This window comes from Mycobacterium lepromatosis, assembly GCF_000975265.2.
GTDB classification, from domain to species: Bacteria; Actinomycetota; Actinomycetes; order Mycobacteriales; family Mycobacteriaceae; genus Mycobacterium; species Mycobacterium lepromatosis.
Map to the genome: position 1 here is coordinate 2,133,518 of NZ_CP083405.1, position 57,671 is coordinate 2,191,188.

The window sequence follows — 57,671 nt, forward strand, 5'->3', positions numbered from 1 at the left end:
CTCAACGAGTACTACCAGGTACCTGGGCATTTGCTAACAACAAATCCCATAGTCGCCACGATCTCAATGAAAGATAGTTACGACGCGGACCCATCAAGCTCGTCGTCGGACGACAGGGGCGCCAATACCTCGCGGATGTCTTGCTCATGCACCCGGCAGTCAAAGACCCATATTCGCATGAACCGTCCGTGACTATAACCATACCTTCCGGCGTCGAGTTAGCTGCGCTCCACTCAATCATCGGACATACCCAACAGCGCCGTGCGGCAAACCCGAGTCACCGCGCGGTAGCGGCTTGCCGACACTGGTTCCGGACTCACCCTTGAGCGGTGCACCCGGCATTCCTTTATCGCTTCTATATCATTGCACACATGCTCAAGCAACTTGACATCGATGTCCGGGTGGGGCGATGCCCTGCAGGATTTACTCGGTGCCAATGATGCGTGCTGACAGCCTGCACGTTCCACCCGGGGAGCGGTGTCGATGCACGTACCAACCTGTCCTGCTCCCTTTTTTAGCAGCGCGTCGATTGATAGTCCCACGCAGCGAACCGACCCGGCCAACGCGTCGCGTGTCAAGTTGGGAGATGAAAAACAGACGACCATAGATCGGGTATTAGGCCAATCTAGCTCAGAGCATGCCCTTGGCACGACGACCGAGCTCGCGGACCATTTCGCGCTGAGCATCGCGGCGTGCCATGTCCTGGCGCTTGTCGTGCAGTTTCTTGCCGCGCACCAGCGCAAGCTCGACCTTGACCTTGCCCGCGTCAAAATACAACGACAACGGCACTAGCGCAAGGTTGCCGTCGCGGATCTTGCCAACCAGGGTGCCAATCTGGCGGCGGTGCAGCAGCAGCTTGCGGTTACGGCGGGGATCGTGATTGGTCCAACTACCGTGCTGATACTCCGGGATGTGCATGTTTCGCAACCAAACTTCACCGTTGTCGACGGTTGCGAACGCGTCGGCCAGCGACGCATGCCCCTCCCGCAGACTTTTCACCTCGGTGCCAAGCAACGCCACCCCAGCTTCAAACAGCTCAATGATTGCGTAATCGTGCCGAGCTTTGCGATTGGTGGCCACAATCTGCTTGCCACCACGCGGGTGTCTGGCCACACTTACCGTCGCACGTAAATGCGTAACGTTGCATAACCAGTCAACGCGGCCAATGCCACGCCGAGCAACAACAACCACGGGGAGATGTACAGGACGTCGGCATAATCAACCCGGGCAATCAGATTGGCTTGATAGAACTGGTTCAGCGCATTGTTCAAAAACATTGCCCGCGCCACAAGCAGACCAACGATCGCGATAACGGCGCCTACGGTCGCAGCCAACATTGCCTCCAGCAAAAACGGTAACTGAGTGTACCAGCGGCTGGCGCCGACCAGTCGCATGATGCCGATCTCGGTGCGCCGCGTATAGGCCGCTACTTGAACCATGTTGACAATTAGCAAGACTGCCCCGATAGCCTGCACTAAAGCGATGGCGAACGCGACGTCACTCAAACCGTCCAGCACGGCGAACAGTCGGTCGATCAGTTCCTTCTGATTGAGCACAGAAAGCACCCCGGGCTGGCCCTGCATCGCGGCATCAAATTCCTTGTGCTGAACAGGGTTAGCCAGCTTGATGATGAATGAAGCGGGGAAAGAATCCTTGCCCGCAACATCCTTGTACTGCGGGAACTTGAGGATAGCGTTGTCGTAAGCGTCCTGACGGTTAAGGAACCGCAAGGATGTGACGTCATCTCGAGCTTCGATCTTTCCCCGAAGCGCCTTGCATAGGTTGGTGTTGCAGATCGGATCGTTGGCGGAAATGTCATCGGTGAGGAAGACTTGTGTCTCGACTCGATCGAGGTAGATACTTCGAGAGTTGTCGGCCAAACGGACCACCAGCAGCCCACCACCGAACAAGCCGATCGAGATCGCGGTCGTCAGGATCATCGCTATCGTCATCGTGACATTGCGACGGAGACCGGTAACGACCTCGTTGAGCAGAAAGCCGAAGCGCACTTAGCGATCCATCCCGTAAATGCCACACCATTCGTCCCGAACCAGCCTGCCCAAAGACAGCTCCACGACCCGCTGCCGCATCGAGTCGACGATGTGATGGTCGTGGGTTGCCATCAGCACAGTAGTCCCGGTGCGGTTGATCCGTTCCAACAAATCCATGATGTCCTTACTAGTGTCTGGGTCGAGGTTGCCGGTAGGCTCATCGGCCAGCAATACCAGCGGCCGGTTGACAAATGCACGGGCGATCGCAACCCGCTGCTGCTCGCCGCCTGACAGCTCGTCCGGCAGCCGGTTAGCTTTGCCAGACAGGCCGACCGTCTCGAGCACATCGGGAACCACCTGGTTGATCGCATCCGATCGTCTGCCGATGACTTCCAGAGCAAAGGCGACGTTCTCGTACACCGTCTTTTGCTGTAGCAAACGAAAATCCTGGAAAACGCAACCGATCACCTGGCGCAGCCGCGGTATGTGGCGGCCGGGCAATTTGTTGACGTGAAACTTCGAGACCCGCACGTCACCGGATGTCGGTGTTTCGGCACCCAGCAGCAACCGCATAAAGGTAGACTTGCCAGAACCTGACGGGCCGATCAAGAAGACAAATTCACCCTTGTCAATTTTGACGTTGACGTTGTCTAATGCCGGCCGCGCCAACGATTTGTACTGCTTACTGACACGGTCGAGGGTGATCATCACGGCTCGCAAGTGTAGCGGTGATTTTCATTGGAACGCGACGATCAGTAAGCAGGCACCTGGCGAAATGAGGTTGAGGGGCCCCGCCTGGGTTGGTTGCACGAATGAAGTGGTTGTGACAGTCACCGTAGATGGCGGCTGGTCCACTCTGCTGCGCAGCACCCACGTGTAGTTCGAGTCGGGCACGAAGCTCGGTGACACCACCTGGCTGGCCGCCTCACCACTATTAGGCTGCCAGTGTGCGATAGGTGCTATAGGACCACCACACTGCCAGGAACGCCACGATCAACACTAGCGTCGAGGCACGGGATCCGGCCACCAAACATCATGTGGCAAGGCCAACGTCGTCCGCCGTCGTCGCCACCCTTCTCGAGGACTTTGAGCGTACACTTCACCGCCGATGCACCGAGAGGCCGAGTCTGGTCCTCGGCCACCTTGGCCGCAGGTACGACGAGATTTCGACAAGGCCGACCGTTGTATCGGCCACGGTAACGATGCTGGCGCGAACGAGTACCCTAGTAACGACCACAAGCAACTGGACGGCCAGCATCGAACTGCTTGCCGGCAATACGCGAGCCACAACCCGCAACGTGACAGTGTCGACTGCGATATTTTCCACTCCCATCATCGTGGGGGCATCTAACAACAACTCCACCAGCATGGGGTTATCGCGGGTGTGCTCACACTCCTGGTACAAGACCACGTTGACCGGTTGAGATCGGCACTGGTCGCCACCGGGATGTCCGCCACAGCCCGCGCCCAGTCCTTGAAAAGGTTGACCGATTTGACTGTTGGAGACCGTGCACATCTAACCATCGCAAGAACGCAGCCTGGCTACGGCAACGTCACGTCCTTAACGGTGCCGCGGGCCTCGTCGGCGGCACCGTTGACGGTCAAAGCAACCAGATCCCCGAAGCCGTACTGCTTCTCGACGATTATCAAAAAGCCGACAAGCAGATCCTGAACCAGCGGCTGAACACCGAAGCCCAACGCCGCAACCGACACGACCAGCCCACCTATTCGACATTTCAGCACGTCGCTTACCTGAACAACGACCCAGATCGCGATGATAACGATTACACCCACCAGATCACCGACGCGACGGCCTGGCGGTGTTTGGTTTCTTCCGAAAGCACTGAGGCGTCGCTTTCGACAAAGTCGACGTGGAACTCGGTGGGTCACTTGTCACGCCACCAAGGTGAGGTAGCAAACCGCCAGCATCGCCGGGATCCTCAACACAACGATCCGCAGGCTCTTGTCAATAGTCCAGGCACTGATCCCACCGTTCCAGAAGTCATGCTAGCACTTGCGTTAGCGAAACAGCGAGAATCATTCAGTCTAGCTTACATCGCGTCTGTTGCGCCAACGGATCCCGGCCTCCAAGAACCCGTCGATGTCTCCGTCAAGTACAGCTGTTGGGTTACCCACCTCGTACTCGTTTCGCAGATCCTTGACCATCTGATAGGGGTGCAGTACGTAGGAGCGCATCTGATTGCCCCACGAACTGCCACCCTCACCTTTTAATGCATCTAGCTCAGCGCGTTCTTCTAAACGCTTACGCTCCAACAACTTTGCTTGTAGCACACGCATCGCCGATACCTTGTTCTGCAGCTGCGATTTCTCGTTCTGGCAGGTAACGACAAGACCGGTTGGGACGTGAGTTAACCGCACCGCGGAGTCGGTGGTGTTGACCGACTGGCCGCCGGGACCGCTGGACCGGTAAACATCGACGCGCACATCGCCGTCGGGAATGTCGATGTGATCAGTGGTCTCCACCACAGGCAACACTTCGACTTCGGCAAACGAAGTCTGGCGCCGACTCTGGTTGTCGAACGGGCTGATCCGGACCAGCCGGTGGGTGCCCTGCTCGCTCGCCAACGTGCCATAGGCGAACGGCGCGTGCACGACGAACGTGGCACTTTTGACACCAGCTTCTTCGGCATAGGAGGTGTCGAACACCTCTACGCCGTATTTGTGCTGTTCCGCCCATCGGATATACATCCGCATCAGCATTTCGGCCCAGTCTGCGGCATCCACCCCGCCGGCACCGGAACGTATGGTGATCAGCGCCTCGCGCTCGTCATATTCGCCTGACAACAACGTACGCACCTCGGTGGATTCGATATCGACGCGCAGCGCCTTGAGTTCGGCGTCAGCCTCGACGAAGACCTCCATTCCGCTGGCGGTGGCCGCGGCCTTTTCCTCAGCCGCTAGCTCGTAAAGCACCAGCAGGTCATCTAGACGTCGCCGTAGCTCCTCGATTCGGCGCAGCTCGCCCCGAGCATGAGATAACTCGCTGGTCACGCGTTGCGCGCGGACTTGGTCACCCCACAGTTTCGGGTCGGACGCCTCATGCTCGAGTTGCTCGATGCGGGTACGCAAACCCTCTACGTCGAGCACCCGCTCCACCGTGGTCAAGGTGGAGTCAAGAGCAGCGATGTCGGCTTGGCGGTCAGGGTCCACAATCGCCCACGTTACCGACGCCCTAAGGTGGCGACCAGTAGTGCTCTTCTGGGGAGCTTGCAGTAACAACTGCTAGCATCAAAGCGATAGCCACGTGAACACCACCACAGCGACGTGACCGCTCGACATAATCTAACGCCTTCAGCGTCACAGGGACCAGGCACGAACAGAAGGCTCAAGGTATTGCGTCCACACTATCCGTATCACATAGCCATAGTCGGCTCGGGGCCGTCGGGGTTTTTCGCTGCGGCATCCGTGCTGAAGGCTGCCGACGCCTCCGACGAGATCGACGTTGCCGTTGACATGCTGGAGATGCTGCCGACACCGTGGGGACTGGTCCGCTCTGGTGTCGCACCCGATCACCCCAAAATCAAATCGATCAGCAAGCAGTTCGAAAAGACCGCCGATGACCCGCGATTCCGCTTCTTCGGCAATGTGATTGTCGGTAAAGACGTCGAACCTACCGAACTCGCCGAACGCTACGACGCCGTGATCTACGCTGTCGGGGCGCAGTCCGACCGCGCTTTGAACATTCCCGGTGAAGACCTGCCAGGAAATATCGCCGCCGTCGATTTCGTGGGTTGGTATAACTCACACCCCAACTTCCATGAGATGTCACCCGACCTGTCAGGCCGTCGCGCAGTGGTTATTGGCAACGGCAACGTCGCACTCGACGTCACGCGCATCCTGATCACCGATCCCAACGTACTAGCATTCACCGATATCGCCGATCATGCCCTGGAGTCACTGCGCCCGCGCGGGATCGAGGAAGTAGTGATCGTTGGCCGCCGCGGGCCGCTACAGACAGCGTTCACCACACTGGAGCTGCGTGAGCTAGCAGACCTCGAAGGGGTCGACGTGATTGTCGATCCTGCCCAGCTGGAGGGCATCAGTGACGAGAACGTGGCCGCGGCGAGCAAGACGACCAGGCAGAACATCAAAGTGTTACGCGACTACAGTGTGCGCACGCCCACACCCGGCCATCGTCGGATTGTGTTCCGATTCCTAACTTCCCCAATTGAAATCAAGGGCGAGGGCAAGGTGGAGAGGATCGTGCTCGGTCAAAACGAACTGGTCACCGATGACAGCGGACGGATAGTAGCCAAAGACACCGGGGCTCGCGAGGAACTGCCAGCTCAGTTGATTGTGCGGTCGATCGGTTATCGCGGTGTCCCTACGCCGGGGTTACCATTCGACGACAGCAGCGTGACCATCCCCAACACCGACGGCCGGGTGAACGGCAGCCGAAACGAGTACGTCGTCGGGTGGATCAAGCGCGGGCCGACCGGGGTGATTGGCACCAACAAGAAGGACTCCCAAGACACTGTCGACACCTTGATAAAGGATCTGGCCGGCACCAGCGATACCAAGAAGTTCGGCGCAAACCACGCCGACCGGCTAGCCGAGTGGCTGGCCGAACGACAGCCGAAACTAGTAACGTTGGCGCACTGGCAGACCATCGACCGCTATGAGCGAACGGCTGGCGAACCGCACGGCCGCCCCCGCGTTAAGCTGCCGAACCTCGCCGAGCTGCTGCGGATCGGGCACGGCTGATCACAGGCCGCCCAACACCCCGGAAGTGAAGCTCCCGGCCAGGGTAAAATAAAAAACGATCCGCAGCGTTAATGTTATTCTATAGTGATTCTGTCAGGTCGTCGATGTAGGTGTACAGCTTGGCAAAGTGCCCGCCGACGCAGGTGTTTAACCAAAACCAAAGCTGAAGAACGGGGAGAGATCGGGTAAATGCCGCAACGTCAAATAGTGCGGGCGTAGTTGGTCCTCGACCACCGGGCTCAGCACGCCAGCCTGGATCCGCACAGCCCGACTGATATTGTCGACCACTAGCACCGCGCACATTTCGGTGACGTCCACCATGACAGCCAGATCGCTGCATCGAGGCTCGACGCCACACAAGACCGAGCTAACGCCGCCGTATGGGATGGCCGAAATTCGCTTGCGCGCGCTAATCTAGTACGTCGATCACGTCTTGTTCCCGGCGAGGTCGTGCTATCGGATCGAGGATGTGGTCGAAGCAGCCTTGCAAGTTGCACGCGACATCGCGAAACGCCTTGCCACGAACGTGACCGGTTAGGCCGACGAGGTGATTCGTGGTGTTGCAAGCCTGAGCACGTTCGGGTCCGGCGAGCGGTGATCGGTCACGTCATGGCCGGGTAATAGCGTCGCGGCTACGCCCTACCAGATCCTTTACTTCACTATTCAGACAGCACCTTCTCGACGGTGCCCCGGCCCCACCACGAACGCATGTCGGATGAATCAACTTTTCAAGCCGACGGCAGCTCCGCCGACGAGCAAAAGCACGAGAGCAGCCACGGTGAACCAGCCCACACCGACGAACCACCAGATGAAGCCCAAGGCTACGAGCACTGGTGAGAGCACGAAAAGCGCAATCCCAGAGTTCTACTTGACCACTTCCAGAGTACTCTTCACCCGGATCTATATCCTTACCTGCCATGCCTTCAAAATGCCAGACAACCGTCTTTACGGCCTTTACGGCCCGATTGATCAGCGACAACAATTGGGGTAGGGCGCCGCAACTCAGCAAAGCGCGGTGGCGCGATATCATACTGAACGTCAATGGTGGACTTCACTATTAACGTTAGCTAACCTTAGCGCAAGGTGTGTCGCTGAGCGCGCCGGCATCAATGGTGGCCAGGATCGACATGTCAAGGTGAAAACGGACTGCTCGACAATCGTTGCCATCAATCATCGACGCCACGCGATGTGATCCTACCATACCCTAGAGTCAAGCTCACTGGTGATACCGCGACGGGATGACAGGCCATTAGTCGGGTGGCATGAACTTCCAGTTGTCAGGATTCTTCGGCGAATACATCACCGGGTGCAACTGCCCTATCGCTGGCCATTTGTCCAAGTCGACCACCATGCGCCGATATACGGAATACTCGCTGACGGTGGGTCCGCTGATAACACCGGCGATCGTAACAAACTGTTCACCGCGAGCGTCGTTAGGTCGCGGGCTGACCCCGGTAACCAACAAAGTGCCGCTGGCCAGGTCACCTCCGCCCGGGAGGAACCACTTGGCCAAGAAGACGCCCAAAATCGCCACCAGCAAGAGCAGCACACCGAATTCCCACACTCATTCAGGTTAGGACCATGGTAAGAATGCTGACATAGACTGCTCCAGCGACGACGTTAGAGTAATTTGGGGGTACCTCCCCGCTTGCGGGGGCAGAGGGGCGGTGCGCATGGCTCAGGAAAATCTAATGCTAGCGCTGACGCTGGCTGACCGCGCAGACACACTGACTAGCGCCCGCTTCGGCACGTTCAATCTACACGTCGACACTAAACCAGATTTTACTCCGGTCACCGACGCCGACCGAGCGGTCGAAGCCGACATGCGTGCGATGCTCGGGCGCGAGCGGCCTAAAGACGGCTTCCTGGGAGAAGAATACGGCGGTACAACAACTTTCAGCGGACGGCAGTGGATCGTCGACCCGATCGACGGCACCAAGAACTTCGTGCGCGGGGTGCCAGTGTGGGCCAGTTTGATAGCATTGCTCGACGACGGGGTACCCTCAATCGGCGTCGTCAGTGCGCCCGCACTGCAACGACGATGGTGGGCAGCGCGCGGTCAAGGCGCTTTCGTGGCGGTCGATGGGGTCCCGCGCCGGCTAGCGGTGTCAGAGGTGGCCGACCTCCATTCGGCAAGTCTGTCGTTCTCCAGCTTGTCCGGGTGGGCGCAGCGCGGTTTACGCGACCGGTTCCTCGAGTTGACCGACGCCGTGTGGCGGGTACGCGCCTACGGCGATTTCCTATCCTATTGCCTGCTCGCTGAAGGGGCCGTCGACGTCGTTGCCGAGCCGGAGGTATCGGTATGGGACCTAGCTGCCCTCGACATTGTGGTGCGCGAGGCGGGTGGAGTTCTGACCGGTCTCGACGGCACCCCCGGCCCGCATGGCGGCAGCGCTGTGGCGACGAACGGTCGCCTGCACCAAGAGGTGCTGACCAGGATCGGCGTTACTGTGAAGTAATTAACAGGATAACCCTACCTTACTCCAGAGTAAGGTAGGGTTATCCACGTCGCCCTAACGAGCTGAGGCTGCTAACATGACCAACACTGTTCCTAGTGTTAAGCTCCCTTGCACGCGTCTCAAACGACGTGGCCTTAGGTCCGGCGTCGGGATGCAGCCGCACAAGCGGACTGGGCTCGACGTCGCAATTGCGATGCTGACTCCGCTTGTCGGCCATGAGTTCCTGGACAAATACCGTCTGCGCGATCCACTCAACCGAGCGCTACACTACGGGGTTAAGGCGACGTTCTCCACTGCCGCCGCCGCCAGTCGGCAATTCAAGCGGGTGCAAAACTTGCGTGGTGGCGCAACCCGGTTACAACCCAGCGGCAGAAACTACTTCGACCTGACCCCAGACGACGACCAAAAGTTGATCGTCGAGGCTGTCGACAAATTCACCGCAGAAGTACTGCGGCCTGCCGCTCACGACGCCGATGAAGCTGCAGCCTACCCGTCCGATCTGATCCCCAAGGCCGCCAAGTTGGGCATCACCACGATCAACATTCCCGAGGATTTCGACGGCATCGCCGAACGTCGTTCCAGCGTAACCAATGTGCTGGTGGCCGAGGCGTTGGCGTATGGCGACATGGGATTGACGCTGCCGATTCTGGCCCCTGGCGGTGTAGCGGCTACGCTAGCCTATTGGGGCAGCGCCGATCAACAGACCACCTACCTGAAAGAGTTCGCCGGAGAGAATGTCCCCCAGGCCTGTGTTGCCATCACCGAACCGCAGCCGTTATTCGACCCCACCCGGCTGAAGACCATCGCCGTGCGTACCCCGTCCGGATACCGGCTCGACGGGGTAAAGTCATTGGTCCCGGCCGCGGCCAGCGCCGAGCTGTTCATCATCGGCGCTCAGCTGAATGGCAAACCAGCATTGTTCCTCGTCGAGTCCTCGACCAGAGGCCTGACCGTCAAGGCCGACCCCAGCATGGGGATTCGCGCCGCAGCCTTGGGCCAAGTTGAACTCTGCGGAGTGTCGGTGCCCTTGGACGCCCGGCTGGGTGAAGACGACGGGACAGACAATGACTACTTCGAAGCGATCGCGTTGGCCCGGCTAGGCTGGGCAGCGCTGGCGGTCGGCACCTCGCACGCAGTGCTGGACTATGTCGTGCCATACGTGAAAGAACGCAAAGCCTTTGGCGAACCGATCGCGCGTCGCCAGGCCGTCGCGTTCATGTGCGCCAACATCGCTATCGAGTTGGACGGGCTGCGGCTGATCACGTGGCGCGGCGCGTCCCGCGCCGAGCAAGGCCTCTCATTCACCCGAGAAGCTGCGCTAGCCAAACGACTCGGCTCCGACAAAGCCATGCAAATCGGCCTGGACGGCGTGCAACTGCTGGGCGGCCACGGCTTCATCAAAGAGCACCCGGTTGAACGCTGGTATCGCGATCTACGGGCGATCGGTGTCGCCGAGGGCGTCATAGTTATCTGAGTATCTAAATTCCGCACTTTCTTCAAAGCGAAAGATCAATCATGGCCATCAACCTGGAGCTATCGCACGAACTGCAAGCAGTCATCGTTAAGACCCATCAGGGCGCCGCAGAATTGATGCGGCCGATCGCCCGCAAGTACGACTTGAAGGAACACGCCTACCCGGTCGAGCTAGACACTCTGTTCAATCTGTTTGCGGGAGCAGCCGAATCGTTCGCCTTCGCGGGAGCCGACGCGCTCGGCGATGAGGACGACAAAGACGAAAACCACAACGGCGCCAACATGGCCGCGCTGCTACAGGCCCTGGAGGCCTGCTGGGGCGACGTAGCGATGCTACTGTCCATCCCCTATCAAGGTCTGGGCAACGCAGCCATCTCCGCAGTCGCCACCGACGAGCAGCTGGAACGCCTAGGCAAGGTGTGGGCGGCGATGGCCATCACCGAGCCGGGGTTTGGGTCGGACTCGGCAGCGGTGTCGACGACCGCCACCCTCGACGGTGACGAGTACGTGATTAACGGTGAGAAGATCTTCGTTACCGCCGGGTCGCGCGCTACCCACATCGTAGTGTGGGCAACCCTGGACAAGTCGCTGGGCCGCGCGGCGATCAAGTCATTCATCGTGCCACGCGAACATCCCGGCGTCACGGTCGAACGGCTCGAGTATAAGCTCGGCATCAAGGGATCGGATACCGCTGCGATTCGATTTGATAACGTCCGCATTCCTAAAGACAACCTGCTGGGTAACCCGGAAATCGAGGTTGGCAAGAGCTTTTCCGGAGTGATGGAGACTTTCGACAACACCCGGCCAATCGTTGCTGCCATGGCCGTTGGAGTCGGCCGCGCCGCACTGGAGGAAATCCGCAAAATCCTCACCGATGCCGGGATAGAGATTTGCTACGACAAGCCCTCGTATGCCCAGAGCGCCGCCGCGGCAGAGTTCCTGCGGATGGAAGCCGACTGGGAAGCGAGTTACCTGCTGTCGCTCCGTGCGGCGTGGCAAGCCGACAACAACATCCCCAACTCCAAAGAAGCATCGATGAGCAAGGCCAAAGCGGGCAGGATGGCCAGCGACGTTACCCTTAAGACCGTCGAATTAGCAGGCACCGCAGGCTACTCCGAGAAGACCCTACTGGAAAAATGGGCCCGCGACTCCAAGATCTTAGACATCTTCGAGGGCACCCAGCAAATCCAGCAGCTGGTTGTTGCACGCCGATTGCTGGGCTTGTCCTCCTCCGAGCTCAAGTAACTTACCAGACTTATCGAACCCTAGTCGATGTCCCGCACACATACGATCTCGGCGCGCTTCAAACGCATACAGCAAATGCTCACGGATATTCCCAGGTCCTGGGGATCCGAGTACAGGGCTTCGCGTATGAGCTCGTTAGAAATCTGCGACTCGTAGAACTGGGCGGTATCGATGTGGTTGACGCCGAGGTGCACCACACGCCACAACACCGCGAAAGCCCCAACGTGCTTGCGCAGTGGCCGCGGAAAACCCTGGAACCGGGAAGTTGGATGGCACCAAAACCGATACAGACGAAAAAGCAGCCAAGCGCGACATTCCATACCGGGCAAGGGGCCGTCAGCCTTCAACAATTTTATCCGCTCGTCGTGCGCAAGAACAAGGATTGGCTGCGTCGTGCATTAGTGCGTGCGTCGTCTTCGGGTTTTAGATTGAAGCAGCCAAGGCTCTTCGGCCTCTCGTTAACGACGGAGGTGGCATGCGGGCGACACGAACAACTCGGCTAGATGGTCCAGACGCTGTCAAGGTCACCGAAGTCGAGGAACCGACAGGCGACCACGTGATCGTGGAGGTGCACGCAGCCCGTGCGGAATTCCCGGACGCATTATTACCCCACGGCCGCTAAAAGTACGGGCCGAATCTACCCAGACGTGCTCAGAGCTGAGATGAACCCAGTCGTTCGGTCGGCTATCAATTCAACAGTAACTTGACTCCTGGCGGCAGGATTGTCGGCCTCACCATGCTCGCCGGCGAGATGGCTAAGGTCGCTATGTTGTCACCCGACCGGGTGTTCAAACTACCCGACAACGTGATCTTCGAGGCGAGCGCTGACCTGCTGTTCAACGATCTGACCGTTTACTTTGCGCTCGGTGTCCGCGGCCGGACTGCAGCAAGGACACGGTTCTAGTGCACGGAGCTGCCGGCGGGATCGAAACACCAACGTTGCGGCTGGCGCCACCCACCATCGCAGTGGTCAGCACCGGAGGCGAAGGCTCAAACCTAGGCCAACACCACTGACTTGGTGTTGGCCTAGGGGTTCAAAGGCGCAGTAAAGAAGTTGATCAGCAGTCGCGAGGTTAACCGTCGACCCGGTCGACGGCGACCAAATGACCGATTCACTACACTCGCTTGTTCTGGGAGGGTGGCTAATTGTCATCGACTTCACCGGCGGTGAGCTACCCACGGTCAAGGTAAACCTGCTGTTGCTCAACAACATTGATGTGGTCAATATGAGTCTGAAGTGCGTGGATCCTAACGCAACCCTAAGCCTTAGCCGAGCAGTAAAACCAGCTTGAGCCGTTGCTTACCTCCGGCCAACTGCCTTTGCCAAATCCGATTACCGACCCACTAGAGGAGGCGGCTGGCGCAATCGCATGACTTGAAAAGCAGACCGCTAAAGGCAAAGTCACATTGCGCATCTGCGATTATACGTGACCCTTTATACCGGTCCTCCCAGAGCTTCGAGTATCTGGCTCACTTACCGACACCGCGCAACTGGCTATCCCATGGGGTACGACGACACCCGCCACGATGATGACAACCCGAAAAGGAAATGTACAAAATCCATGGCTCCACACACCGCGACGCAAATCCTGAGTAACTCGACAAGCTGCGGCAGGCGGTCGATAGCGTGATCGTCTGGCCGATCCGACCCCGGTTTCGCCCGGCTGCAGTTACCACGTAAAGTCCAGCATGTCCGCTGGACGGCATACGGGTGCTCGAGCCCGGCACCTTGATCGCCGGACCTTTTACCGGCTGCCTTCGCTGTATGACCAGTGGCTCCCCGTGCTGTGGGTGATTTCGATCCTGACCATGCCAATCGGCACCAGCACCGGGATGAACCAAACCGGCGTCAAGCAAATACTGACCTATTCATCGATCACACACATCGGCTTCATTCTACCGGGGTGATCGCCGACAACGCGGCGGACCTTTCGGCCACGTTGTTCTATTTGATCGCCTACAGCTTCAGCACCGCCGGAACGGTAGCGGTCGTCGTCCTGATCCTCAACCGCGACGGCTCAACAGCTTCAGAAACCACCGCACTATCTCATTGGTTGGTCCGGACTCGGTAAGTGCTCACCCTATTGTGGGTGCGATATTTTCAATGCTTCTGCAGGCTTTCTCCGGCATTCGGCAGGGTAACAGCACACTATACTCTGTGCAGATCATTGTGCTAACGTTCTTCATCGAAACATCCGACGAATTATCTCTCGATCAGACTGCCCAGGCCGCGATCAACTCGTTGATACCCATGCCTACTCCCGCGACCACAAGTAGGTGACTCATGGCTTCCTATTGGAGATCTGATCCTCATGTCCTCCACGACAATCCACTACTTGGCGGTGTTCGAAGATAACACCGTCGCTGCATCTGGTCCGACAAAAACGCATCGTCATCGTCTACCAGAAACTCATTTGCTACGCCCTCGACCAAGGCTGAACCCCTCCCAACTACCTTGAGCCTAGTTATCACGGGGAGGTCCACTATTCACCGGATTAGTCCCACAGCGTGCGGACAGAAGCGAACAAATTGTTCTTCGGGTGAAGCCACCGCCACGACCTGGCGCGCTAAAGCAAGTGACACACTAAGGGCACCGGCAACAGGCGATCTGGCTGGGACCAACGGCAGTAGCCCACCCTAGATCAACCACGCCCGCGATGAAATCCTCAACGAAGATTCCCGACCCGCTTGATTTGGATAACAGTTGAACGGCGCGATCCACCGATACCTAGTCAAACACCACAGCCGGCACGTCAGATTCTATGCCATGACTCGCACCAGTGACAATACCGCCTCGTACACAAGTTTCAACCTTACTTCGACCACCGACGGTAAAACGCAGATTTCGTGACATTGGCGTGTTCGACGACCGCAGCCAAGCTAAGATTCAAATAGCCGATTTCACCAGCGTTCCGCAGTGGCGGACGGCATTGCCAAGTCGATACGCGGATCTCGCGGACAGCCGGAACCGGGGATCTTGTCAAGGTCGGATGGTATCTGCTTTCCAAACTCTACTGATCGTAGCTTTACTGCCGCCAAGAAACCTCAACGAATGAAAGTACCCCGCGTCCAACGAACCGACGGTCGAAACAGTTGACCCACTGCAGCACTCCGACCGCAACGTCACCACCTAGCCAACGGCATTGTCACAAGGGCCTGGCTCGCCAGGCCCTTGCAGAGATAACACCGGACGTGGTTATCGATCGCAGCGTAGACACTACCGGAATGTCACCAGAAACAATTGTCGTGACCATCCGCTGGCCGCAGGGGCAAAACTCGTGGTGCAAGTGGCGCCCACCCCCAACGACGCGCAGGTACTTCCCATGAAAATGGCCCCTGAAGACGTCTCCGAGGGCCATTTTCATGGTAGCGGGGACAGGATTCGAACCTGCGACCTCTGGGTTATGAGCCCAGCGAGCTACCGAGCTGCTCCACCCCGCGTCGGTAAATGCAAGGTTACCGAACGCCGCCAAAGGTGATCAAATCGCCTGTCCGAGGCGGTGGCACGCGCGGCGAACAACACACAGAATCCCAGAATTTATGGCGTGTTGGTGTAAAGACGCGGCCGCTCGCGGCGCGGCAAAACCGATACAGCCCATCTACTTCGTGTTGTTGAACTTAGTAATGGCGTCGTCGAGCCGCTGTAGCGCCGAACCGTAGGCGACGAAATCACCCTTTTTCTGTGCTTCGCGCGCCGCACCGATCACCGCCTGAATCTCTTGCAGCGCGGCGGCCTTGGCGGCTGACAGCGAAACCGACCTGTCTGGGGCCGACGGCATCACTGTGATCGGAGGCATCGAAGGACCTGCGGGCGGCTTCGGCGGTACCGCTTCGGTCGGTTCGATGCCGGTAGCCGCGGAAGCCGCGCCGGGCCCGAATAGCCCGGTGAGCGCGTCACCGACAGTGGGGCCGTATCCAATCTTGTCGTTGTACATCATTGCCACACGAATCAGACGCGGGTAAGACGAGGCGGCGTCGCTGACACCCGGTGATGCATAGACGGGTTCCACGTACAGCAGCCCACCCTGAGCCACCGGCAGCGTCAACAAGTTACCCCAACGGATCCGGTTTTGGTCGTCCCGTCCAATCACACCCAGATCCTGGGATACCGCCGGATCGGTGGTGATCGCGTTATTGGCCAGTTTGGGACCGTTGACGTTTCCAGGAATGGTCAGCACGGTGATTTTGCCGTACGTCTCAGGATCAGAGCTGGCGCTGATGTAGGCGGCCAAGAAGTCTTGCTTGAACCTATTCATCGCGCTGGTCAGCTGATATGACGCCGAACTGTCGTTCTTGAGAATGTTTTTCGCAACGATGTAGTACGGCGGCTGATAACTGCTGGCAGTCGGATTCGGATCTAGCGGCACGTCCCAGAAATCCGATGTGTTGAAGAACGTTCCGGGATCATTGACATGGTATTTAGCCAACAGCATTCGCTGCACTTTGAACAGGTCTTCGGGATAGCGGAGATGCTCAGCCAGTTCGGGCGTGATCTCGCCTTTGGATCGGACGGTGCCCGGAAAAACCTTCATCCACACTTTCAGCACCGGATCATGCTCATCTTGCTGATATAGCGTCACAGCGCCGTCGTAAGCATCCACAGTGGCCTTCACCGAGTTCCGGATATACGCGACCCGCTTATCGGGAACCAAGCGATTGAAAGCCACTTCGGTGGAGTCGGCAGTCGCCGACGAGAGTGAGGTACGTTCAGAGTAAGGATAGTTGTCCAGGGTGGTGTAGCCGTCGATGATCCACACCAGTCGCTTGTTCACAATGGCCGGATAGACGCTGCTGTCAGTCGTCAACCAAGGCGCCACCGCCTCCACCCGCTGCGCCGGATTACGGTTGAATAAAATCTTGCTGTTGGAACCAATCACGCTGGAAAACAAAAAGTTTCGCTCGGCAAATTTCGCAGCGAACACACTACGGGATAGCCAGCCGCCGATCGGGACTCCACCACTACCAGTGTAGGTGTATCTCTTGGTGTCGGTGTTGGTCTCGTAGTCGTATTCGCGGTCATCGCCATTTTTTCCGACGATCGCATAGTCAGCAGAGGTATTGGAGATCACCGGCCCGAAGTAAATGCGGGGTTGATCCAGCCGCGCCGGCCCTTCGGACACCATAGTACCGTTCCCAACGACATTGACCAGAAATTGAGGGTAGCCACCATTTTGGTTCGGGTCATTGGCGATACCGCGCACGGTGTTCGCCGGCGACGCGATGAATCCGTTCCCGTGCGTGTAAACGGTATGCCGGTTGATCCAGTCACGCTGATTGTCAATCAACCTGTCCGGGTTGAGTTCACGCGCCGCCACAACGTAGTCACGCAGGCTACCCTTTTTGTCAAGGTAACGGTCAATCGACAGCTGATCGGGAAAATAGTAGAAGTTCTTACCCCGCTGAAATTGGGTAAACGCGGGGCTGACGATCGTGGGGTCGAGTAACCGGATGTTCGAGGTGGTAGCACGATCAGTGGCGATCTGCTGGGCGATCGCAGACGCGTCGCCGGTGTAATTCCGATAGGTCACCACGTCTTCGGTCAAGCCATAGGCATGTCGGGTCGCGATGATACTTCGACTAATGTACTCGCTTTCCTTGCGCACCGCATCCGGCTTGGCGATGAGCTGTTCAACGATCAACGGCCAACCGGCACCCACAATCAACGATGATAGTAGCAGCAAAACCAAGCCGATGGCAGGAATCCGAAAGTCCCGTAAAGTGATCGCCGAGAACACGGCAGCAGCACAAATCAACGCAATCGCTATTAAGATTAGCTTGGCGGGCTGCACCGCGTTTATATCGGTGTATCCAGCGCCAGTGAACGGCTTATTGCTACGCGTATGCGACAGTAGTTCATATCGGTCCAGCCAATAGGCAACGGCTTTGAGGAGCACCAACACACCGACCAAGCTGACCAACTGGAGACGTGCCAAACGGCTTAGCGCACCAGTGCGTTCGGACAACCGGATGCCGCCGAAAATATAGTGCGCCAACAAGTTTACTACGAAAGCTAGAAACACTGCGACGAACATGTAGCTGAGCACCAGCCGGTAGAACGGCAGTTCGAACGCGTAAAAACCGAGGTCCTTGCCGAACTGTGGATCCCTGATACCAAAGTCATCGCCGTGCAAGAACAGTTGGATCCGGACCCAGTAGCTTTGTGCGATAATGCCGGCCAGTAGGCCGATCGCCGCAGGGATCCCGACGCCGACCAACCGCAGCCGCGATAACACCATGGCGCGATACCGCGCCACCGGATCGTTGTCGTGACTCGGGACAAAGACCGGACGAGCTCGGTAGGCAACCGCGAGCCCGGCAAACACTATGCCGCCGACCACCAGCCCGACTACCAGGAACACTACGACGCGGGTAACCAGCACGGTACTGAACACCGAACGGTAGCCAAGCTCACCGAACCACAGCCAGTCGACGTAAGCGTCGACCAATCGCGGACCCGCTAACAGCAACACGAGCCCACTCAGTGCAACTATGATCAGAGTCCGGCTACGCCGAGTCAGTTTCGGCATCCTTGCGGCGGGCCGCATCCCCACTAGCTACGCTCCCTGCTCGATTTGACTGGCTTCGAGTTTGTTGGCACCCGTACTGCGGGGCCAGTTGCCAGATATCTTCTTGACGGTCACAACTCTACGCACCTCGGTACCCTTCTCGATGTCAGGCAAGGCGGCCAGGTTAACAGCTCGGCAGCTGGCCCCCTGACGTCATCGCGTGCAGTGCGTCCACTGCTTGGCTGAGATTCTCGACCTTCACCAACCGCAGGCCGGTGCGGTTATCGAAGCGCGCTTCGTCGCAGTTCTTGGCGGGCACTAGAAACACCGTAGCGCCGGCAGCGCGGGCGGCAATCATCTTGTGCGCGACGCCTCCGATGGGGCCCACCTGGCCGTCGATACTGATGGTTCCGGTGCCCGCGACGAACGTCGACCCGACCAAGTCACCGGTGGTCAGCTTGTCGACAACCGCCAGGCTGAACATCAGTCCAGCCGAGGGACCACCCACGTTGGCAAGGTTGAAATCCACCACGAACGGCGCCCACGGTGCATCCAGCACCGAGACACCCATAAAGCCGTAGTCGCGATCTTTGTTCGCACCCAGCGTGATCTGTACAACACCGGGCGGCTCGTTCTTGCGACGAAAATCGATGGTCACCACCTCGCCGGGCTTAGTTTTCTTCAGCAATCCGGTGAATTGCTCCACATTGGCCACCGGGCTACCGTTGACCGCGTCCACAGCATCACCGGCCTTCAGTTTTCCCGCCGACGGACCAGGATAACTGACTCTAGCAACGGTAACTGCAAAAGGGTACTGCAGGTATCCCAGTGCGGCATAAGCCGCACTGTCCTCGGACTGTTTGAAATCAGCATAGTTGCCCTTGTCAACGTCTTCCCTCGACTTTCCCGACGGGTAGATGAGGTCGCGCGGCACCAGCTGTTCTCGGCCGGACAGCCACAGTGTCAGGGCTTCGCCCAAGGTCAGACCGTCGCGCTGGGACACCGTCGTCATGTTGAGATGACCAGACGTCGGGTGCGTGTGCGCTCCTATGATCGCGACAACCTGCTTGCCATCCACCTCACCGAGTGTGTCAAAAGTGGGACCAGGACCCAGCGACACGAACGGCACCGTCACCACCGCGAGCAACACGCCGAAGACCAGAATCGGGACCAGCGCAACCAACAACGTGAAAATCCGCCTGTTCACGCCGCTTAGATTAGACGGACTCTCATCGGGCCCATTCGGCTAAGCTATAAGCATGACCCGGGGTGGCGCGTTCTGTCTCGCCTGTGAGTACCGTTGACAGTGTGGCTAACCCGCCTTTCGGCTTCTCCTCCGGAAACGACTCCCCAAACGATGAGTCGGGACGCGACAAGCACGGAAAAACCGGCCCCGATTCCGGCTCAAGCGCATCAGACCCGCTAGCTTCGTTCGGTATGAGTGGGGACTTCGGCATGAGCGACCTGGGACAGATCTTCACCCAACTGGGTCAGATGTTCACCAGCGCTGGCACCGCAATGACCGCGGACAAACAACCCGGTCCAGTCAACTATGAATTGGCACGACGAGTTGCATCGAGTTCGATAGGGTCTGTCGCACCCATCCCGGCAACCACAAGCTCGGCAATCGGCGATGCGGTACACCTCGCCGAGACCTGGCTGGATGGGGTTACCGCGCTGCCTGCAGGCACCACCAAAGCGGAGGGCTGGACCCCCGACGACTGGGTTAACAACACCTTGGAGACGTGGAAACAGCTATGTGATCCGATGGCCCAACAAATCTCGACAGTGTGGGCGGCATCGCTGCCTGAGGAGGCCAAGAGCATGGCCAGCCCGCTGCTGTCGATGATGTCGCAAATGGGCGGCATGGCGTTCGGTTCGCAACTGGGCCAGGCATTGGGTCAATTGTCCCGCGAAGTGTTAACCTCGACCGATATCGGTCTGCCGTTGGGACCCAGGGGCGTCGCGGCTATGCTGCCACATGCTGTCGAGTCCTTCGCGAACGGGCTCGAACAAACACGCAGCGAGATCCTTACCTTCCTAGCCACTCGTGAGGCTGCACATCACCGCTTATTCAGCCATGTGCCTTGGCTGGCCGGTCAATTGCTGGGCGCCGTGGAAGCCTATGCCGCGGGTATGAAGATCGACATGAACGGAATTGAGGAGCTAGCACGCAACTTCAACCCAACCTCTCTGTCCGATCCCGCCGCCATAGAGAAGCTGCTGGTTCAGGGCGTTTTCGAACCCCAAGCAACCCCGGCACAGACCCAGGCACTGGAACGGCTGGAGACTCTGCTGGCGCTGATCGAGGGCTGGGTGCAGGTAGTGGTGACCGCGGCGCTGGGCGATCGGATCCCAGGTGCCGCCGCGCTCGGCGAGACGCTGCGCCGACGTCGAGCCAGCGGTGGCCCGGCCGAACAGACATTCGCCACGCTGGTCGGCTTGGAGCTGCGGCCACGTAAGTTGCGGGAGGCCGCCGTGCTCTGGGAGCGCTTGACCCAGGCTGCCGATGTGGAACCCCGTGATGCTGTCTGGCAACACCCGGACCTGCTGCCCTCTGAGGGGGATCTCGACGACCCGGCCAGCTTCATCGACCGAATTATCGGTGGCGATACCAGCGGTATCGACGAGGCGATCGCCGAACTAGAGCTGGACCATGGCAACTCCGATGGTGGGAACTCCGGCTCTGGTGGTCCTGTAGATAACTGATCGAGACGTAAATGCCCGTCTCGAGTCATGCCGCAGGCTGCGCCCTAACCTCTATACGCTTGGACCCCGCGACACCGGTGCTGCTGCGGCCGGACGGCACGGTGCAGGTCGGTAGGGATCCCCGCAAGACCGTGTTGGTCCGTCCACCAGTACGGCCCCGCAGCGGTGGAGTTAGCTGCGCTGCTGCAATCCCTGTGATCATCGACACCGATAGCCAAGTTGCAGCGGCAAGCCGGCCTGGGGGTTCGGATAACGCACAGCAGCCAGTATGCATGCCAGTCACTTCCGCGGTGGATCTGGTGGTCGTTGTTGGACCACCTGGTAGCCGACTTGCGCATGGTGCGCGATTTACACAACCGGGAGTGTGGTGTATCGCACCTTACAGTTCGTGTCCGTGACGGCACCAGCCTTACGGGGCCGCTGGTCATCATCGGCGTTCGTTACTGGCTGCCAAGCTTTTGCAGTCGCTTCGGTGCGCTAACAGGAGGTAGTACTCGGTTCCGGACCACCCTCGGCGTTGAACACCACATTGGAGTTCGATCCGGGCGCCGGCTCCATCGTCACGCACCAATGGAACAGATATCCGTTGTGTTCATGGTGACAGCGATAGCTAACTTGCCGAGGCCTGCCTTAACTGTGTCGCTACCGATCGTCCCGGGTCCGGGACAAATCAAGCATACGCTCTTGCCAAATCGTCTGAAATCCTCTCCTTCAACATGCGATCATTGCGGTGTTTACTCAGCGTTTCGACAATCGCCCTAAACAGAGCTATGTTGCAGCGTTTGCTTTCCCTCCATGGCTTTCCGGTACCATCCTTCGAACATACGTTTCAATGAACCCCAAGATTGAACCTGCACGGAGTAAATTGGCTCGACGCTGGATGATGCGGGTCAAAGGCCGCATGAAGTAGCCGTTTGATCAGGTTATGGCCATATCACGTTCATGGCGCGCCCACCGTCATGGATGATGGATGTGTGGCAGACATCAAACGTGGTCAGGCTGCGCGCAACGCGAAGCTAGCCAGCATTCCGGTCGGCCTTGCCGGGCGAGCGGCGCTCGGGCTTGGCAAACGACTGACTGGCAAGTCGAAAGACGAGGTCAACGCCGAGCTGATGGAGAAGACCGCCCACCAGTTGTTCAGTGTCCTGGGCGAGCTCAAGGGCGGGGCAATGAAAGTAGGCCAGGCATTGTCTGTGATGGAAGCCGCGATTCCTGAGGAGTACGGCGAGCCCTACCGCGAAGCCCTGACCAAGCTGCAAAAGGACGCCCCGCCGTTGCCGGTCAACAAGGTGCATCGGGTGCTCGACGCCCAGTTAGGCATCAAGTGGCGGGACCGGTTCAGCTCGTTCAACGACACACCGGTGGCCTCGGCCAGCATCGGCCAGGTGCACAAAGCGGTGTGGTCCTATGGCCGCGAAGTGGCGGTCAAGATCCAGTATCCGGGTGCTGATGAGGCGTTGCGTGCCGACCTCAAGACCATGCAGCGGATGGTTGGAGTACTCAAACAACTCTCTCCCGGCACTGACGTCCAAGGTGTGGTAAACGAATTAATCGAACGCACCGAGATGGAACTAGATTATCGACTGGAGGCCGACAACCAGCGTGCTTTCGCCAAGGCATATCAAGGCGACCCACGCTTTTTGGTGCCACACGTGGTGGCGAGCGCACCGAAAGTGGTGATCCAGGAATGGATCGATGGTGTGCCGATGGCCGAAATCATCCGTAACGGAACCGCCCAACAACGTGACCGTATGGGAACACTGCTCCTCGAACTCACCTTCGATGCACCACGTCGAGTGGAAATGCTACACGGCGACGCCCACCCAGGCAATTTCATGCTGCTGCCTGACGGCCGGATGGGCGTCATCGACTTCGGCGCTGTCGCGCCACTGCCTGGTGGTTTCCCAGTCGAGCTGGGGATGAGCATCCGATTGGCCCGGGACAAAAACTACAACCTGCTGCTGCAGACGATGGAGAGGGCCGGCTTAATCCAGAAAGGCCGACAGGTGTCTGTGCGCGACATTGAAGAGATGATGCGCCAGTACGTAGGACCGATCGAGGTCGAGGTTTTCCACTACACACGTAAATGGCTGCAAAGAACGAGCCTAGACCGGTCGATGTCGCAGATCAGGACGGCACGGCAGTTGGATCTTCCGGCTAAACTGGCCCTTCCCATGCGGGTGATCGCGTCGGTGGGCGCGATCCTCTGCCAACTCGACGCGCATGTGGCGACCAAGGCGCTGACCGAGAAGTTGGTTCCCGGTTTTGCCGAGCCCGATACCGCCGTCGTCTAACTCCCCAAGAGTGCACCTACGAGGCAGTCTCTTCAAGGAAGAGGTCGACAGTTGCACTTTCGTGACCTAATGTCTCTAAACAACGACGACATTCCTGCACCGTCATCAACAAGGATGCTTGCGATTCACGATCAAGCCTCGATCAAAGATTTCACCGCACCACACACCCCAATGTTCGGTCCACTCCAGCGGCTGCCGTCAGGCACTGGCAGCGGATCGGGCAACTCGCGCAGAACGTTTTGGCGCACTCCAGGTCTGCTGGGGTCTCAGCGAGCCATACGTCGGGGTTGTCGACATGGCAGGGCAACGCTGGCAGCGTCTGTTTAGGGATACATGTCCTTTTCACCTGCTTCCTGGTTTGGTGGCTGTCTTTCTTCAAGGATCCGTACCATGTTGGGGGTTATTTGCCCCGAAGAACTGTGACCACGGATCCTAGTGATTTCTGGTCCGTGGCCATCTGGAGAAAATCAGGTTGACTAGCTGACTATGATGTCTATCATATGTAATTCGGTATAGCCCGCGATCCGCGGACGATTATTGTCTCGGCGAAGCGGTACTAACCCGCCGCCGATGTGGCGGCATAAGGGTTCCCGCAGTCAGCACAGCTGCAACCACACCCGCACCAAACATGTTGTTGTATATTCAATCATCGTGGCCGCCCTCTTCTCCGTTTCTCCTGCCTGTAAACCTGACTTCAGCAGCCATAAGCGCCAGCCAGCAAAGTGCGGATTTGCGTGCAACGGTAGCAGCCGGCAGTTGCAACTGATTTTCTTACCTGTGCGTTTCTCTGCTATCAGTTAACCTAGGTACGGTCTATCAGGTCTGCGTCCTAGCCGCGCCGGGACGGCCACGAACTAACTGCAGCACGTCCGACCCGTATTGCTCAAGTTTGCGTACGCCGATACCCGGGACAGCGATCAACGCGGCCTCATCGGCAGGCAGCAACTCGGCAATCGCGATCAACGCGTTGTCGGTTAAGACGACGTAAGCAGGCACATTCTGTTCCTTGGCAGTGCTAAGCCGCCACGCTTTGAGCTGCAGCAACAATTCTTCGTCAACGTCTGCGGCACATGTTTCACACCGCTGCAGCATGACGGCAGCGGACGTGGTCAAGCCGCTGTTGCAGATACGGCAGCGCAACGTAGCGGTCCGATTACGCCGGGGTCTGCTCGACGCAGGATTTCGACGCATCTGTGGCGCGATGCCGTTGAGGAACCGCGATGGCTTGCGACTCTGATATCCACCCGGAGTTCGCGATAACGCCCAGCTAAGTGTCAAATATACTCGGGCCCTGGTGATTCCAACATAAAGCAGTCGACGCTCCTCCTCGACAAGCTCGCTGTCGGCACCATGCTCCAACGCGCGCGAGATGGGTAATGTTCCGTCGACCAATCCGACTAGGAACACCGCATCCCACTCAAGTCCTTTGGCGGCATGCAATGAGGCCAACGTGACGCCCTGTACCACCGGTGGGTGCCAGGCATCAGCCCGCAACCGAAGCTTGGCCAGCAACCCCGGAAGATCCAGCCACGGACGCTGCGCCACTTCGTCGTCGGCCAATTCAGCCAGTGCAGTCAACGCTTCCCAGCGATCCCGGGCTCGGCTGCCGACCGGCTGCTTAGCCGTTAGCCCCAATGGCTCCAGAACACCGCGGACCACGTCCGACAATGGGCCGTTCGGGCCTGTTTGGGAGCTGTGCTCCGAACTGCGCTGCAGGGCTAGCAGCGCCTGTTTGATCTCCTGGCGGTTGAAAAATCCCTCGCCGCCGTGGACCTGATAGGCAATCCCCGCCTCAGTCAACGCCTCCTCGTACGCCTCGGACTGCGCATTGACCCGGTAAAGCACCGCGATCTCGGATGGCGAAGTGCCGGATTCGATAAGTCGAACAATTGATATTGCCACGGCAGCAGCCTCAGCAGGCTCATCGGAATACTCGTGAAACGACGCGGCCGGACCCGGCTCACGCTGGCCGGACAGATGAAATTTGCTGACCGCAGCCCGGCCATGAGCCGCTGCGATCACCTGATTTGCAAGCGACACCACCTGTGGAGTAGACCGGTAGTCGCGCTCCAGGCGCACCACCGTGGCATCGGGAAACCGTCGGGAAAAGTCAAGCAGGAAGCAAGGTGAGGCCCCAGTAAACGAGTAGATGGTCTGGTTGGCGTCGCCAACCACAGTCAGATCATCTCGATCACCCAACCAGGCCGAGAGCACCCGTTGCTGTAGCGGGGTGACGTCTTGGTACTCATCGACTACAAAACAGCGATAACGGTCCCGGAACTCCTCGGCTACCGCTGCGTCGTTCTCGATCGCGGCGGCGGTGTGCAGCAGCAAGTCATCAAAGTCGAGCAGTATGCCGCCTAGGACGCCATTGCCGTGGGTCTTGAGGGCTTCGTAGGCGGCGTAGACGCCCGCGATTTGCGCGGCGTCCAGCGGGGTGGCTCTACCGGCAGCGGACACGGCAGTCACGTATTCTTCGGGCCCGATAAGCGAGGCCTTGGCCCATTCGATCTCGCTGGCCAGGCCACACACATCATCAGTGCCAGCGTACAGCCTAACGCTACGAGCCGCCCGCGCAACAGTGGCAAACTTGCTGTCCAACAGCTGCCAGCCAATGTTACCGATCACCCGAGGCCAGAAATACCGCAACTGGCGATGCGCGGCAGCGTGAAAAGTCAAGACTTGCACGACGCCACAATCCGAAACAGCCTGTGCGGAGGTGCCAAGCGTTCTCAACCGGGAGCGCATCTCCCCCGCTGCACGCTGGGTGAATGTCACCGCCAGCACCTGCCCAGCAGCGACTTGACCAGCACCAACAAGTTGAGCAATGCGGTGAGTGATGGTGCGGGTCTTCCCCGTTCCGGCGCCCGCAAGCACGCAAACAGGTCCGCGTGGAGCCAGCACGACCTCGCGCTGCTTGTTGTCCAATCCAGCAATCAATGGATCTGCGACCATTAGCTATAGGATCCATCTTGGCAGCCGAGGCCAAGAAGCCTTGCACATCGCCAAGCCCGTTGCCTCGCTCAGTGTCAAGGCCTGGCTCACCAAGCCTGCATATTCGTAGAGCCACGATAAGTACTTACGGCCAATGCTACACCTAGCATATTCCATATCACACAACGTCGTGGTGCGACTCCTAGGTGCGGCTAAAGACAGCTGCTCGAAGCCGACGAACTCTCTACGACGAGGTCGACATCGACCACAACGCCCCGACCACGGAGCTCGTCAACTCGGTCAACGGGCAGCAACAGGACGATCCCGACAGGGAAGTTCGCCGATCGGTCGACATTGACCAAACTCGAGCGTGAGTGCAGTCCAGGCTAGCCGAGGTCACCGGCTAACGACGCCGGCACCGACCTCCATAGTCATGCTGGGGCCCGGTCACCTGCGCCGATGACCTAATCGTCTGAACTTATGTTCAGCATTGCATCCGGACGCCCTTACCCAATACGGTTGAGAAACCGCATTTGTTAGCGACGATGCCCGTACCGTAATGCCAAAGCCCCAGCCGATCGAGGACAACGGTCCGTAGAAAGCATGCATAACCTGAAGCTAACAGGTTCAAGTTACTAGGCCGTTAACATTCCGGAGAACGGGATTAAAAGGCCACTGTCGTTGATCCACAACACTTTTAACGGTAGATCGGCCTTCATCGTCTGTGGCCTTGCGATTGTCATGTTGGCTTGTTCACACCCGAGTGCGCCGGCCAAACCGACCACAGCCACGTCACTCACGTGGTGACGTGAAATCGTTGATCGTCAGCGTCGTTGATGTCATCCACATTGCTAACTTCGCCGACCTCACACTACAGACAATGGCGGACTTTCGTCAGCCATCTACGGGAAACATAAATACTCCCGGTCCATGGCGGGCATTGGGAAATAACTTTTCACATTCGCCAGCGGCTGAACATAGTTTCGTGGGATGTCGTATAGCGGTACGACCGATGACCTAGAACCAGACAAAATAACCCCGATCGATCAGGCTGTCGCTGGTTATCCAAATTACGGTGTCGTGCGCGGCACTCGATCAGTTGGCCACATCGCTGACAGAGTATGCAGCCTTACACGACAGTGCCTACGATTCCGCTTTAGAGAAACTGGATCCCACCACCTTAATACTGAGCTCCCTCGGATGGAACCAACAATATCACGTCAAGTCGTTAGTTTCGATGTACATCGGTGTATTGGTACTTGAACCAGCACACGGGATCGTCGATAATTTCCCGAAAACGGCCCCAGGAATTTTTATACCTCAACATAACATCCGCGGTTTTGAGGCCAGGCTTTTCGGGGTTGCTTTACACGGCCTATTAACTGACCTTCCCGACCAGAGTCACCGCGCCAATATTTGGTATCACGTGCATACTTTGCCACTCGGTCACTGATCCTCTTGGTTCAGCGACAAATCCCACATCAATATTTGAACATGAGTGACACCATGTCGAGGTCGGAGACGATACGGGCCACCGCAACAACGCGAACGTACCGTCAATCTGCACCTTGAGCGCGCCGGCGGTTTCCTCCTCGGTGGGTAACACGCCTCGGAGGACCAATGCGAGTCGCTCTTGTAATAGAGAGCACTATGCACTCCCGAAACGTCGACTGCGCGACGCGTATTCCTCACACGCCGCCCACAAATCACGGCGGTCATAATCGGGCCACAACTTATCCTGGAAAATGTATTCAGTATATGCCGCCTGCCACAACATGAAATTGCTGGACCTCTGCTCCCCCGAAGTCCGCACGAAGAGATCGACATCGGGGATGTCTGGCCACTGCAGGTGCCGTGTAATCGTGGACTCGGTTATCCGCGCCGGATTGAGCCGGCCTGCAGCTGCCAGACGAGCAATTTCTCTTGTGGCTTCTGAGATTTCGGTGCGACCGCCGTAATTGACACAATAATTGATGGTGATGACGTCGTTATCCGCCGTCATGTGTTCCGCAATGGCCAATTCATTGATGACGCTATGCCATAAGCGAGGTCGCGACCCTACCCACCGGATCCGGACCCCCATCTCCTTGAGATTCTCCCGACGCCGTCGCACTACATCGCGGTTAAAACCCATCAAAAAACGGACCTCTTCGACAGACCGCTTCCAGTTCTCGGTAGAGAAAGCATAAAGACTGAGCCACTTGATCCCGAGTTCGATAGCGCCGCAGGCAACGTCGATGACCACCGCTTCACCCATCTTGTGGCCCTCGGTGCGGTGCAGTCCGCGTTGGTTGGCCCAACGGCCATTGCCGTCCATCACGATGGCGACATGAGTCGGCAACTGGGCGGCCGAGAGCCGTGGAGCAACGGCTTTCGACGTGTGCTGGGGCGGACGCCTCGGCCCGCCGTCGGGTGATGGCGGCAGCGCCGGGAAGACGACCGGCCAGGTCGACTTGTCGGGAAAGGTTGGGTAGTCGTCAGGTGCAGCGGGCAGCTGCGGAAAATCCGTGGACTTCAGCGTGCGCTCGTTCCTAACCACAGGCCATATCTTGCCGGACCAGCGCTGCGCGCCGTTCAGCTATGGAACGATCGACTTGGTATGACTGATATGTTCGTTCCACCAGAGGTAATGTTTTCAGCTGCCGTTCCAAATGCCACTGCAGGTGTGCGGCCACCAATCCGCTGACGTGGCTGCGGTGGGACTGCGGCGCCTGCTGGGCGGCTTCCCAATCGCCGTCGTGCAGCGCAGACATCAGTTCCAGCACACCCAGCGGTGGTGTAATCGAACCGGCCGGGCGGCAATGCACACAGACACTGCCCCCAGCGGCAATGTGAAACGCCCGATGCGGACCGGGTGCGGCACAGCGGGCACACTCGTTCAACGCTGGAGCCCAGCCGGCGATCCCCATGGCACGCAGCAGATAGGCATCCAACAGCAGGTCGCGAGGCCGGTTTCCGTCAGCCACCGCGCGCAGCGCGCTCACCGTGAGCTGATGCAAAGTCGGGGCGGGAGCCCGTTCTTCACCAGCGAGACGTTCGGCGGTTTCCAGCATCGCGCACCCGCAAGTGTACCGGCCGTAATCACTAACGATTTTGGTGGCGAACGCGTCAATCGAGACAACCTGAGTGACGATATCAAGGTTGCGGCCGAGGTGCAGTTGCGCATCGATATACGCGAACGGCTCCAGTCGGGCGCCGAATTTACTGCGAGTGCGACGCACACCTTTGGCCACCGCACGCACCAGCCCGTGATCGCGGGTCAGCAAGGTGACAATCCGGTCGGCTTCGCCGAGCTTGCGCTGGCGCAGCACTACCGCCCAGTCCCGATACAACCGCATCACAACAGTTTTGCACCCCACCGCGATATCTCGGGTATCCGCGCCGATAGTCTCGTAACCCATAGTTGGCGCTTTATGTATCCGGCAAGAAACGCCTACCCACACTAACTGACTTGCTTGACCAACTGGCCACACACTCAGCTATTGCCCAAGAATTGGCGCAACGTTCCCTAGAGGCCATCGAGATCAGCAAGCCCACGTTGAACGCTTTCCGTGTGGTGCTCATCGAGTCCGCACGGGCCGCCAGCTACACGACGCCGTTGCTCGACACCCCGATCGCGATACAGGATGACGTCGACGTGACAGAAGCGCCAAATGACTTGGGTGCCGAAAGGTATATGCAACCCGCCACCCACGACGCCGAAGTCATTTGCCACCTGAAGACGGCTGACGCAGTCATCTTAGGCAAAACCAACACCTGTGAGCTCGGTCAATGGCCATTCACTATAGGCCCAGGACTTAATATATACTTGAAATTCCTGTTTACGTTAGGCAGACACCAGGAAGATCGTCCGGCGGTGACTAGGGCCGCGATGGCCGCGGCCCTAGTCACCGCCGCCATTGGCTCCGATAGCGGCCGCGTCCGGATATCTGCAGCATGGACGCACCTGGTGGGTATCAAACCGCAACACGATCGCATCTTCACCTGGCCGTTACCGGAGGCATTCAACGGCATCACGGTCAATGGCGTGCTAGCCTGCACAGTGGCCGATACGGCATTTGTGCTCGACAGAAGCATCCGGCAACGTTGAGGACGGTCTGCACAAACCATGCCCGGTGACGGATCAGACTACCTTGACATCGCTCCTGGTCCGCTCAACATTGATCTGTCAAACTTGTTACCTTTCAATGTTTTTCGTGCCAAGTTGCACTCCGAGATTCTGTCCGCTACCCACAGGGTGGCCAAACAACTTGAGTTGCTTGGCCACACCGTAGTAACTGGCAACCCAGACCACAGCCATCAGTTGTCGTGGGACTTTCTCGCCCGTTCCACCTCCGGCCTGGTGGACTGGCAGGAACAGCTGGGTTACAGCGTTGTCTGGACCGCCGCACCGTTACCAATCCGCGCACAGGCCATGTACTCGGGGAAGTCATTCTGCGCAGCGCACGCCAACACGAAGACGTTGACCAGCGTCGCGTCGGTTCGATCTTCGATATCGACGACGTCGTCCTGGTGCCCACCACCGCGCAACCACCATAACTGGCACGAGCCTTCTACCGATTGGACTCTTTTAGCACCGATCGTGCCAGGATCACCGCGTGTCCGGTGACATGGCCGTGGAATGTACTGGGCTGGTCGTCGATCAATGTGCTGACAAAGTGCACCACCAAAGGGGTTGCCGATCGGTGTACGGCTGGGCAAGCAAGCAGCCGGAGGTATGGGGGAACACCGTCAAGCCGCAGAGCTCCACGCAAGATTGAGCTAACTCAAAACCCTAGTCGGTCAAGTTGTTTAGGGTTGCGCTGCCAGTTTTTGGCTACATTGACATGCAAGTCGAGATAAATATTGTTCCCTAACAGCTTCTCGATCTGGCGCCGTGCCGCGGTACCCACCTCCCGTAACCGGGCACCGCCCTTGCCAATGACGATTCCCTTCTGACTTGGCCGCTCAACATAAAGCACAGCGTGCACGTCAATCAGGTCGCCACGACCTGCCCGCGGGTTGACCTCGTCAATCACCACCGCCAGCGAATGTGGCAGCTCATCGTGCACTCCTTCCAAAGCGGCCTCGCGGATCAGCTCTGCCATCAAAAGTTCTTCCGGCTCGTCAGTCAGTTCACCGTCTGGGTAATACGCCGGACCCGGAGGCAAAGCAGCAGCCAGCACATCTATCAGCACGTCGACCTGGTCACCCGTCTCAGCCGAAACCGGCACGATCTCGGCTGCTTCGGTGACAAGGTCACTGACAGCGACCATTTGTGCGGGCAGCCGGTCTTTGGGCACTTTGTCAATCTTGGTGACGATAACGACGAGCGTCGTTTTCGAGGCGACCGACCGAATCTGGTTAACAATCCATCGATCCCCTGGACCCGGTGACTCATCAGCCGGGATACACAGTCCGATGACGTCCACCTTTGTATAGGTTTCGCGCACCAAGTCGTTAAGCCGCTTACCCAAAAGCGTGTGCGGCCGATGCAGGCCGGGAGTGTCGACCAGAACGATCTGGAAGTTACCCTTCCTGTGCACGATCCCTCGAATGGTGTGTCGGGTAGTCTGCGGCTTCATCGAAGTGATCGCTACCTTGGCGCCGACCAGCGCGTTGGTCAGTGTCGACTTGCCGGTATTCGGCCGACCGATCAAACATACGAAGCCTGAACGGAATTCAGCCATAGCCACCGGAGACGATGCGCGCCGTATAACGCCGCGAGGTAAGAGTACCGCCCGTTTGCGGGCGAAAACCGGGAAATCGGATCCGGACTACCGCCAAATTTTGCACCAAGTGTACAGTCGTCGTCATACCCCGTTCCCGGTTCCATCAATCAGGATTACCACTGCTGTTGGGGACAGTTTACGAACCGTGACGATACCGGGCTCGTCCACGGAACTGACCACCAGCACCCCGACCTCCAACCCGCTTCGACACACTGGGCATGGCGACTGCCGCCTGCAAACTGGTTGGCTCGAACCTTGACAAGGTCACTGGCGCAGCGGCATATGTGCGACCGTCGACGTCACGAACCACGGCACCATTGCCGGCTTCAGTGCGCGCCATCGCAGCCCACACCAGCAGCACCAACTTGGCTTCTTCAGCATCCAGCGGCTCAGCCATGCGACACCACTTCGGCGCCGGGCGGCGGTACCCTGCCCAAGTCCAGAACCAGCAGGCCACCTACCGTGTCAACGTCGAGATCATAGTCGAATTCCATGCCGTACGGCTCACCGACGTCTTCGATCGGCAGCCGAGCTGAAACCCGGAAACTTTTTCTAACCAAGCATTCTACTGGAGCGGTCTCAGCGTGGTCATCTTCGTCGGCGATCTCGCCGACGATTTCTTCCAGCACATCTTCGATACCGACCAAGCCAGCTATCGCACCGTACTCGTCGACCAACAGAGCCATGTGGTTACGGTCACGCTGCATTTCACGCAGTAACGTGTCCAACGGCTTGGAGTCCAGAACAAACACCGCCGGACGCATCACCTGCGACACAACCGTGTCTCGACCGTGATCAGGAGAGAAGAACGTATGCTGAACAAGATCTTTCAGGTAAACCACCCCAACAATGTCGTCGACATTCTCACCGATTACCGGAATACGTGAATAACCACTACAAACGGCCAGAGTTGTCGCTTGAGTGGCCGACTTGTCACTTTCAATCCAAATCATCGCGGTGCGCGGCACCATCACCTCACGGGCTGGGGTGTCGCCCAATGCGAAGACTGATTCGATCATCCGGCGTTCGTCGGCGGCAACCATCCCACGTTGCTACGCCAGATCGACGACTTCGCGGAGCTCAATCTCGGAAGCAAATGGCCCGTTCCGCAAGCCGCAACCCGGAGTAAACGCGTTGCCGACAACCATCAACAACCGACTGATCGGCATCAACAGCCATGAGATCGCCTGCAAAAGAAGGGTTGTCGCCAACGAAATCGAGTATGCGTTCTGGCGGCCTAGGCTGTGTGGGCCAAAGCCGATAACCACGAAGCTGACCACCACCATGGTAGTCTCAGCAACGAACACAGCCCAGCTCAGACCAAAGTTGCCATAAAAGGAACACTACTAGCAGCACGGTATCGATAATTTCACACGCGATCCGCAAAAGCATCACCAGGTTGATGTAGCGCGGCCGATCGGCCATCACCTTGAACAGCCTTCCCGCTCCTGGACGTTCGTCGCGAACTAACTACTGCACCCGGGTCAGCTACACGGTGCTAATGGCAGCGTCGATCGCAGCAAACAGTCCACCCAGTCCAATCAACGTGATCACGCAGATCAACTGATTCATTCCGGTCATAGCTGGTCGAAATACCTTGACTTGTCTAGCAATCGACAGTCCTTCTCGCTCTGACGGTCATGCCGATAGGCCCGTATCTGTTCGGCCCCCCACTCTTCCAGTAACCTGCCCTGCAGGGCGAACATCTCCTTCTCCTCGTCTGGCTCACCGTGGTCGTAGCCGAGCAGGTGAAGTACACCATGAATTGTCAGCAGCGCTAACTCATGTCCGAGGCTGTGGCCCGCTGTGGCCGCCTGCTGCGCGGCGAACTCTGGGCACAACACAATGTCACCCAACATGGAGGGCCCTGGCTCAGCGGCGTCGGGTCGACCACCCGGCTCGAATTCATCCATCGGGAAGCTCATTACGTCCGTCGGCCCAGGCAGGTCCATCCAGCGCATATGTAAATCGGCCATCGCTGAGGTGTCCAGTAGCACCATCGACAGCTCCGCTGCTGGGTTGACGTCCATTTTGGTGATGACAAACCGCGCGACGCTGGCCAGTTCCGCTTCAGAGACGTCGAAGCCTGACTCGTTAGATACTTCAATACTCATAAGATGCTCACGGGACTGTTCACGCCACCATCATCGACGATTGCGAGCACCCGACGTCCGCCGAGCCGCCCGATTCATCCCCAAGTCGTGCTCCTCATATTTGGCATAGGCGTCAACAATCTCCGCCACCAGCTGGTGTCGCACCACATCCACACTGGTCAGCTCCGCAACGTGTATGCCGTCGATGTTCTCCAGGATATCGACCGCCGCGCGCAGACCCGACATGGCACCGCCCGGCAGGTCAATCTGAGTGACGTCGCCGGTGACAACAACTTTCGATCCGAAACCCAGTCGGGTAAGAAACATCTTCATCTGCTCAGCGGTGGTGTTCTGCGCCTCATCGAGGACGATGAACGCGTCGTTAAGTGTGCGACCTCGCATGTACGCCAACGACGCTACCTCGATGACACCGGAAGACATCAGCTTCGGGATCAGCTCGGGGTCCATCATGTCATACAACGCATCATACAGCGGCCGTAGGTAAGGATCTATCTTCTCGCTCAAGGTGCCCGGCAAAAAGCCAAGGCGCTCACCGGCTTCTACTGCCGGACGAGTCAAAATGATCCGGGTCACCTGCTTGGTCTGCAACGCGTTGACCGCCTTGGCCATGGCCAGATACGTCTTCCCGGTGCCGGCCGGACCGATCCCGAAGACGATAGTGTTCGCGTCGATCGCGTCCACGTAGCGCTTCTGATTCAGCGTTTTAGGTCGGACCGTCTTACCGCGGTGCGACAAGATAGCCAAGGTGAGGACTTCAGCCGGTGACTCGTTACCGGTACCAACCAGCATAGCCACACCGTGGCGCACCACTTCCGGCGTCAACGGCTGACCTCTGGCCAGGATGGCAACCAACTCGGAGATCGCCCGCTCGGCGAGCGCAACCTCGGCTGGCTCGCCCGAAAACGCAACAGTGTTGCCACGCACATGCAGATCGGCGCTCAACATACGTTCGAGGGCACGCAAATTCTCGTCTGCTGAACCCAGCAAGCCCACAACGAGGTCAGGCGGAACATCGATGGTGCTGCGAACGTGCACAGAGGCCAATGATGCGTCAACAGCGCTGGTCTCGTGGTGCGTCACGTGGTTACCGATGCCTGCCTGCTTGGCCTGTCAAAAGGTGGGTCAACACGGGTTGCTCGACAATTTTAGTCTACGCCTGGAGACCTAGTTGGTCAGCTGTTCATTAGCGTATTCGCTGGAAAATCCTTATCCTGCACCTGGTGAATCTGGGCAGCGCTGGCGACCGACAGTACGTCGCTGTAAAACCACAGATCCTGACCTGCACCAGCAAACACCCCTGATCGCAACTGTTGGCCATCGCCTGAACCCCCTCCTCGCACTCGCACGTCGTGAGACCATAACGACGTGGGCGAAGCGTGACTTGAGTTACAGGATCGATGAAGCATCCCACCGGGAAGTGAGCACACCCAATGCGCCCAATGCCACCGTAGCCGCGGTCGACGTCCGCAGCACGGTGGGACCGAGCCGGACCGCGACGGCGCCCGCCTTAGTCAATGCGGCAATCTCGTCTGGCGCGATACCGCCTTCGGGACCGACCACCAAAATAAGCGAATTTGTTTGCGCTACAGAGACATCCACAAAGACGTCGACCAACCGATCGGTTGCCGACTCGTGCAAAGCCAGCACCGCGGCACCGGCGGCTATCTCATCCCGGATCCGCTGCAGCAGTGCCACAGTGGTCAGCACCCCATCGACCGACGGGATGTGCGCCCGGCGAGACTGCCGGGCCGCCGCGCGGGCTACCGCACGCCACCGGCGCAGACCCTTGTCCACCCGGACCCCGTACCAGCTGGTCACACAACGATCAGATTGCCACGCCACGAACGCATCGGCACCGGCCTCGGTGGCCATTTCGATGGCCAACTCTGAGCGTTCAGCCTTGGGCAACGCCTGCACCACAGTCACTGACGGTCGCCCCGGCGCGACGGTCCAGTGCCCCAGCACCCGAGCACGTAGCCCATCGCGCCCGGCCTGCTCGACCAAGCAGTGAGCAAGGCCGCCAGCGCCGTCGCCAAGCACCAGCTCCTCGCCGGGACGGATCCGGCGCGCCGTGACCGCGTGAAACCCTTCGTCGCCGCCCACCACAGCTACCGCACCGGTATCGGGCAATGCGTCGACGTAGAACAATGTACTCACCAAATGTAGGAGCCCCTACAACTGTTAAACGTGCTAACGACTGGTAAAGGTCTCGCGCAGACGGCTGAACAGTCCGCCGCCGGCCGCATGCGTCGAGCGAACCTCGGCCACGTCACGGCTGCGACGACTCTTCAGTTCGCGTAGCAGTTCGGTGTCATGCTGGTCCAGCCGAGTGGGGACCATCACCTCGACATGGACATGCAAATTGCCCCGAGTGTTGGAACGCAAGTGGGGCATCCCTTGGCCGCGCAATTCGATGACCGAACCCGGTTGCGTCCCAGGCAAAATATCGATCTCACTCATGCCACCCAAGATGGCATCTACGGTGATCGTGGTGCCCAGCGCCGCGTCGACCATAGGCACCGAAACCGTGCAGTGCAGATCGTCTCCGTCGCGAACAAAGATGTCGTGGGCCTGCTCGTGGACCTCGACATACAAGTCGCCTGCTGGCCCTCCCCCGGGCCCAACCTCCCCCTGGGCGGCGAGCCGGACCCGCATCCCGTCACCAACACCGGCGGGGATCTTAACGATGATCTCCCGACGGGCGCGCACCCTACCGTCGCCAACGCATTGGCAGCACGGGTCGGGGATTACGACCCCAACACCCCGGCAGGTGGGACATGGCCGCGCCGTCACCATCTGACCTAGCAGTGAACGCTGCACGGTCTGCACCTCCCCACGACCACCGCACGTGTCGCAGGGTATCGGCGCAGAATCGCCGTTGGTGCCCTTTCCCTGGCATCGGTCGCATAGCACCGCGGTGTCAACGGTGACCTGCTTGGTGACACCGGTTGCGCACTCTTCAAGGTCGAGCCACATCGGCAACAACGAGTCCGACCCCGGCCGCACCCGACCGATGGGACCACGTGATGCCGAACCTCCGCCGAAGAAGGCTTCGAATACATCACCTAAGCCACCAAAGCCGCCGAACCCTGACGCAGATGCTGCGGCGTTTTCCATTGGATCCCCGCCCAAATCGACGATTCGACGCTTCTCCGGGTCGCTCAGCACCTCGTAAGCCATGCTGATTTCCTTGAATTTCGCCTGCGCAGCCTCATCGGGATTGATGTCGGGATGCAGTTCGCGCGCTAGCTTGCGATAGGCACGCTTGATGTCCGCATCGCTGGCATTCCTGTTCACGCCGAGCAGCCCGTAATAATCGCGTGCCACGCCTAACTCTCCTAGCAGCGTCTTATGCCGCTTCTAAGCGGCTGTCCATAGATTCCGTAGCGGGTGCGTGTTTCACCGGGCACCCAAAACTTCGCCGATATACAAAGCAACCGCAGCGACACTGGCGATAGTTCCCGGATAATCCATCCGAGTAGGCCCCAGCACACCCATGCCGCCGTAGACAGTACCCGAGGTGCCGTAGGCGGTGGACACCATCGAGGTACCCATTATCTGCTCAGCCGCCGTTTCGTGACCAATACGCACAGTCACCTTGCCAGCCTCCTGCTGAGCGGCTAGCAGGCGCAAGACCACCACCTGCTCTTCGAGCGCTTCTAAGATGGATCGCAGTGAACCACCGAAGTCCGCAGAGTTACGGGTCAGGTTGGCAGTGCCACCCAGCAACAAGCGTTCTTCGGTATGCTCGACTAGCGATTCCAGCAATACACTCGCCGAGCGGACGACGGCGTTAGCCAGCCCGCCTGTACCCCGAAACTGTCCGACGAGGTCGGCCACCGCGGCCGAGGCCGCCGGCAGTTTCTTGCCTCCCATCGCCTGGCTGAGCATTTCACGTAGCTGGGAGAGCTGGTAATCGTCGATAACATCACCGAGTTCAGCGATACGCTGATCCACCCGACCGGACTCAGTGATAACCACCATCAGCAACCTGGCCGGGCTCAGCGCGATCACTTCCAGATGGCGAACGGTCGACGTCGACAAGGTCGGATACTGAACCACGGCCACCTGACAGGTCAGCTGAGCCAATAGTCGCACCGCGCGGCGCAGCACGTCGTCGAGGTCGACACCGGACTCCAGGAAGCTTTGGATCGTCCGCCGCTCGGCCGCTGATAGCGGCTTAACGTCTTCGAGTCGATCGACAAACTCGCGGTAGCCCTTCTCCGTGGGCACTCGCCCGGAGCTGGTGTGCGGCTGGGTGATGTACCCTTCGGCCTCTAACACCGCCATATCGTTGCGGATAGTTGCGCTGGACACGCCTAAGTTGTGACGCTCCACCAAAGCCCTTGACCCGATCGGTTCCTTGGTAGCGACGAAGTCGGCTATAATGGCGCGCAGCACCTCGAAGCGACGCTCGTCGGCACTTCCCACCGCCAGTCCACCTCCTTAGTCACGTTCATTTTACGGTCTCACAATGGCACTGGCCGTCATGAGCGGCCGTCGAGCGGTTGTACACCCACCTAAGCCGCTTGGAGGCTGGCCTTGCGCTCAAGAGGACCAAACCGAATGCCAGTTCGACGCCCCAACATGGTGGATCTTGGATAGTGGATCGGAAATATAGATCGAGATAGATTGAGCATGACGGTCGAAGGCTGAACTTGTCCGTTGACTCGGACCGCCGACGAGTTGTTGGTATGGCTTACGCCCACCCCATCGCCGGCCCAACCGTCCGCTAAGCTAGGTCTTGCTGAACTGGCAAAGCAACAAAGCCCACCGAGTGAGCTTAGGATATCTGGACATCATCCACCATACCGCTCCACACCCACACAACCCCAATGGACATTGTGCTGTCACTAAGCGAAGAATTCACCGACACCTGCGAACCCGCTGGAATCAGTGATGGTGCAAGAATACCGCATTCATGTTTGCGACACCACCACAGATCGGCGTCTTGATCGACCGATTAGAGAAACGTTTGTCGGCGATGACCGCCTACGCGCAGCGACGGTTGTCTTGGATCGACCTAACTCGATGCGCCTGAGCCAATTACCTCACCAACCTGAACGCTAAGGTCATCATTGATGTTTTGTCTTGGAGCAGCCAAGGTTGTCGACAGCCCTCCGTGCAGCCAGAGTGCGACCTACTGGGCCCAGGATTTTCCCGGCTAACCTGCTAGGCTCATGACACCTAGTCGAGTTTGAGTGACGCGTCAACGGAAGTTGCACAGATGGTCTTCAAAAACGCCAAGGACGGCAAGCCATACCCCCGAGCATGGGCTGTCCTACCGGAACTGGGCAAAGATACTGCCGCAGCAGATTAGGCTCGACAACTTGGTTACCACAACGACCGTTCTCGCGCTCAACCGGTTTTTGTCGGAAGAGTCCACGTTCTATGACAACCTTTTCTCGCATGCCGTGAGGTGGCAAGGGGGCACTTATCGCGAAGATAGCCTGCATAGGTGTAGTGCGCACCGCGCTAAACAATCGCACGGTGCTGCATGCGGAAGATCTTTGACATGAACCTACCGATGGGCAAACGGACCTAAGGCCCGAGTGCCATTGGTAAACCGGTCACGTTTCGTGGCCACCAGGTGTCGACTAGGTGAAGACAAAATCAAAATCTCAACAATCTTAGCTCGAGATCAGGAAGTTCGCCATGTCCCGGCTGATCAGAGTCGCCGACCACGACGCCGGCTTGAGCGCCAAAATCGCCTTTTTCTTCACTAAGTGGAAGTTGGCCGCAGACGGCTGGTCTGGAAACTGGCAAAATGCTCGAATCGCTGCGGCTATACGCGTATGCTCAATTCTTACAGCAGGCTAACGCAGGCTGAATCGAAACTGGGTATTCTCCATCGGCGCCACCGCTCGCTGGCCTAGCTGGAAAGCATCGACAACGATTCACTGCAAATTCTGCATCGACCTGGGTTCGCAGATCGTCCGCGAGTGGAGGATCACCAACGAAGAACTGCTGGCTATGGCCGATTACCAGAACGCCTCCTACTTCTCCTAGGTCGACAAACTGATCCTGGAATACGCCACCGCGATTAGCTGCACCCCGGTTGAAGTGAGCTACGAGTTTTTAGATGCGCTGCGCCTCCTCTACTGCAACACCGTCCAGCTGGTGAGACTGACCCACGTCATCCACGCTGGGCAACCTGCGAGCCCACTTCAACCTCACGCTCAGCATCAGGTTATCTGGCTTTTCCACCAGCCGGGTCTGCGCGCTCCCTGACAACAGCCAGCAGCCGGATGCCAACGGCAAATGATTGCGGATGGGTCCGAGACGCCCTTGATGGCGCGCTTCGAAGCAAAGCCTTAATCGCCAGTCGGACGTCCTCGAATACCGCATGCTGTGCTCGGTCGACGCTCAAGACGCCGTAAAGGAAGTGTGACTACAGCTGAGCAGCACTGAGGAGTCCGAGTTCAACCATGTCAATCTAGAGACCTGGCTGACCAGTCGTGCACCGAAGCATCTAGCACACGGATTCGGTTCTCGACGGAAACATCGCCGCGCAATGCGAAGCAGTCAACGCGTTATGCGCAGCCGGACATAGCGGCAACTTCGACCGGTTGGTGTCGGTGCCGCATACCGGCGTAGTGCTGCGCGGTCATGTCGGACCCGGTGCCGCCGGGCCCGTGCTGTCCAAGTTGTGCCCCTCAGGCGCCAAACTGGCTCGCAGCTATGCGCTGTCGGAACGCGAAATGCGCGCTGCGACCATCCAAAGGCGCCGTCAACACGGTCATTTACGCGGCCGGTCAAGCAACAACGATCATGGGGTTCGTCATACGCGACGGGCGGATCGCCGCGATCGACGTGCGGTCGATCGGCAGCAGATCAACAAACTCGACCTGAACGCCTTGAATCGGTAAAGCGCAGACAGTGACGGGATTCGCGGTGCTTAGCGCCCCGCGAACTGCAGCAATTTCATAGCGGAGTGGCGCGACAGCATCCAGCTACCCCGATTGATGAAGGTGACGTTCTGCGTCACCGGAGGGTGGAGTTTCGGACCCGAAACGGAAACGTCAGCCGTGGCTGAACCACCGGTGCCCGGTTGAATATTCGTCACGCTGAACAACAACGGCAGGTCACCGTTCTGGGCCGCTTTTTTCAGCTCGCGGTCGCCAATATGAGCCTCTGCAGAACCGATTCCGCCTTCGACCAACTTGCTCTTGTGCACGAACGAAACATCTGGATTGACAATGCTATCGAGCAACTTGGTCAATTCAGCTGCGGTCGGCACATCCGCGGCCGGATCTTCCGGAAGCGGCACACCGAAGGCAGCGGGTTGTATGTGGGACGCAGCCGGGTCCGTCGGGATAGCCATCGACGTCAGGCCGTCGGCGGCGACTCCGAGTATGGCCAGCACCACATAGGTGGCGATGAACTTCATGGTCATCTCTTTCTCTTCGATTGGGATGCACTGTGGCGGACGATCACAGACTGACAAAGCTGTTCATGTGTTCTATGGATGATGTACCTGGTGCGCACCTTGTCCCTATGTGTTTTGTATCTCGAGCTACCATGCTACCTTCGAGCTAGGTTCGGCTGCGCTGAGCAACCTGTGTCGAAACTATGCAGCAACTCAAGATCTTCTATCTTCGGCTAGCAAGCCTGGTTAACCCCCGTTGGGCAAGCGATGTCGGCACTGATACTGCCGCATGAACAACTCGCGCCACCACCGGCGGCGTCCAGGTCCAATCACTCGGTGCATCCGCTCCAGTCGCCAGGCGACGTACGCGACGACCATGCTAAATGATGATCACGACGGCGAGTACACTGAAGCAGGCCCAGGCACCCCTCCCACGGGTAAAGCGGCGCAAGCGCCACGGTTCCAACGCGCCCACTCAGGTAGTAGAACGTCCGATATAACCCAACCCCACTGGATCGCTCCGCACCACCGGCTTCGGCAGAGTATCCAGTCGCGTAGGATTGCTCCCAGAACACGCCAGTGCAGGACACAGCGAGACCAGCGGATCACAGTCGGTGTCGTCCCGGATGAACGTGAGGCTTAGGCTGAGCAGCGACACCGCGCTGGCCAGACCGTAGGTGCACGGCCGACCGACTCAGATGATTCAGCGCTCCAGCCACGGGTGGGACGACGGCTACGAAAAATACTGCGAACACCACGCCGCTCTAAGCCATATTCAGACCAAACCGCGGTGTAGTCGGGATGGCAAGTCGTGCTATATCGTAAAAGCTGCGTCGAGGTGCACCCTTCGCTGGTTTCGAACGCCCATATAGTGATCCTGATAACTGTCTCGGCCGCCCCTTATCAAAGCTTACAGGGTACATTCGAACATCGAGCGCACAAACCCGCGTGTGTACCGAACTGCGGATTGGCCTGAGCAAGTCTAAATTTCGACATTTGCCTGGATGTTCTCTGGTCAGCTCCGCTGACATTCGATACTTGCGTGATCACGGTAGCAAGCACAAGAGAGCCGCTCAAATGCTTCAAGAATTCTCAAATTTTTCAAGAATTTTGGGATAACTTCACCCACAACCTGTTCAAGCCACTCCTGCTGTTCTTCTGCTGCAGGTTCTTGATCCCAGTCCAGAAGGCAAGCTTCGAATTTCCGTATGCGATCTACCAGAGCTTGACCTCCCATAGTACCTTTTGCTGGCCATCGGCTGGTACGGATACGAAGAACTAGCCGAGGTCAAACATAGCGAAATCAACAACATCGCTGGCTTTTTAGTGCTCGTCTTCGTGTTGAACTTCCTCATCAGAAGACTCGCCTACTTGTTGTTCTTGAGCCGTTTGAGCTGGATGCGGAGAGTGGACGTAGCGACTGTTCGCTGGTGATTACGTGCGTACTCGACAGAGACCATATACAACTTGCCTAGCCATGCTTGCGGTGATGGACATTCCAAGTACCTAGTTGCAGTAGAGTTTGTCGTGCGACTCCGGCACAAGGGTGTAAAAACCAAGTCGGGTACATGCCCAATAAGTCAGGCTACACCACGCCGGTCACAGCAGGGATCGGACCATGCGGCGACCGCTGTATAGCCAAACCCTGGAGGCCCAGAACGAACGGGACGTCGAGCAAAAGCTGCAACTCTCGAAGAAAAACTAGCGCATACAAACAGGTAGCCCAACTAAAGCGCGCCGATGGAGGAACCCCAGAGAATGCCCGTATTCTCTCGTAAGCGGTCGCAGGAAACTGTCCTCAAACCTGGACTTGTCCTTCCCAGCGGCGGCATCACTCATCAGCAGGCTGCAGAGACAATTCAAGTCGTTCAAGACGAAGACAAATTCTTGGTCCTGGCTTTCCAGGGCGTGCTGTGTCTGTTCCTGCTCGAGATAAGTATAGCGGCATACCGGGCAGCTAAACGACCTGCAATCGGCTGGCTTCAGCTTCATCATGTCTGACCTGCTGGTGCCTAAATCCCTTCACCCCGCTTGGGATCATCCTCGCGCATAGCCTACCCCACACCGGGTGCAAACCGGGAACCTACATGCTGTTCGCGGTGCTATGTGGAACAACGTTCTACATCGTCGTCCTCGCGATCTGGCTGCTGACGATCCCCGAGGTCAGCCCAAACCTGCCGCTGGCAGCATAATTGGGTTTGACTTTTTCCTAAAACATCAAAGTTGTAATCCGGCTGTATACTGAGATCAACCAGATGATCGGACACTAGCTCTAATTTGCAAACGGAGTAATCCGTCGGGTTATCCCAGCAGCGTGCGCACCACCGCATCGGCGAGCAGCCTTCCGCGGAGGGTAAGAACCAGACTGTCCCCCTCGAATACCAACAGACCTTCAGCGACCACATCATCGGCGCGTTTGCGTTCGACAGCCCTCAGCTGAGCAAGGGGAATACCTTGGCGTAGAAGGGTTTTCAACAGTACATCTTCAGTATGAAGAGCATCCGCACCAAGCTGTTCGAAATCCGCAATAGGAAGCATTGCATTGCCCAGCATTTGGGAATAGGCTTTGGGGTGCTTAACATTCCACCAGCGCGTTGTGCCGACGTAACTGTGCGCCCCCGGTCCTACTCCCCACCATTGACCGCCGTTCCAGTAGCCAAGGTTGTGCCGGCATTCACCGCCTGGTCTAGACCAGTTGGACACCTCGTACCAGCTCAACCCAGCAGCGGAAAGGCGAGCGTCGACCAGCTCGTAACGATGCGCCAACACATCTTCGTCGGGAGTGGTCAGCTCACCGCACCGGATCCGCCGCACCAACGCGGTGCCATCCTCGACCACCAAGGCATACGCAGATATGTGATCGACACCGGCTTCGAGTGCAGCGTCGACAGAACACACCAAGTCATCATCAGACTCCCCCGGCGTCCCGTAGATCAGGTCGAGGTTGACGTGTTCGAAGCCTGCGGCCACCGCCTCGCGAGCCGCAGTCAATGCCCGGCCAGGTGAGTGCACCCGACCGAGAGCGGCCAACACCCGTGGCGCCACAGACTGCATGCCAAGTGATATTCGCGTGTAACCAGCCGCGCGGATCGTTTCGAAAAATTCCGGCCAGGTGGATTCAGGATTGGCCTCAGTGCTCACCTCGACATCCGGTGCCAGCACGAAATGCTCCCGCATCATGTCGAGCAGCGTGGCCAGGCGCCCACCACCCAACAGCGATGGCGTTCCTCCACCGACAAACACGGTGTTCACTGTGGGCGCAACCAGCCGAGCAGCCGCCAGTTCGAGCTCAGTCCGCAATGTCGCCAACCAGGTATCGGGGTTGACACCACCCAGTTCGGCCGGAGTGTAGGTGTTAAAATCACAATAGCCACAACGGGTTATGCAGAAGGGGACATGCACATACACCCCGAAAGGCGATCCGGCGTTGGGCTGCACGCCAGGCAATTTCACCGGTACCTCACGAACAGTCATACCAAATGATGATCTGGTGACCCAGTCAAGCAAGCGCCCTCAATGAACTTTATTGCTCTCCAACAGTCATCAGTAATTCCTATACCCGATACCCGCACTCCTGTCACTGACCCAACCACATTACTGTTGACGGACAACGTCGCAAGGGTGCCATGCTTCTCAGCGGATTCTCGGTTTTGTTTATCCGATCATTCAGGTTTGATTCGGTATTTTTATACTAACTAATTTAATCATCTTATCATTATCGTAATCCTCGTGAAGAAGAAAAATTTCACCTGGTTGAGTGGCCAACACCGTTATCTACGACAGAATAGCGGTGTGATCGTCGCTATTCCTAGACTAGACCATAACATGCGCACTGCGCTGGTAGCGCGACAGCACATCGATCTCAAACGTGTCCGCAGCTGTCGTTGTCTGACTTGATGCTGTAGACTCCACAACTTGTACTACCCGCTACCCATTAAATCTGCGTCGCCAAAACACCTCACTGAGTTGCACGGTCCACGCCGGCAACATTCGTGAAGGAAAACCCCCGGATGACTGCAGCCCGTCTGGCAAAAGCTCACACCTAGGGCCATGAAGGCGCTGAAAAATCATGCGCCGCTCAACGCTAACGAAGAACTCAAGAAGCCCGGGAACCCGCTCAACGTGCGGGAACACATCGAAAACATATACGCCAAAACTAAATCGACAGCATTAACAAAACCTCTGCGTGGACTCTTCTGCTGGTGGGGCCTCTATACTCAGCGTGAGCAGGCCTATGACGGCAGCTGGACTAATGACGAAAACATCGATCGGCTGGAAACCGAATACTTTCATGCTGCAGGTACACTGCGACAGGGTGCACGATCTCGACTGACGCGCTTTGCACGCTGGACCAAATCTCGACCGAGTTCGCTCGCGATACCGCCGACATCTTTGATTCGGGCAAATGTGCAATACCTCTGGATCGAGGTGGAAAACTTTACCGAAATCTCGCGGAAGCTAGACGAGGACAAACTACAGGCTACCAAGGCGTGCGGCAACTGCCCGCAGGTAGTGCTCGGCTAACCACTGGCCGATGAATCACTGGACGAGGTACTGAACCAGACCTGGGCAATCGACGAGATCGTGCACTGCTACATGGGCAAACCGGACTTCATGGATTTGCCGCGCAAGTACAAGACAGCCTATCTTCAGCCTGGAGTATATCGCGCACGAGATCAACGACATAGCGTTATCTGCGTCAACCATCCTGCACACGGACCCGACCTGGACCTGTGGGTCGGCGGTGATCTGTCGACCAACCCGATACTGATTCAGCGGGCCGGCTCCTGGGTGACGCGGAGCAAGATACCCGAAGTATGGTCAGAAATCACCTCACTGTTTCGTGACTCCGGCTACCGGCGGATTAAGACACAGCTGAAGTTCCTCATCAAGGACTGGGGCATAGAAAAAATTTAGGGATGTTCTCGAAACCGGGTACCTCAAGCCTCCTCTGATCGACGGCCCTACCCCCCGAGCCAGTAAAGTATTCGATCGATCAGGTGGGAACCCAGCAGTTTAAGAACAGGTTCAACACTGTTGAAGTTGCCGATTGCCGGTTGGTGTATGGCACCCTCCTCATTGCGGTGACTAACTTGGCCCAGCGGGGGCCGGGTCCGGACCTTATCCGGTTCCACCCCACAAAGCTTTGAGTTCGCCTCTATCAGAGGCTTCGCGGAACCCGATCGTCCGGCCAGAACTCGACTGGGTATGACCAGTTCAACGACGTGATTCTTGGGCTACGGGTAGTCTACCCCGATTGGCACACTGGCCCTGGGCAGCGCGCTCTTCTAAGCCGCGGGATCCCCGATCTGCGGCAAATACTGATAGACCCCAAGGGCGCCTCAGACATCATAACCCAGGTACGGTGGTCATGTAACCGCGCGCTGCAGACCGTTTAATACGAAGCGTGGTCGTTCCTCGATTTCGAGACCCGGGTTACGGCACTGCGGGCGGTCCACCGATACCACCGTTATTCGACTCTCTGAGAAGGCTAAGACAAGGGCCAATCTCGCCACCACCAAGTCGATCGGCAAAAGCCAAATCACTGGCGACTGCTTAGACGTCACCGTGTTCGAAGGCACCAAGGAACACGTCGAGAACCGGCAGGCCGAAACCGGTGCACTGCTGACACGGCCCAGAGCGGCACATCGCTGAGAGAGGGGCCAGTACAGACTTGGGGGGGAGCGCGACTGATTCGCCGTGCCATACCTGCGCGAAGCCCTGCTAGCAGCAAGCCCGCTCTGCGAGACGCTCAAGACCGCCACCAAATGGTCCAACATTCCCGCGCTTAAGACCACGGTCACCGACGCGCTGACCAGCGCGTTAACCGCATTGGGCACAACGGCTCTGGTGATCTGTCACGTGTCGCACGTGTACCCCAGCGGTGTGTCATTGTACTGCACGGTCGTCGCCGAGCAGCGGGACAATCCGATCGAGCAGTGGCGGGCCTCCAAGAAGACCGCTTTGGATGCGATCATGGCCACCGGCGGAAACATCACCCACAACCGTGCGGTGCACGCCGACCACCGACCTTGGATGCACAATAGAGTGGTCGATCTGGGGTATACAAGTGTTGCGTGCGATCAATGCGACGTTGGATCTGGACGAAATTCTCGGTACCGGCAAGCTGATTCCGTAACCCAAGTACGCCAGCGCGAAATCGCCCATATGATTGTGTTGACCAATCCCCTGTCGGGGCATGGCAATGCAATAGAAGCGGCACGACACGCGATCAACTGGCTGCGACAGCACGACTTGAAGATCGTGGAAATCATCGGTGATGATGCTGAAAATACAAGATATCTCGCTGACACGGCACTCGAGAAAGGCACCGACGCGGTGGTAGTGACTGGTGGTGACGACGCCATCTCCAACGCACTGCAGGTCCTGGCAGGCAACGACATTCTGATGGGAATCATCCCAGCTGGAACCGGTAACGATCATGCTCGTAAATTCAACATTCCTACAAAGGATCCCGAAGCTGCTGCCAATATCATCGTTGATGGCTGGACAGAAACCTTTGACTTGAGCAAGATTCAGTGTGGCGAGGGAAGCAAAAAGTGGTACAAGTGGTTGGCGCTGTAGCGACAACTGGATTCGATTCACTGGTGACCGATCACGCCAACAGAATGCGCTGTTCACAAGGACAATTGCGCTACTATCTGGTGATAGTCGCCGAACTGCCACAGCTGCGACCCTTGCCGTATCGGTTGGTCCTCGACGGAACCCGGGAAATCGAGAGCGATATCATGCTCGCAGCCTTCGGCAATACCCGCAATTATGTCGGAGGGACTGCTGATCTGTCCCGACGCCGATCACAGCGACGTCCTGCTCGACATCACCATGGTGAACGAAGCACCCAGGACCAAGCTGATCCACTTATTCCCTACTATAGTAAAAGGCACCCATATCAACCTCGACGGGGTCAGCACAGCGCGTGCCAAGTCAATCCACGTTGAGTGCCCCAGCATCAATGCCTATGCCGATGGCAATTTCGCGTGCCTGCTTCCCGCCGAAATCTCCGCGGTCACCGGCGCGCTACAGATCCTTCGTCCACACCGGCCACCCGTTATCCGACCCCACGACTGAGCCAGGTCACCTCACCGACGTCACCACCGTCGCGATACACCTCGAGCGCATCGTCCCACGCCGTTCCCAGCACCGAATCCAGTTCGGCGGCAAGTGTGTCGGCTCCGTGAGCCATCATCGCCCGAAGTCGCATCTCCCCGACCATGATGTCACCGTTGGCACTCATCGACCCGCTCCACAACCCCAGCTGCGGTGTGTGACTGAACCGCTGACCGTCGACTCCGGGGCTGGGATCCTCGGTGACCTCGAACCGCAGCACCGACCACGAGCGCAACGCGTTGGCCAATCTGGCACCGGTACCCACCGGTCCAATCCAGTTGGTGATCGCACGCAGCTGCCCCGGCATTGCTGGCTGCGGTGTCCACACCAAATTCGCCTTAGCCTGCAGGGTCGACGACAATGCCCACTCGACATGCGGGCATACCGCCGCGGGTGAGGCGTGGACATACACCACGCCCGCCGTGGCATCGGCAAATTGATTCGACGCACGCATCTGCTACTCCTTCGGTTCCACGAGGGACGTCTTCCCCAACGACCTGGTGAACCCGACGAACAAGATACTTGCCGATATTTGTTGTGTCTTGCGTGCCTATTGTGCCTTGTGAGACCCGTGTTGCGCTAGTCTGCAATCTCTATCGGGCGTACTCGGATATCACGGCGTCGGAAATCGCCGGCCACAGCTGCAGTGCCCACTCCCCGAAATCGCGATCCGTAAGGACCACCAACGCTAGCTCCGCCTCCGGATCGGCCCAGATAAAACCGCCTGATTGACCGAAATGGCCGTATGTTCGGGCCGAGTTGAGGGTGCCGGTCCAATGCGGTAGTTTTGAATTCTTGATCTCATAACCCAGTCCCCAATCGTTGGGACGCTGCACGCCGTGCCCGGGCAACACACCGTCCAAGTCGGGGAATTGCACAGACGTAGCTTCCGCATGCATTTGCGCCGAGACCGTCGCAGGACGCAGCAAATCACTAGCGAATGCGGCCAGATCCGCTACTGTCGAGGTGGCCCCAAACCCAGCAGCCCACGCACCATCCTTTAGCTTGGTAGCTGACATCGCCAGTGGCTCGAACACCGCCTCGGTGAGGTAACGGCCGAATCCAATCCCCGACTCCTGCTGCACAGTCTCGGCCAGCACCCTAAAGCCGTAATTCGAATAAATCCGACGGGTGCCGGGCGGGGCCATCACGTACTTGGAGTGCATCGCCAAGCCTGATGCATGCGCTAGTAGATGGCGGACCGTAGAGCCAGGCGGACCGGCCACGGTGTCAAAGTCGACAACCCCTTCCTCGATGGCGATTTGCACGGCTCGGGCCACCAGTGGTTTGGTGACCGAGGCCAGCGCGAACACCCGCTCGGTGTCGCCGCGAGCGGCCAACACGCCGGTGGGTCCGACCACCGCGGCAGCGGTAGTCGGAACCGGCCAGTCATCGATCGCGTCCAGAGCTGCCATTAGGTTAAATAGAACAATTTTGTGGCGATGTAGTAATTGTTGATCGGGTCGGACTCGATCTCGACCACCCGCACGTCGTCAAATCCGACGTCGCCGAGCATCGTGGTGGCCAGCTGCCTTCCCCACACCGCATCCAATCCGGCACCTTGTAGTGCATCAGTGAGGGTAGTGCATCAGTGAGGCCGTATACAGTTAAGTGCTCATCGAGACATCGACATTGTCTTCGAGCTGGCTTGACACCTTGATGTTGGCCATTAGGATCACATCGCCGGGTCGCAGGGTGCGATAGATCATTTTCCAGCATCCGCACCGGCTGTGTCTGATCGTGAATGGTGTCGAAAACGATGATGACATCATAGGCAGCAGCCCTATCTAACCGGACCAGATTGTGGCTCTCAACGGTCACGTTTCCTAGACTAAGTCGCGCCACCTCCGTGGTGTGGATCGCAATGGCCTCATCGAAAAAGTCGATGCCGGTGAATCGGCTCGCGGAGAAAGCTCGTACCAACACATTGATCGCATGACCACTGCCGCAATCGAAATCGGCGACGTCAGCTCCAGACCGCAAGTGTTCCGGAAAGCCGTAGACCAGGGACAGCACCACATCGACGAGCGCTGCATCAAAAATCGTACCGCTCATCTCGGCCATCAACAAGTGGAAGCGCGGATTCACCGTAGGGCAAGCCGCCGTCGACGCGGAAACCCCCGATGAGATGCTGTTCAAACCCGCTAAACAGCGGAATGAACTGAGCCACCAAGGCGAGATGATCTACCCCGGCCGCCCGCGTTAGCACGGCTGCACGGTGGGTTGGGAACGAGTAGGTCCTGGTATCGGCGTCGTAGTCAACGACATGCCCGATGGCCGTGCCATCCAACCACTCCCGGACGTAGCACTCGTTGAGCGCGGCGTCGGACACGATCTAGGTGCTAGTGGCGAGCGGAAGCTCGGCCATCGTGTCCGGTAGAGCGGTCTGGTCTCCGACGCTCATGAACAGCGCCAATCTGGCGCTGTTCATGAGCGCAACTGTCCTCTCGACGAATGCTTCGGTGGTTTCGGAGCAGGTCTCGGCTGCCCTCACACTAAGAGACGCTACAACCGTATGTTGGACACCATGAGTCAGACGGTACGCGGCGTGATTTCGCGCAAGAAGGGCGAACCCGTCGAACTGGTGGACATCGTCGTACCAGATCCCGGGCCGGGGGAGGCCGTGGTCGACGTCATCGCATGCGGAGTGTGCCACACCGACCTGACCTACCGCGAAGGCGGCATCAATGACAGGTATCCGTTCCTGCTCGGCCATGAAGCAGCCGGCACGGTTGAGGTCGTCGGGCCAGGAGTGACCGCGGTCGAGCCGGGCGACTTCGTAATCCTGAACTGGCGCGCCGTGTGCGGACAGTGCCGGGCCTGCAAACGCGGCAGGCCAATCTACTGCTTCGACACATTCAATGCCCAACAGAAAACGACGCTGACCGACGGCACCGAACTTATCCCAGCGCTGGGCATCGGAGCCTTCGCCGACAAGACGCTGGTGCACTCTGGTCAATGCACCAAAGTCGATCCCGGTGCCGATCCAGCGGTCGCCGGCCTGCTGGGCTGCGGGGTGATGGCCGGGTTGGGCGCCGCGATCAATACCGCCGCCGTGAGCCGAGACGACACCGTCGCGGTGATCGGCTGCGGCGGTGTGGGCGATGCCGCGATCGCCGGGGCCGCGCTGGTCGGTGCCAACCGGATCATCGCAGTCGACACCGATGACACGAAACTGGAGTGGGCTCGCACGTTCGGCGCCACCCACACCGTTAACGCCCTCGAACTCGAAGTCGTCAAAACCATCCAGAACCTAACCAACGGCTTCGGCGTCGACGTGGTGATCGACACGGTCGGCCAGCCCGAAACCTGGACGCAGGCCTTCTACGCTCGCGATCTCGCCGGAACCGTTGTACTGGTGGGTGTACCGACGCCCGACATGCGCCTGGACATGCCGCTGCTAGACTTTTTCTCTCATGGTGGTTCGCTGAAGTCATCGTGGTACGGTGATTGCCTACCTCAACGTGACTTCCCCACCCTGATTGACCTCTATCTGCAAGGTCGGCTGCCATTGGACAAATTCGTCTCCGAACGCATCGGGCTGGGCGACGTCGAGGAGGCATTCCATAAGATGCACTGCGGTAAAGTGCTGCGCTCGGTGGTCATACTGTGATTGAACGGGTAGTCACCGACTAGACCTTCGAACTCCACAGTGGCAGTTGGAAAATCGATAATAACATCTGAATCGTCAGTGACGACGCCGAGGTCGTGATTTTCAACGCCACCCCCACTCCTCGGCACCGATCGTGGCGGCAATCGATGGCCACACAACGTCGTGGCGGTGGTGTGTACCCATGGCCACAACAATCACATCATAGTGGCTCCCGAGCTCGGCGAGACGCTAAACGCGCCCGTTCTGTTTCACCATAAGGATGACATCGATATAGAGAATAACGCATCTGAACAAGGAGTTTCGCAATGTTTTCGACGAAGATACAGGGCGTATCGTCGGAACCGAGTTGCGAGCAGTATACACCCCGGGCGACTCCCCCTGGATCAGTGCGCTGGTATGTCGCCGAGTTGGACTCCGAAACGGGTGTGGTGTTCAGTGACGACACCTTGTTCCCCGGCGGTCCGGGCACTATCGGACGTTCGTTCTCCGATTTCCGACAATTCTGCAGTCCACCTCAGGGCGACTCGGCGTGCTGCCCACACCCATCACCCCGCAACCCACCCACAACAGGACGCACACATAAATTACACTCGGCAATCTCGCAGCAAATAAAGCTAACCGCTGTCCTGGACCCTGCGCTTATCAGCCTCGAACTCTTCCTAAGGCAATGTTCCCGAATATCGCAGCGCTACTAGCTTTTTGAATCACTCAAGGCAGACACTCTAGTCAGTGAGTTCCTAGGATCATGGCCGGTGTAGTCATCAAGAGTTGAGACAACATAGCCGAGAACGCCTTCTGCCCGGTGCAGGCCACCCAGGTCACTGACGGCGCTAAATCGATCAAGCTGACCACAAACACCGCAACAAACAGCCACACCAGAAAGCCGTACGAACTTTGATGATCAAAGGCCAGTCGCGAGTTCATGAATCTGCGACCCTGACCTTCGGTGGTGACGTTGTAGTTACCATCGACGAAACCAGCGGCCAACACCACCAACATAGCGATGGCGACAGCCAGAGAAATCCTGGCGAGCCGTCGGCTCTTCACCCACGCAGTGGATCATCGCGACAAAAGGGGCGCCAACAAAATAGCGCAAAGCCCAGGATCGCGAAATATCAGCACCAGAACCTGATATCCTAGCCGTTGGTACAGAGGGGCACTCGACGCCAACGAGACGGTGACCACGACCACACCCTGGTAGCCCAACGGGAACCACGCCAGCCAGCGACCCCCAGCATCGAAGGCCAAGCTATCGCCCGATAATCCAACGTGCACCGCCGGACATCCTACCTCGACTACGTGAACCGCGGGCAAGGCGGCCAGCTGCGGCTGCACCCAAGTCCCGTGAAACGTTGAAGTGGAACTCAAATACACCAACAACTCGGCGCCAAGCTTCACCTTACGATGAACACGGTCGGAAAACGTTGTCTCGTAGCTGATCAACGGTCCGATCACGAGTGTGGTCGGCGAGCTAATCCGCAGCACCACCGGACCAGTGTCCCGTTGCCGGTCCTCATCAGCGACTTTGGTGACTTTGGTGTAGTGGGTGGTCCAGCCAAAAACTTTCCGGAACGGCACATATGCACCGAACGGAACCAAACGGGATTTCTGGTAACTACGCAGTGTTCCGTTTTCTCCGACGAGTTTCGCAGACTTGTAGATTCGGCCGCTCGGTGCCGCAGCATCGACATTGACCAACAGGTCCACTCCCACGTGCAGCGACAAATCGATTAGCCGGTCCACGACTTCGGGGTGACTGGTAACGCCTTGTCCAACACTACATTTCTCCCCAAACCACCAAATCCGGCAGCCGACTCGCAACCGTTGTGGTGAACGTCTCGCTGGCCACTTGCTGAGCCCGCAAGTCGACAATGTTGTCTGACTGCACCAGCACCACCCGCACTGTCGGACTGCAAACCGGTGCCGGACCCAGCAAGTACCAGTCCGGGCCAACTCCTGCGCACGACATCACCCTCACTCGGAAGCCGCATACGACATCGACGCGGTACGCACCACCAAGAGCAGCTGCACCACGCCGAACTAGGTCAGCCACCACCACACCGGCACGGAAAAGCGAAGACAGACACTACACCGACGGCCAGCCGAGGATGTGCTCTCGACAGAGCTATCGAACACGCACCCATATACCACCAGAATGCCTCCCGGATTCGCTGGCGGCCAAGCGAAGAGGACGCTAAGAGCCATCAGAAATAAGGGGGTAATACGCATGGCAAACGATTTCGTCACCACCGTGCCCGATCTGTCGGTGAAGCCGGCAATCGTCACCGGGGCAAACAGTGGTCTGCGATTCGGGCTGGCTCGGCGGCTATCGGCCGTCGGCGCCGACGTCGTGATGGCGATCCACAACCGCGCCACGGTTCCCGACGCCAAACTGGCCATCAAATCCCTCGACCCATATTATTCGCTTGTCACCGCTGCGGCGTTTTGGGTGAACAACTCAACGCCGAGGGCCGCCCATAGACGTTCTGATCGACAATACCAGCGTCATCATGACACCACCGCCGACAGTTTCGAGTTGCAGTTCGGCAGCAACCATCTCGGACACTTCGCGCTGACTGCACACCTGGTGCCGCTATTGTTTTGCCACCAAGTGCGTGGTCCCGCTAACGCCGCGCATTCCAGCTTGACTAAGATCCAACTTGCAGATCAGCAGACCCTCACGCGGCCGGCAAAAGGCCTGCACTAATGGAACGTGTAATACAAGATACATATGGACGTCATGGTGTTCCACGCCCTTCCTACGGAGGAGATCGACGAGGGGATTCTGCCCGCGCTCTACACGCGTCCGCCACACCGCAAGCCGGGGACGGCGCTTTCTGCAAGCCGCGCAGCTTCGAAGAAGCGACAGGGCGGTATCGAGCCCGGCCAAGGTGCCCAAACAAGCCGGTAGACAGTGACGGCCGGCGATTGTGAGAGCTTTCTGAGCAGTTCACCGGCGCCAGTTAAGTGGCACCTAGCTAGTGACTTTGGTCGTTAGAACGTTGAGAAGTGCCTTGGAGTTTTTGGGTTGAGTTCGGTAGGAGTCGAGCCTTGTCGATGGTGTGCCACCCCATTTGCCACAGCGGTAGTGCGGGTATATGATTGGCGGTGAGCAACGTACGCAGCAGCCTGGCGTGGGGTGTAGAAGATCGCGAACCGCAGTCCGTCAGTTAGGTGGTAGCGGTTCTTACCGAGGCCCGAGCTGCACTGGCTTTTGTTGATGATGCTTGTGTCGGTGAGCACGCTGGTGCATAGGGCGCTGAACCACAGAGCCGGGGGGCTGTGCTGCCATCCTCGGTGAGAGTGGGTGATCCAGTTCAAAGGCTAGACTCGCAAAGACACAGCCCTGGTTGACCGGTTCCGTATCGAGCGGACGGCTATGGCCTACGCGCGCGGACCTGTAACGCATCGAGATGGCATAGGTGCCGCCAGCAGCCCGCATCGTCGGGGTCGTTGATAACGGTTTGATGCCCAGCAACCGCCCCATCCTTCAAATAGATTTGACTAGATTTGACGCGCAAGTGTCGGTAGAAGGCGTTGACGTTGACCTCGGTGCTGTAAGTGACTATGTGAATACTTTTTTGTCACTCACCCACCTTTGCTCCACAGCGTTAGCCGCGTTTGAAGCTTAATTTTTATCACTTCCAGTCGACCGATGTCGAGGTTATCGGCTATCAAGGCCGCGAAGAACCCCAAGCTCGGCGGGGAACATTGACCACCAGGGTGTGAGGTTTCGACTCGGCGCATCAATAGCCCCCGCCAATAGCCTCCACGGCCGTGCTCTGTCAACGGCAACATCGACCACTAGTGTTGGGCGAACATCTGGATCGCATCTGGACCCAACCGATCGCAAATTGCCTGCAGCGCGAACGGATCGATGATTGTAGTCAACTCGTTGGACAATTTGGTGAGTCCTATACCGCTTTTGCTCGCCTGCCGTTGGGTCCGCTCATGCCCGTTGAGCTACATCTTCATTGGATATGGAAAATAGGCACAGAAGAACTTGACGATGCCGGCTCGAAATCAACGTCCCAAACATAGATAGATAGAAGTAAAAACACGTTACCCGTCGCTGAAATACGGTGAAGAGAAACTACACTCCCGATGTGTTTGTCGCGGTGTAAAACAGGCGACTTCTGGACCATTTCGATCGCAGCCTTACCGGCGCCTCCAGCTACGGCCTGCCCAGCCAAATACGGGCGTACATCACGTCGATCTTGCGGTTATTCCTGGCGAAACACACCACCAGGATTAACGGTCTTCAGCGAATGATGCTACCTCCCGGTGAAACCTAATACCAATCTTTTCCAGAACCGCATGCGAAAGGATCGGATTGCCCCAGATGCTGGGTTAGCAACGCCATCACCTGCCCGCTCATCTACAGATGTGGCACATCACTGTTGAGGTGGATTCGATCCACACACCCGATATTCCAACCCACATGCCCATCACAGACATCGTGGATCCTCACCATCACAGCCATCAACGGCAGCCTCATCGGCCAAAGTCTATCCTAGCCTCAGTAGCGTACTGCGCCTGAAGTTCGTTGAACATTCGCCGAGAACGAAAGCTGGGCGACGTCTCGCGGCGCATCGTGTACATGGTGTACGTGTCGCGGTAGCTACCGGAGTCGTTTACGCAACGCCGAACTAACGGCGGAGCAATTCTCGGCGTCAGCGAATCGTGTCTACACCAGCGATTAGCGGAAGATCGAGCGGGAGAACCAATCCGGCCGCAACTCGATAACCGCCGAGACCGCGTTGAGCGCCCACATCCCGGTCGACACACACACAGCATTCCGGTTCGCGGCCCGAGCCGTCCGCGAACCGGAATGCAATCTCCTGGAAAACGCTCGGAGTGTCTTCGACCACCACCCTGTAGACGTCGTTCGTAGCCTGATGGCCAAGCCGGGATCGGGTCGTAACCGATGCGGTTGACGTGTTCCACATTGGATGTAGATTTCACCCAGGAAGATGCTATTACATCATGCACCGGGCGGCAGCAACGTGCCCGGGTTTGATGACGTCCTTCGCGGTGGTGCACTCAGTGCGAGTCACCCACTTGTCCCAGACGATGGTGATCTCGTCAAGCACGATGCCGGCAATGTGGGTAATCCTGGAGACTATGACACCCCAGACAAAAATCAACACATTGCAATTTTCCAGGAACTGGGTGAATTCAGGCTCATGACCGATGCCCCTCTCGGTCTCGTAGCCGCCTTCGTAGTTGGCGTAGTCCAGTAGGTCAAAAGACCGGAACCTACACACCTCCGAGTACAGACCCATCAGCATCATGGTAAACGGGCCATGACGCACTAATGCATTGGTTTTCAATGCAATCAGGGCGTCGACATCTTTGGTGGCGATGATGCCCACTGGCGCTGCCAGGAAACAGATGTCA

Annotated in this window: 40 protein-coding genes, 1 tRNA gene and 20 pseudogenes (2 of these 61 running past the window's edge); 24 read left to right on the forward strand and 37 right to left on the reverse strand. The window is 58.1% G+C overall.

The genetic code is table 11. From position 1 onward, the window contains the following. From MLPF_RS10210 to prfB, 7 genes and pseudogenes are all read right to left on the reverse strand, one after another. On the reverse strand, positions 1-30 hold the start of the coding sequence (locus MLPF_RS10210; RefSeq protein WP_156146978.1) for a hypothetical protein. Its footprint begins 180 nt before the window's first position; 30 of the gene's 210 nt are visible here — the first part of the coding sequence; it begins with the start codon at positions 28-30; its stop codon lies off the left edge, out of view. Positions 31-630: 600 nt separating this feature from the next. Then, the gene (gene smpB / locus MLPF_RS10215) at positions 631-1,113 is read right to left on the reverse strand and encodes an SsrA-binding protein SmpB (protein WP_045842636.1); all 483 of its coding nucleotides are present in this window, start codon (positions 1,111-1,113) and stop codon (positions 631-633) included. 2 nt (positions 1,114-1,115) lie between these two features. Next, on the reverse strand, positions 1,116-2,009 hold the full coding sequence (gene ftsX, locus MLPF_RS10220; RefSeq protein WP_045842635.1) for a permease-like cell division protein FtsX: 894 nt from the start codon (positions 2,007-2,009) through the stop codon (positions 1,116-1,118). Further along, the gene (ftsE, locus tag MLPF_RS10225; protein WP_045842634.1) at positions 2,010-2,699 is read right to left on the reverse strand and encodes a cell division ATP-binding protein FtsE; all 690 of its coding nucleotides are present in this window, start codon (positions 2,697-2,699) and stop codon (positions 2,010-2,012) included. A 226-nt stretch (positions 2,700-2,925) separates the two neighbouring features. Further along, entirely contained in the window at positions 2,926-3,018 is a 93-nt protein-coding gene (locus tag MLPF_RS18215; RefSeq protein ID WP_486624856.1) for an Rv3103c transmembrane domain-containing protein, read from the reverse strand. 138 nt (positions 3,019-3,156) lie between these two features. Continuing rightward, positions 3,157-3,998, reverse strand: a pseudogene (locus tag MLPF_RS10235) (mechanosensitive ion channel domain-containing protein); the annotation flags it as partial. 39 nt (positions 3,999-4,037) lie between these two features. Further along, positions 4,038-5,162, reverse strand: coding sequence for a peptide chain release factor 2 (gene prfB / locus MLPF_RS10240; protein WP_045842633.1), 1,125 nt, complete (start codon positions 5,160-5,162; stop codon positions 4,038-4,040). A 183-nt stretch (positions 5,163-5,345) separates the two neighbouring features. Between prfB and MLPF_RS10245 the strand changes: the two genes are divergently transcribed. After that, entirely contained in the window at positions 5,346-6,716 is a 1,371-nt protein-coding gene (locus tag MLPF_RS10245; RefSeq protein ID WP_045842632.1) for an FAD-dependent oxidoreductase, read from the forward strand. 82 nt (positions 6,717-6,798) lie between these two features. Here MLPF_RS10245 and MLPF_RS17650 read toward each other — a convergent pair. Both MLPF_RS17650 and MLPF_RS10255 read right to left on the reverse strand, forming a co-directional pair. Further along, positions 6,799-7,426 (reverse strand): annotated as a pseudogene (locus MLPF_RS17650) (FAD-binding protein); the annotation flags it as partial. A gap of 539 nt (positions 7,427-7,965) precedes the next feature. After that, a complete protein-coding gene (locus tag MLPF_RS10255; protein WP_045842631.1) occupies positions 7,966-8,280 on the reverse strand; it encodes a hypothetical protein in 315 nt (104 codons plus the stop codon). Between the two features lie 109 nt (positions 8,281-8,389). Between MLPF_RS10255 and hisN the strand changes: the two genes are divergently transcribed. The 3 genes from hisN (at position 8,390) to MLPF_RS10270 (ending at position 11,893) form a co-directional block, all read left to right on the forward strand. After that, complete coding sequence (gene hisN, locus MLPF_RS10260; RefSeq protein ID WP_045842630.1) at positions 8,390-9,175, forward strand: histidinol-phosphatase; 786 nt, start codon at positions 8,390-8,392, stop codon at positions 9,173-9,175. 76 nt (positions 9,176-9,251) lie between these two features. After that, the gene (locus MLPF_RS10265) at positions 9,252-10,649 is read left to right on the forward strand and encodes an acyl-CoA dehydrogenase family protein (RefSeq protein ID WP_045842629.1); all 1,398 of its coding nucleotides are present in this window, start codon (positions 9,252-9,254) and stop codon (positions 10,647-10,649) included. A gap of 41 nt (positions 10,650-10,690) precedes the next feature. Beyond that, positions 10,691-11,893, forward strand: coding sequence for an acyl-CoA dehydrogenase family protein (locus MLPF_RS10270; RefSeq protein ID WP_045842628.1), 1,203 nt, complete (start codon positions 10,691-10,693; stop codon positions 11,891-11,893). A 20-nt stretch (positions 11,894-11,913) separates the two neighbouring features. Here the strand turns inward: MLPF_RS10270 and MLPF_RS10275 are convergent, their stop codons facing one another. Continuing rightward, positions 11,914-12,243: an aldo/keto reductase gene (locus MLPF_RS10275; RefSeq protein WP_050038949.1), complete on the reverse strand. Its 330-nt coding sequence runs from the start codon at positions 12,241-12,243 to the stop codon at positions 11,914-11,916. Between the two features lie 125 nt (positions 12,244-12,368). Here MLPF_RS10275 and MLPF_RS10280 point away from each other — a divergent pair. Then, positions 12,369-13,267, forward strand: a pseudogene (locus MLPF_RS10280) (MDR/zinc-dependent alcohol dehydrogenase-like family protein). A gap of 378 nt (positions 13,268-13,645) precedes the next feature. After that, positions 13,646-14,024, forward strand: a pseudogene (locus tag MLPF_RS17655) (proton-conducting transporter transmembrane domain-containing protein); the annotation flags it as partial. Positions 14,025-14,712: 688 nt separating this feature from the next. Here the strand turns inward: MLPF_RS17655 and MLPF_RS10290 are convergent. The 5 genes and pseudogenes from MLPF_RS10290 to MLPF_RS10305 form a co-directional block, all read right to left on the reverse strand. Beyond that, positions 14,713-14,890: pseudogene (locus MLPF_RS10290) on the reverse strand (TetR family transcriptional regulator); the annotation flags it as partial. A 367-nt stretch (positions 14,891-15,257) separates the two neighbouring features. After that, positions 15,258-15,334, reverse strand: a tRNA-Met gene (locus tag MLPF_RS10295). 158 nt (positions 15,335-15,492) lie between these two features. Then, the gene (locus MLPF_RS10300; RefSeq protein WP_045842624.1) at positions 15,493-18,444 is read right to left on the reverse strand and encodes a UPF0182 family protein; all 2,952 of its coding nucleotides are present in this window, start codon (positions 18,442-18,444) and stop codon (positions 15,493-15,495) included. A 3-nt stretch (positions 18,445-18,447) separates the two neighbouring features. After that, positions 18,448-18,573, reverse strand: a complete 126-nt coding sequence (locus MLPF_RS15825; protein WP_272946076.1) for a hypothetical protein — start codon at positions 18,571-18,573, stop codon at positions 18,448-18,450. 10 nt (positions 18,574-18,583) lie between these two features. Next, a complete protein-coding gene (locus tag MLPF_RS10305; protein ID WP_045842623.1) occupies positions 18,584-19,606 on the reverse strand; it encodes a YlbL family protein in 1,023 nt (340 codons plus the stop codon). Between the two features lie 101 nt (positions 19,607-19,707). On the opposite strand from MLPF_RS10305, the gene MLPF_RS10310 reads away from it, so the two are divergent. The 4 genes and pseudogenes from MLPF_RS10310 (at position 19,708) to MLPF_RS10315 (ending at position 23,402) form a co-directional block, all read left to right on the forward strand. After that, positions 19,708-21,108 (forward strand): zinc-dependent metalloprotease, encoded by a 1,401-nt coding sequence (locus tag MLPF_RS10310; protein WP_420329580.1) that lies wholly within the window; start codon positions 19,708-19,710, stop codon positions 21,106-21,108. A gap of 11 nt (positions 21,109-21,119) precedes the next feature. Then, positions 21,120-21,254 (forward strand): annotated as a pseudogene (locus tag MLPF_RS17660) (cyclodehydratase); the annotation flags it as partial. A gap of 135 nt (positions 21,255-21,389) precedes the next feature. Then, positions 21,390-21,507, forward strand: a pseudogene (locus MLPF_RS17665) (cyclodehydratase); the annotation flags it as partial. A 560-nt stretch (positions 21,508-22,067) separates the two neighbouring features. Beyond that, on the forward strand, positions 22,068-23,402 hold the full coding sequence (locus MLPF_RS10315; RefSeq protein ID WP_045842621.1) for a macrolide-binding ATPase MABP-1: 1,335 nt from the start codon (positions 22,068-22,070) through the stop codon (positions 23,400-23,402). Between the two features lie 105 nt (positions 23,403-23,507). Here the strand turns inward: MLPF_RS10315 and MLPF_RS10320 are convergent. The 3 genes and pseudogenes from MLPF_RS10320 to MLPF_RS10330 form a co-directional block, all read right to left on the reverse strand. Beyond that, positions 23,508-23,748, reverse strand: a pseudogene (locus MLPF_RS10320) (WhiB family transcriptional regulator). Further along, positions 23,734-24,032: pseudogene (locus tag MLPF_RS10325) on the reverse strand (hypothetical protein); the annotation flags it as partial. The pseudogenes MLPF_RS10320 and MLPF_RS10325, both read right to left, overlap by 15 nt. 186 nt (positions 24,033-24,218) lie before the next feature. Beyond that, positions 24,219-26,357, reverse strand: a complete 2,139-nt coding sequence (locus tag MLPF_RS10330) for an ATP-dependent DNA helicase UvrD2 (protein ID WP_045842620.1) — start codon at positions 26,355-26,357, stop codon at positions 24,219-24,221. 185 nt (positions 26,358-26,542) lie between these two features. Here MLPF_RS10330 and MLPF_RS10335 point away from each other — a divergent pair, with 185 nt between their 5' ends. Then, positions 26,543-26,710, forward strand: coding sequence for a hypothetical protein (locus MLPF_RS10335; RefSeq protein WP_272946075.1), 168 nt, complete (start codon positions 26,543-26,545; stop codon positions 26,708-26,710). 1,274 nt (positions 26,711-27,984) lie between these two features. Here the strand turns inward: MLPF_RS10335 and MLPF_RS10340 are convergent. Continuing rightward, positions 27,985-28,875, reverse strand: a complete 891-nt coding sequence (locus MLPF_RS10340; protein ID WP_045842619.1) for a decaprenyl diphosphate synthase — start codon at positions 28,873-28,875, stop codon at positions 27,985-27,987. Next, positions 28,868-29,674, reverse strand: a complete 807-nt coding sequence (recO, locus tag MLPF_RS10345) for a DNA repair protein RecO (RefSeq protein ID WP_045842639.1) — start codon at positions 29,672-29,674, stop codon at positions 28,868-28,870. The genes MLPF_RS10340 and recO overlap by 8 nt, the downstream gene beginning before the upstream one ends. Positions 29,675-29,739: 65 nt before the next feature. Between recO and MLPF_RS17670 the strand changes: the two genes are divergently transcribed. After that, positions 29,740-30,426: an amidase family protein gene (locus MLPF_RS17670; protein WP_420329579.1), complete on the forward strand. Its 687-nt coding sequence runs from the start codon at positions 29,740-29,742 to the stop codon at positions 30,424-30,426. Positions 30,427-30,701: 275 nt separating this feature from the next. Here MLPF_RS17670 and MLPF_RS17675 read toward each other — a convergent pair whose 3' ends face one another. From MLPF_RS17675 to hrcA, 9 genes and pseudogenes are all read right to left on the reverse strand, one after another. Further along, on the reverse strand, positions 30,702-30,866 hold the full coding sequence (locus tag MLPF_RS17675) for a hypothetical protein (RefSeq protein WP_427901936.1): 165 nt from the start codon (positions 30,864-30,866) through the stop codon (positions 30,702-30,704). Between the two features lie 236 nt (positions 30,867-31,102). Next, positions 31,103-32,005, reverse strand: a complete 903-nt coding sequence (gene era, locus MLPF_RS10355; protein ID WP_045842618.1) for a GTPase Era — start codon at positions 32,003-32,005, stop codon at positions 31,103-31,105. A 123-nt stretch (positions 32,006-32,128) separates the two neighbouring features. Next, positions 32,129-32,444: pseudogene (locus tag MLPF_RS10360) on the reverse strand (cytidine deaminase). Beyond that, positions 32,440-33,628: pseudogene (locus MLPF_RS10365) on the reverse strand (hemolysin family protein); the annotation flags it as partial. The pseudogenes MLPF_RS10360 and MLPF_RS10365, both read right to left, overlap by 5 nt. Next, positions 33,625-34,161, reverse strand: coding sequence for an rRNA maturation RNase YbeY (gene ybeY / locus MLPF_RS10370; protein ID WP_045842617.1), 537 nt, complete (start codon positions 34,159-34,161; stop codon positions 33,625-33,627). The gene ybeY and the pseudogene MLPF_RS10365, both read right to left, overlap by 4 nt. Positions 34,162-34,191: 30 nt before the next feature. Beyond that, positions 34,192-35,241, reverse strand: a complete 1,050-nt coding sequence (locus MLPF_RS10375; protein WP_045842616.1) for a PhoH family protein — start codon at positions 35,239-35,241, stop codon at positions 34,192-34,194. Positions 35,242-35,547: 306 nt separating this feature from the next. Further along, positions 35,548-36,321 (reverse strand): 16S rRNA (uracil(1498)-N(3))-methyltransferase, encoded by a 774-nt coding sequence (locus tag MLPF_RS10380; protein ID WP_045842615.1) that lies wholly within the window; start codon positions 36,319-36,321, stop codon positions 35,548-35,550. A gap of 30 nt (positions 36,322-36,351) precedes the next feature. Then, positions 36,352-37,488 (reverse strand): molecular chaperone DnaJ, encoded by a 1,137-nt coding sequence (gene dnaJ / locus MLPF_RS10385; RefSeq protein WP_045842614.1) that lies wholly within the window; start codon positions 37,486-37,488, stop codon positions 36,352-36,354. Between the two features lie 72 nt (positions 37,489-37,560). Next, positions 37,561-38,592: a heat-inducible transcriptional repressor HrcA gene (gene hrcA, locus MLPF_RS10390; protein WP_045842613.1), complete on the reverse strand. Its 1,032-nt coding sequence runs from the start codon at positions 38,590-38,592 to the stop codon at positions 37,561-37,563. Between the two features lie 796 nt (positions 38,593-39,388). On the opposite strand from hrcA, the pseudogene MLPF_RS10395 reads away from it, so the two are divergent. The 3 genes and pseudogenes from MLPF_RS10395 (at position 39,389) to MLPF_RS10405 (ending at position 41,030) form a co-directional block, all read left to right on the forward strand. Continuing rightward, positions 39,389-39,706: pseudogene (locus MLPF_RS10395) on the forward strand (type II toxin-antitoxin system VapB family antitoxin). A 110-nt stretch (positions 39,707-39,816) separates the two neighbouring features. Further along, a pseudogene (locus MLPF_RS10400) lies at positions 39,817-40,426 on the forward strand (carboxymuconolactone decarboxylase family protein). A gap of 307 nt (positions 40,427-40,733) precedes the next feature. Beyond that, positions 40,734-41,030: a hypothetical protein gene (locus MLPF_RS10405; RefSeq protein WP_045842612.1), complete on the forward strand. Its 297-nt coding sequence runs from the start codon at positions 40,734-40,736 to the stop codon at positions 41,028-41,030. A gap of 29 nt (positions 41,031-41,059) precedes the next feature. Here MLPF_RS10405 and MLPF_RS10410 read toward each other — a convergent pair whose 3' ends face one another. After that, entirely contained in the window at positions 41,060-41,557 is a 498-nt protein-coding gene (locus MLPF_RS10410; protein ID WP_045842611.1) for an MTB12 family secreted protein, read from the reverse strand. A gap of 1,218 nt (positions 41,558-42,775) precedes the next feature. Here MLPF_RS10410 and MLPF_RS17680 point away from each other — a divergent pair. Both MLPF_RS17680 and MLPF_RS17685 read left to right on the forward strand, forming a co-directional pair. Then, entirely contained in the window at positions 42,776-42,964 is a 189-nt protein-coding gene (locus MLPF_RS17680) for a hypothetical protein (RefSeq protein ID WP_082082311.1), read from the forward strand. Between the two features lie 324 nt (positions 42,965-43,288). Next, on the forward strand, positions 43,289-43,531 hold the full coding sequence (locus MLPF_RS17685) for a hypothetical protein (protein ID WP_427901937.1): 243 nt from the start codon (positions 43,289-43,291) through the stop codon (positions 43,529-43,531). A 300-nt stretch (positions 43,532-43,831) separates the two neighbouring features. Here MLPF_RS17685 and hemW read toward each other — a convergent pair whose 3' ends face one another. Next, complete coding sequence (gene hemW, locus MLPF_RS10425) at positions 43,832-45,004, reverse strand: radical SAM family heme chaperone HemW (protein ID WP_045842610.1); 1,173 nt, start codon at positions 45,002-45,004, stop codon at positions 43,832-43,834. Positions 45,005-45,580: 576 nt separating this feature from the next. Here hemW and MLPF_RS17690 point away from each other — a divergent pair. From MLPF_RS17690 to MLPF_RS10445, 4 genes and pseudogenes are all read left to right on the forward strand, one after another. Next, the gene (locus tag MLPF_RS17690; RefSeq protein ID WP_050039214.1) at positions 45,581-46,054 is read left to right on the forward strand and encodes a hypothetical protein; all 474 of its coding nucleotides are present in this window, start codon (positions 45,581-45,583) and stop codon (positions 46,052-46,054) included. A gap of 60 nt (positions 46,055-46,114) precedes the next feature. Then, entirely contained in the window at positions 46,115-46,447 is a 333-nt protein-coding gene (locus MLPF_RS17695; RefSeq protein WP_237817188.1) for a hypothetical protein, read from the forward strand. Positions 46,448-46,657: 210 nt separating this feature from the next. Next, positions 46,658-47,669, forward strand: a pseudogene (locus tag MLPF_RS10440) (FAD-binding oxidoreductase); the annotation flags it as partial. 29 nt (positions 47,670-47,698) lie between these two features. Beyond that, positions 47,699-48,619, forward strand: a pseudogene (locus tag MLPF_RS10445) (diacylglycerol kinase). Here MLPF_RS10445 and MLPF_RS10450 read toward each other — a convergent pair. The 3 genes and pseudogenes from MLPF_RS10450 to MLPF_RS10460 all read right to left on the reverse strand — a co-directional run bounded on the left by MLPF_RS10450 (position 48,600) and on the right by MLPF_RS10460 (position 51,089). Continuing rightward, positions 48,600-49,112, reverse strand: a complete 513-nt coding sequence (locus tag MLPF_RS10450) for a DUF3145 domain-containing protein (protein ID WP_045842609.1) — start codon at positions 49,110-49,112, stop codon at positions 48,600-48,602. The pseudogene MLPF_RS10445 and the gene MLPF_RS10450 overlap by 20 nt on opposite strands. Positions 49,113-49,251: 139 nt before the next feature. Continuing rightward, positions 49,252-50,073 carry a serine hydrolase domain-containing protein gene (locus MLPF_RS10455; protein WP_045842608.1) on the reverse strand — a complete coding sequence of 274 codons (822 nt, stop codon included), beginning with the start codon at positions 50,071-50,073 and terminating at the stop codon, positions 49,252-49,254. Beyond that, positions 50,073-51,089 (reverse strand): annotated as a pseudogene (locus MLPF_RS10460) (class I SAM-dependent methyltransferase). The gene MLPF_RS10455 and the pseudogene MLPF_RS10460 overlap by 1 nt, the downstream one beginning before the upstream one ends. A gap of 96 nt (positions 51,090-51,185) precedes the next feature. On the opposite strand from MLPF_RS10460, the gene MLPF_RS10465 reads away from it, so the two are divergent. Beyond that, positions 51,186-52,271, forward strand: a complete 1,086-nt coding sequence (locus tag MLPF_RS10465; protein WP_045842638.1) for an S-(hydroxymethyl)mycothiol dehydrogenase — start codon at positions 51,186-51,188, stop codon at positions 52,269-52,271. A gap of 53 nt (positions 52,272-52,324) precedes the next feature. After that, positions 52,325-52,854, forward strand: a pseudogene (locus MLPF_RS10470) (MBL fold metallo-hydrolase). Positions 52,855-52,997: 143 nt separating this feature from the next. On the opposite strand, the gene MLPF_RS10475 reads toward MLPF_RS10470, so the two are convergent. Next, positions 52,998-53,318 carry a hypothetical protein gene (locus MLPF_RS10475; protein WP_050039217.1) on the reverse strand — a complete coding sequence of 107 codons (321 nt, stop codon included), beginning with the start codon at positions 53,316-53,318 and terminating at the stop codon, positions 52,998-53,000. A 63-nt stretch (positions 53,319-53,381) separates the two neighbouring features. Continuing rightward, positions 53,382-54,243, reverse strand: a pseudogene (lnt, locus tag MLPF_RS10480) (apolipoprotein N-acyltransferase); the annotation flags it as partial. Between the two features lie 255 nt (positions 54,244-54,498). Here lnt and MLPF_RS10485 point away from each other — a divergent pair. Next, a pseudogene (locus MLPF_RS10485) lies at positions 54,499-55,205 on the forward strand (Rossmann-fold NAD(P)-binding domain-containing protein). 1,739 nt (positions 55,206-56,944) lie between these two features. Here the strand turns inward: MLPF_RS10485 and MLPF_RS10490 are convergent. Continuing rightward, positions 56,945-57,671: pseudogene (locus tag MLPF_RS10490) on the reverse strand (hypothetical protein); it runs 89 nt beyond the window's last position.

What these genes read in the sequence shown, in the direction of transcription:
- ftsE (WP_045842634.1), bottom strand. Translation starts at nt 2,699, where the DNA reads ATGATCACCCTCGACCGTGTCAGTAAGCAGTACAAATCGTTGGCGCGG.
- hisN (WP_045842630.1), top strand. Translation starts at nt 8,390, where the DNA reads ATGGCTCAGGAAAATCTAATGCTAGCGCTGACGCTGGCTGACCGCGCA.
- MLPF_RS10265 (WP_045842629.1), top strand. Translation starts at nt 9,252, where the DNA reads ATGACCAACACTGTTCCTAGTGTTAAGCTCCCTTGCACGCGTCTCAAA.
- MLPF_RS10270 (WP_045842628.1), top strand. Translation starts at nt 10,691, where the DNA reads ATGGCCATCAACCTGGAGCTATCGCACGAACTGCAAGCAGTCATCGTT.
- MLPF_RS10315 (WP_045842621.1), top strand. Translation starts at nt 22,068, where the DNA reads ATGGATGATGGATGTGTGGCAGACATCAAACGTGGTCAGGCTGCGCGC.
- MLPF_RS10330 (WP_045842620.1), bottom strand. Translation starts at nt 26,357, where the DNA reads ATGGTCGCAGATCCATTGATTGCTGGATTGGACAACAAGCAGCGCGAG.
- recO (WP_045842639.1), bottom strand. Translation starts at nt 29,674, where the DNA reads ATGCGGTTGTATCGGGACTGGGCGGTAGTGCTGCGCCAGCGCAAGCTC.
- era (WP_045842618.1), bottom strand. Translation starts at nt 32,005, where the DNA reads ATGGCTGAATTCCGTTCAGGCTTCGTATGTTTGATCGGTCGGCCGAAT.
- ybeY (WP_045842617.1), bottom strand. Translation starts at nt 34,161, where the DNA reads ATGAGTATTGAAGTATCTAACGAGTCAGGCTTCGACGTCTCTGAAGCG.
- MLPF_RS10410 (WP_045842611.1), bottom strand. Translation starts at nt 41,557, where the DNA reads ATGACCATGAAGTTCATCGCCACCTATGTGGTGCTGGCCATACTCGGA.
- MLPF_RS17685 (WP_427901937.1), top strand. Translation starts at nt 43,289, where the DNA reads ATGCCCGTATTCTCTCGTAAGCGGTCGCAGGAAACTGTCCTCAAACCT.
- hemW (WP_045842610.1), bottom strand. Translation starts at nt 45,004, where the DNA reads ATGACTGTTCGTGAGGTACCGGTGAAATTGCCTGGCGTGCAGCCCAAC.
- MLPF_RS17690 (WP_050039214.1), top strand. Translation starts at nt 45,581, where the DNA reads ATGAAGGCGCTGAAAAATCATGCGCCGCTCAACGCTAACGAAGAACTC.
- MLPF_RS10450 (WP_045842609.1), bottom strand. Translation starts at nt 49,112, where the DNA reads ATGCGTGCGTCGAATCAATTTGCCGATGCCACGGCGGGCGTGGTGTAT.
- MLPF_RS10455 (WP_045842608.1), bottom strand. Translation starts at nt 50,073, where the DNA reads ATGGCAGCTCTGGACGCGATCGATGACTGGCCGGTTCCGACTACCGCT.
- MLPF_RS10465 (WP_045842638.1), top strand. Translation starts at nt 51,186, where the DNA reads ATGAGTCAGACGGTACGCGGCGTGATTTCGCGCAAGAAGGGCGAACCC.